Origin of the sequence: Streptococcus anginosus subsp. whileyi MAS624 (genome assembly GCF_000478925.1) — a bacterium.
Taxonomy (GTDB): domain Bacteria; phylum Bacillota; class Bacilli; order Lactobacillales; family Streptococcaceae; genus Streptococcus; species Streptococcus whileyi.
Genome location: NZ_AP013072.1, coordinates 2,059,184 through 2,110,000 on the forward strand (window position 1 = coordinate 2,059,184; position 50,817 = coordinate 2,110,000).

Annotated in this window: 56 protein-coding genes, 3 tRNA genes and 2 pseudogenes (1 of these 61 running past the window's edge); 34 read left to right on the top strand and 27 right to left on the bottom strand. The window is 37.4% G+C overall.

Annotated features, from left to right (window positions below):
* The 5 genes from pflB to ANG_RS10240 form a co-directional block, all read left to right on the top strand.
* A protein-coding gene (pflB, locus tag ANG_RS10220; RefSeq protein WP_020999440.1) for a formate C-acetyltransferase crosses the window boundary here: on the top strand, nucleotides 1-2,039 show its 3' portion. 277 nt of this gene lie to the left of the window's left edge; the window shows 2,039 of its 2,316 coding nt (coding positions 278-2,316); its start codon lies beyond the left edge, outside the window; the stop codon is at nucleotides 2,037-2,039.
* 100 nt (nucleotides 2,040-2,139) lie between these two features.
* Nucleotides 2,140-2,916 (top strand): threonine/serine exporter family protein, encoded by a 777-nt coding sequence (locus ANG_RS10225; RefSeq protein WP_003034068.1) that lies wholly within the window; start codon nucleotides 2,140-2,142, stop codon nucleotides 2,914-2,916.
* A gap of 3 nt (nucleotides 2,917-2,919) precedes the next feature.
* A complete protein-coding gene (locus ANG_RS10230) occupies nucleotides 2,920-3,369 on the top strand; it encodes a threonine/serine exporter family protein (RefSeq protein WP_020999439.1) in 450 nt (149 codons plus the stop codon).
* Nucleotides 3,370-3,502: 133 nt separating this feature from the next.
* A complete protein-coding gene (locus ANG_RS10235) occupies nucleotides 3,503-4,675 on the top strand; it encodes a hydroxymethylglutaryl-CoA synthase (protein ID WP_003034078.1) in 1,173 nt (390 codons plus the stop codon).
* Between the two features lies 1 nt (nucleotide 4,676).
* Complete coding sequence (locus tag ANG_RS10240) at nucleotides 4,677-5,957, top strand: hydroxymethylglutaryl-CoA reductase, degradative (protein WP_020999438.1); 1,281 nt, start codon at nucleotides 4,677-4,679, stop codon at nucleotides 5,955-5,957.
* Nucleotides 5,958-5,985: 28 nt separating this feature from the next.
* On the opposite strand, the gene fni is transcribed toward ANG_RS10240, so the two are convergent.
* The 7 genes from fni to ANG_RS10275 form a co-directional block, all read right to left on the bottom strand.
* Nucleotides 5,986-7,002 (bottom strand): type 2 isopentenyl-diphosphate Delta-isomerase, encoded by a 1,017-nt coding sequence (gene fni / locus ANG_RS10245; protein WP_003034094.1) that lies wholly within the window; start codon nucleotides 7,000-7,002, stop codon nucleotides 5,986-5,988.
* Nucleotides 6,999-7,997: a phosphomevalonate kinase gene (locus tag ANG_RS10250; protein WP_020999437.1), complete on the bottom strand. Its 999-nt coding sequence runs from the start codon at nucleotides 7,995-7,997 to the stop codon at nucleotides 6,999-7,001. The genes fni and ANG_RS10250 overlap by 4 nt, the downstream gene beginning before the upstream one ends.
* Nucleotides 7,990-8,934, bottom strand: coding sequence for a diphosphomevalonate decarboxylase (gene mvaD, locus ANG_RS10255; RefSeq protein WP_003034071.1), 945 nt, complete (start codon nucleotides 8,932-8,934; stop codon nucleotides 7,990-7,992). Before mvaD ends, ANG_RS10250 begins: the two co-directional genes overlap by 8 nt.
* Nucleotides 8,916-9,794 carry a mevalonate kinase gene (mvk, locus tag ANG_RS10260; protein ID WP_003034101.1) on the bottom strand — a complete coding sequence of 293 codons (879 nt, stop codon included), beginning with the start codon at nucleotides 9,792-9,794 and terminating at the stop codon, nucleotides 8,916-8,918. Before mvk ends, mvaD begins: the two co-directional genes overlap by 19 nt.
* A gap of 165 nt (nucleotides 9,795-9,959) precedes the next feature.
* Nucleotides 9,960-10,895, bottom strand: a complete 936-nt coding sequence (locus ANG_RS10265) for a serine hydrolase domain-containing protein (protein WP_003034075.1) — start codon at nucleotides 10,893-10,895, stop codon at nucleotides 9,960-9,962.
* Nucleotides 10,892-11,632, bottom strand: a complete 741-nt coding sequence (locus ANG_RS10270; RefSeq protein ID WP_003034110.1) for a CppA N-terminal domain-containing protein — start codon at nucleotides 11,630-11,632, stop codon at nucleotides 10,892-10,894. The genes ANG_RS10265 and ANG_RS10270 overlap by 4 nt, the downstream gene beginning before the upstream one ends.
* Nucleotides 11,633-11,713: 81 nt before the next feature.
* On the bottom strand, nucleotides 11,714-12,862 hold the full coding sequence (locus ANG_RS10275; protein ID WP_231847277.1) for a DUF308 domain-containing protein: 1,149 nt from the start codon (nucleotides 12,860-12,862) through the stop codon (nucleotides 11,714-11,716).
* 60 nt (nucleotides 12,863-12,922) lie between these two features.
* Between ANG_RS10275 and ANG_RS11055 the strand changes: the two genes are divergently transcribed.
* Nucleotides 12,923-14,274, top strand: a protein-coding gene (locus tag ANG_RS11055; protein WP_148290573.1) for an IS3 family transposase whose coding sequence is annotated in 2 segments (ribosomal slippage) — nucleotides 12,923-13,385 and nucleotides 13,385-14,274 — 1,353 coding nt in all. Because the reading frame shifts where the segments join, the coding sequence is not laid out codon by codon here.
* Here the strand turns inward: ANG_RS11055 and ANG_RS11135 are convergent.
* Nucleotides 14,271-14,423 (bottom strand): hypothetical protein, encoded by a 153-nt coding sequence (locus ANG_RS11135; protein WP_155238734.1) that lies wholly within the window; start codon nucleotides 14,421-14,423, stop codon nucleotides 14,271-14,273. The two genes, ANG_RS11055 and ANG_RS11135, sit on opposite strands and share 4 nt — an antisense overlap.
* Nucleotides 14,424-14,639: 216 nt before the next feature.
* A complete protein-coding gene (gene gla, locus ANG_RS10290) occupies nucleotides 14,640-15,491 on the bottom strand; it encodes an aquaglyceroporin Gla (RefSeq protein WP_003034676.1) in 852 nt (283 codons plus the stop codon).
* Nucleotides 15,492-15,600: 109 nt separating this feature from the next.
* Between gla and ANG_RS10295 the strand changes: the two genes are divergently transcribed.
* Both ANG_RS10295 and ANG_RS10300 read left to right on the top strand, forming a co-directional pair.
* A complete protein-coding gene (locus ANG_RS10295; RefSeq protein ID WP_003034683.1) occupies nucleotides 15,601-17,880 on the top strand; it encodes a Xaa-Pro dipeptidyl-peptidase in 2,280 nt (759 codons plus the stop codon).
* Nucleotides 17,881-17,916: 36 nt separating this feature from the next.
* A complete protein-coding gene (locus tag ANG_RS10300; protein WP_003034702.1) occupies nucleotides 17,917-18,216 on the top strand; it encodes a YbaB/EbfC family nucleoid-associated protein in 300 nt (99 codons plus the stop codon).
* A gap of 175 nt (nucleotides 18,217-18,391) precedes the next feature.
* Here the strand turns inward: ANG_RS10300 and ANG_RS10305 are convergent, their stop codons facing one another.
* The 8 genes from ANG_RS10305 to ANG_RS10340 all read right to left on the bottom strand — a co-directional run bounded on the left by ANG_RS10305 (nucleotide 18,392) and on the right by ANG_RS10340 (nucleotide 25,012).
* The gene (locus ANG_RS10305; protein WP_003034626.1) at nucleotides 18,392-19,252 is read right to left on the bottom strand and encodes a helix-turn-helix domain-containing protein; all 861 of its coding nucleotides are present in this window, start codon (nucleotides 19,250-19,252) and stop codon (nucleotides 18,392-18,394) included.
* A gap of 30 nt (nucleotides 19,253-19,282) precedes the next feature.
* Entirely contained in the window at nucleotides 19,283-19,903 is a 621-nt protein-coding gene (locus tag ANG_RS10310; RefSeq protein ID WP_003034658.1) for an ATP-binding cassette domain-containing protein, read from the bottom strand.
* The gene (locus ANG_RS10315; RefSeq protein ID WP_142999032.1) at nucleotides 19,890-20,468 is read right to left on the bottom strand and encodes a hypothetical protein; all 579 of its coding nucleotides are present in this window, start codon (nucleotides 20,466-20,468) and stop codon (nucleotides 19,890-19,892) included. Before ANG_RS10315 ends, ANG_RS10310 begins: the two co-directional genes overlap by 14 nt.
* Nucleotides 20,469-20,508: 40 nt before the next feature.
* On the bottom strand, nucleotides 20,509-21,300 hold the full coding sequence (locus ANG_RS10320; protein ID WP_003034629.1) for a hypothetical protein: 792 nt from the start codon (nucleotides 21,298-21,300) through the stop codon (nucleotides 20,509-20,511).
* 60 nt (nucleotides 21,301-21,360) lie between these two features.
* Complete coding sequence (locus ANG_RS10325; protein WP_003034674.1) at nucleotides 21,361-21,750, bottom strand: hypothetical protein; 390 nt, start codon at nucleotides 21,748-21,750, stop codon at nucleotides 21,361-21,363.
* A gap of 149 nt (nucleotides 21,751-21,899) precedes the next feature.
* Entirely contained in the window at nucleotides 21,900-23,657 is a 1,758-nt protein-coding gene (locus tag ANG_RS10330) for a glycerophosphoryl diester phosphodiesterase membrane domain-containing protein (protein WP_025272018.1), read from the bottom strand.
* The gene (locus tag ANG_RS10335; protein WP_025272019.1) at nucleotides 23,654-24,469 is read right to left on the bottom strand and encodes a hypothetical protein; all 816 of its coding nucleotides are present in this window, start codon (nucleotides 24,467-24,469) and stop codon (nucleotides 23,654-23,656) included. Before ANG_RS10335 ends, ANG_RS10330 begins: the two co-directional genes overlap by 4 nt.
* A 48-nt stretch (nucleotides 24,470-24,517) precedes the next feature.
* The gene (locus ANG_RS10340) at nucleotides 24,518-25,012 is read right to left on the bottom strand and encodes a DUF536 domain-containing protein (protein WP_003034640.1); all 495 of its coding nucleotides are present in this window, start codon (nucleotides 25,010-25,012) and stop codon (nucleotides 24,518-24,520) included.
* 156 nt (nucleotides 25,013-25,168) lie between these two features.
* Here ANG_RS10340 and ANG_RS10345 point away from each other — a divergent pair, with 156 nt between their 5' ends.
* Nucleotides 25,169-26,365, top strand: coding sequence for a BaiN/RdsA family NAD(P)/FAD-dependent oxidoreductase (locus ANG_RS10345; protein WP_003034645.1), 1,197 nt, complete (start codon nucleotides 25,169-25,171; stop codon nucleotides 26,363-26,365).
* Here ANG_RS10345 and ANG_RS11525 read toward each other — a convergent pair.
* Nucleotides 26,350-26,454 (bottom strand): annotated as a pseudogene (locus ANG_RS11525) (IS982 family transposase); the annotation flags it as partial. The gene ANG_RS10345 and the pseudogene ANG_RS11525 overlap by 16 nt on opposite strands.
* 177 nt (nucleotides 26,455-26,631) lie before the next feature.
* Here ANG_RS11525 and ANG_RS10350 point away from each other — a divergent pair.
* Together ANG_RS10350 and ANG_RS10355 are read left to right on the top strand one after the other, a co-directional pair.
* Nucleotides 26,632-26,973, top strand: a complete 342-nt coding sequence (locus tag ANG_RS10350; protein WP_003034684.1) for a DUF771 domain-containing protein — start codon at nucleotides 26,632-26,634, stop codon at nucleotides 26,971-26,973.
* Between the two features lie 53 nt (nucleotides 26,974-27,026).
* Entirely contained in the window at nucleotides 27,027-28,169 is a 1,143-nt protein-coding gene (locus ANG_RS10355) for a site-specific integrase (RefSeq protein ID WP_003034729.1), read from the top strand.
* Nucleotides 28,170-28,449: 280 nt separating this feature from the next.
* Here ANG_RS10355 and ANG_RS10360 read toward each other — a convergent pair whose 3' ends face one another.
* From ANG_RS10360 to ANG_RS10375, 4 genes are read right to left on the bottom strand one after another with little or no spacing between them, the layout of a single operon-like run.
* Nucleotides 28,450-30,072, bottom strand: coding sequence for an ABC transporter transmembrane domain-containing protein (locus ANG_RS10360; RefSeq protein ID WP_003034691.1), 1,623 nt, complete (start codon nucleotides 30,070-30,072; stop codon nucleotides 28,450-28,452).
* 57 nt (nucleotides 30,073-30,129) lie between these two features.
* Nucleotides 30,130-31,152, bottom strand: coding sequence for a radical SAM protein (locus ANG_RS10365; RefSeq protein ID WP_003034698.1), 1,023 nt, complete (start codon nucleotides 31,150-31,152; stop codon nucleotides 30,130-30,132).
* Nucleotides 31,145-31,663 (bottom strand): hypothetical protein, encoded by a 519-nt coding sequence (locus tag ANG_RS10370; protein WP_003034614.1) that lies wholly within the window; start codon nucleotides 31,661-31,663, stop codon nucleotides 31,145-31,147. Before ANG_RS10370 ends, ANG_RS10365 begins: the two co-directional genes overlap by 8 nt.
* 26 nt (nucleotides 31,664-31,689) lie before the next feature.
* Nucleotides 31,690-32,217, bottom strand: coding sequence for a hypothetical protein (locus ANG_RS10375; RefSeq protein WP_003034714.1), 528 nt, complete (start codon nucleotides 32,215-32,217; stop codon nucleotides 31,690-31,692).
* Between the two features lie 246 nt (nucleotides 32,218-32,463).
* On the opposite strand from ANG_RS10375, the gene ANG_RS10380 reads away from it, so the two are divergent.
* Nucleotides 32,464-32,817 (top strand): hypothetical protein, encoded by a 354-nt coding sequence (locus ANG_RS10380; RefSeq protein WP_003034700.1) that lies wholly within the window; start codon nucleotides 32,464-32,466, stop codon nucleotides 32,815-32,817.
* A gap of 19 nt (nucleotides 32,818-32,836) precedes the next feature.
* Here the strand turns inward: ANG_RS10380 and ANG_RS10385 are convergent, their stop codons facing one another.
* Both ANG_RS10385 and ANG_RS10390 read right to left on the bottom strand, forming a co-directional pair.
* The gene (locus tag ANG_RS10385; RefSeq protein ID WP_003034663.1) at nucleotides 32,837-33,688 is read right to left on the bottom strand and encodes an ImmA/IrrE family metallo-endopeptidase; all 852 of its coding nucleotides are present in this window, start codon (nucleotides 33,686-33,688) and stop codon (nucleotides 32,837-32,839) included.
* 6 nt (nucleotides 33,689-33,694) lie between these two features.
* Nucleotides 33,695-34,057 (bottom strand): helix-turn-helix domain-containing protein, encoded by a 363-nt coding sequence (locus ANG_RS10390; protein WP_003034723.1) that lies wholly within the window; start codon nucleotides 34,055-34,057, stop codon nucleotides 33,695-33,697.
* A 672-nt stretch (nucleotides 34,058-34,729) separates the two neighbouring features.
* On the opposite strand from ANG_RS10390, the gene ANG_RS10395 reads away from it, so the two are divergent.
* The 22 genes and pseudogenes from ANG_RS10395 (at nucleotide 34,730) to ANG_RS10500 (ending at nucleotide 50,471) form a co-directional block, all read left to right on the top strand.
* Complete coding sequence (locus tag ANG_RS10395; RefSeq protein ID WP_003034600.1) at nucleotides 34,730-35,002, top strand: type II toxin-antitoxin system RelB/DinJ family antitoxin; 273 nt, start codon at nucleotides 34,730-34,732, stop codon at nucleotides 35,000-35,002.
* A complete protein-coding gene (locus tag ANG_RS10400) occupies nucleotides 35,003-35,281 on the top strand; it encodes a type II toxin-antitoxin system YafQ family toxin (RefSeq protein ID WP_003034637.1) in 279 nt (92 codons plus the stop codon). It begins immediately after the preceding gene.
* A gap of 128 nt (nucleotides 35,282-35,409) precedes the next feature.
* Nucleotides 35,410-35,646, top strand: a complete 237-nt coding sequence (locus ANG_RS10405) for a hypothetical protein (protein WP_003034655.1) — start codon at nucleotides 35,410-35,412, stop codon at nucleotides 35,644-35,646.
* Between the two features lie 30 nt (nucleotides 35,647-35,676).
* Complete coding sequence (locus ANG_RS10410) at nucleotides 35,677-35,904, top strand: hypothetical protein (protein ID WP_003034721.1); 228 nt, start codon at nucleotides 35,677-35,679, stop codon at nucleotides 35,902-35,904.
* A gap of 114 nt (nucleotides 35,905-36,018) precedes the next feature.
* Nucleotides 36,019-36,333: a hypothetical protein gene (locus ANG_RS10415; protein ID WP_000406626.1), complete on the top strand. Its 315-nt coding sequence runs from the start codon at nucleotides 36,019-36,021 to the stop codon at nucleotides 36,331-36,333.
* Nucleotides 36,334-36,355: 22 nt separating this feature from the next.
* Nucleotides 36,356-36,766, top strand: a complete 411-nt coding sequence (locus ANG_RS10420; RefSeq protein ID WP_003034661.1) for a DUF961 family protein — start codon at nucleotides 36,356-36,358, stop codon at nucleotides 36,764-36,766.
* A gap of 6 nt (nucleotides 36,767-36,772) precedes the next feature.
* Nucleotides 36,773-38,431 carry an FtsK/SpoIIIE domain-containing protein gene (locus ANG_RS10425; protein ID WP_003034653.1) on the top strand — a complete coding sequence of 553 codons (1,659 nt, stop codon included), beginning with the start codon at nucleotides 36,773-36,775 and terminating at the stop codon, nucleotides 38,429-38,431.
* A gap of 263 nt (nucleotides 38,432-38,694) precedes the next feature.
* On the top strand, nucleotides 38,695-38,961 hold the full coding sequence (locus tag ANG_RS10430; protein WP_003034688.1) for a type II toxin-antitoxin system Phd/YefM family antitoxin: 267 nt from the start codon (nucleotides 38,695-38,697) through the stop codon (nucleotides 38,959-38,961).
* Nucleotides 38,954-39,208 (top strand): Txe/YoeB family addiction module toxin, encoded by a 255-nt coding sequence (locus tag ANG_RS10435; protein WP_003034719.1) that lies wholly within the window; start codon nucleotides 38,954-38,956, stop codon nucleotides 39,206-39,208. Before ANG_RS10430 ends, ANG_RS10435 begins: the two co-directional genes overlap by 8 nt.
* 113 nt (nucleotides 39,209-39,321) lie before the next feature.
* Complete coding sequence (locus ANG_RS10440; protein ID WP_229031609.1) at nucleotides 39,322-40,494, top strand: replication initiation factor domain-containing protein; 1,173 nt, start codon at nucleotides 39,322-39,324, stop codon at nucleotides 40,492-40,494.
* Nucleotides 40,472-40,858 (top strand): hypothetical protein, encoded by a 387-nt coding sequence (locus ANG_RS10445; RefSeq protein WP_003034694.1) that lies wholly within the window; start codon nucleotides 40,472-40,474, stop codon nucleotides 40,856-40,858. The genes ANG_RS10440 and ANG_RS10445 overlap by 23 nt, the downstream gene beginning before the upstream one ends.
* Before the next feature lie 19 nt (nucleotides 40,859-40,877).
* On the top strand, nucleotides 40,878-41,114 hold the full coding sequence (locus tag ANG_RS10450) for a hypothetical protein (protein ID WP_000456039.1): 237 nt from the start codon (nucleotides 40,878-40,880) through the stop codon (nucleotides 41,112-41,114).
* On the top strand, nucleotides 41,111-41,665 hold the full coding sequence (locus tag ANG_RS10455) for a hypothetical protein (protein ID WP_003034624.1): 555 nt from the start codon (nucleotides 41,111-41,113) through the stop codon (nucleotides 41,663-41,665). Before ANG_RS10450 ends, ANG_RS10455 begins: the two co-directional genes overlap by 4 nt.
* A 9-nt stretch (nucleotides 41,666-41,674) precedes the next feature.
* Complete coding sequence (locus tag ANG_RS10460) at nucleotides 41,675-42,667, top strand: conjugal transfer protein (RefSeq protein WP_003034679.1); 993 nt, start codon at nucleotides 41,675-41,677, stop codon at nucleotides 42,665-42,667.
* A gap of 16 nt (nucleotides 42,668-42,683) precedes the next feature.
* A complete protein-coding gene (locus ANG_RS10465; RefSeq protein WP_002271001.1) occupies nucleotides 42,684-42,911 on the top strand; it encodes a hypothetical protein in 228 nt (75 codons plus the stop codon).
* 1 nt (nucleotide 42,912) lies between these two features.
* Nucleotides 42,913-43,329 carry a conjugal transfer protein gene (locus ANG_RS10470; protein WP_020999431.1) on the top strand — a complete coding sequence of 139 codons (417 nt, stop codon included), beginning with the start codon at nucleotides 42,913-42,915 and terminating at the stop codon, nucleotides 43,327-43,329.
* A gap of 10 nt (nucleotides 43,330-43,339) precedes the next feature.
* Entirely contained in the window at nucleotides 43,340-45,859 is a 2,520-nt protein-coding gene (locus ANG_RS10475; RefSeq protein WP_020999430.1) for an ATP-binding protein, read from the top strand.
* 12 nt (nucleotides 45,860-45,871) lie between these two features.
* Nucleotides 45,872-47,807 (top strand): annotated as a pseudogene (locus tag ANG_RS10480) (conjugal transfer protein).
* Nucleotides 47,804-48,031 carry a hypothetical protein gene (locus ANG_RS10485; RefSeq protein WP_003034616.1) on the top strand — a complete coding sequence of 76 codons (228 nt, stop codon included), beginning with the start codon at nucleotides 47,804-47,806 and terminating at the stop codon, nucleotides 48,029-48,031. Before ANG_RS10480 ends, ANG_RS10485 begins: the two are co-directional and overlap by 4 nt.
* An 8-nt stretch (nucleotides 48,032-48,039) precedes the next feature.
* A complete protein-coding gene (locus ANG_RS10490) occupies nucleotides 48,040-49,095 on the top strand; it encodes a phage tail tip lysozyme (protein ID WP_003034618.1) in 1,056 nt (351 codons plus the stop codon).
* Nucleotides 49,096-49,118: 23 nt separating this feature from the next.
* Nucleotides 49,119-49,304 carry a DUF3173 domain-containing protein gene (locus ANG_RS10495; RefSeq protein ID WP_003034604.1) on the top strand — a complete coding sequence of 62 codons (186 nt, stop codon included), beginning with the start codon at nucleotides 49,119-49,121 and terminating at the stop codon, nucleotides 49,302-49,304.
* A 12-nt stretch (nucleotides 49,305-49,316) separates the two neighbouring features.
* Nucleotides 49,317-50,471, top strand: coding sequence for a tyrosine-type recombinase/integrase (locus ANG_RS10500; RefSeq protein ID WP_003034621.1), 1,155 nt, complete (start codon nucleotides 49,317-49,319; stop codon nucleotides 50,469-50,471).
* An 80-nt stretch (nucleotides 50,472-50,551) separates the two neighbouring features.
* Here the strand turns inward: ANG_RS10500 and ANG_RS10505 are convergent.
* From ANG_RS10505 to ANG_RS10515, 3 genes are all read right to left on the bottom strand, one after another.
* A tRNA-Leu gene (locus tag ANG_RS10505) sits at nucleotides 50,552-50,635 on the bottom strand.
* Between the two features lie 9 nt (nucleotides 50,636-50,644).
* A tRNA-Gln gene (locus ANG_RS10510) sits at nucleotides 50,645-50,716 on the bottom strand.
* Nucleotides 50,717-50,729: 13 nt separating this feature from the next.
* Nucleotides 50,730-50,802: transfer RNA gene (locus ANG_RS10515), tRNA-His, on the bottom strand.
* Between the last annotated feature and the right edge of the window lie 15 nt (nucleotides 50,803-50,817).

Consider the following 50,817-nt stretch of genomic DNA (forward strand, 5'->3'; position numbering starts at 1 on the left):
ACAAAGATAATGAATTGATTTATGGTATCCAAAATGATGAATTATTTAAGTTGAATTTCATGCCAAAAGGTGGTATCCGTATGGCGGAAACTGCTTTGAAGGAACATGGCTATGAACCAGATCCTAAGATGCATGAAATCTTCACAAAATACGTAACAACTGTAAATGACGGTATTTTCCGTGCCTACACAACAAATATCCGTCGTGCACGTCACGCACACACTGTAACAGGTTTGCCAGATGCTTATTCACGTGGACGTATCATTGGTGTTTACGCACGTCTTGCTCTTTACGGTGCAGATTACTTGATGGCAGAAAAAGTTGAAGATTGGAATGCTTTAACTGAAATTGACGAAGAAACAATCCGTCTCCGCGAAGAAATCAACCTTCAATACCAATCATTGAAAGAAGTTGTTCGTCTAGGTGACCTTTATGGTCTTGATGTTCGCAGACCTGCTATGAATGTAAAAGAAGCTATTCAATGGGTGAATATCGCTTTCATGGCTGTCTGCCGTGTCGTAAATGGTGCCGCTACTTCACTTGGACGTGTTCCAATCGTTCTTGACATTTATGCAGATCGTGACTTGGCCCGTGGTACTTTCACAGAATCAGAAATCCAAGAATTTGTTGATGACTTTGTCTTGAAACTTCGTACTGTGAAATTTGCTCGTACAAAAGCTTATGACGAATTGTATTCAGGTGACCCAACTTTCATCACAACTTCTATGGCTGGTATGGGAAATGATGGTCGTCACCGTGTGACAAAAATGGATTACCGTTTCTTGAACACACTTGACAATATCGGTAACTCACCAGAGCCAAACTTGACTGTTCTCTGGACAGATAAATTACCATACACTTTCCGTCATTACTGCATGCACATGAGTCACAAACATTCTTCTATCCAATACGAAGGTGTAACGACAATGGCAAAAGACGGCTATGGCGAAATGAGCTGTATCTCTTGCTGTGTGTCACCACTTGACCCAGAAAATGAAGAACAACGCCACAACATCCAATACTTCGGTGCTCGTGTAAACGTCCTTAAAGCTCTCTTGACTGGTTTGAACGGTGGTTACGACGATGTTCACAAAGACTACAAAGTATTTGATATTGACCCTATCCGCGACGAAGTACTTGAATTTGAATCTGTTAAGGCAAACTTTGAAAAATCACTTGATTGGTTGACAGACACTTATGTAGATGCTTTGAACATCATTCACTACATGACAGACAAGTACAACTACGAAGCTGTTCAAATGGCCTTTTTGCCTACACATCAACGTGCTAACATGGGATTTGGTATCTGTGGATTTGCCAATACTGTTGATACATTAGCTGCTATTAAGTATGCGACAGTCAAACCAATCCGTGACGAAAATGGTTATATCTACGACTACGAAACTACTGGCGAATACCCACGTTGGGGTGAAGACGATCCTCGCTCAAACGAATTGGCCGAATGGTTGATTGAAGCCTACACAACTCGTCTTCGTAGCCACAGACTTTACAAGAACGCTGAGGCAACTGTATCACTCTTGACGATCACTTCAAACGTTGCTTACTCTAAACAAACTGGTAACTCACCGGTCCACAAAGGGGTATACCTCAACGAAGATGGTTCAGTGAACTTATCTAAATTGGAATTTTTCTCACCAGGTGCGAACCCATCTAACAAAGCTCGTGGTGGTTGGTTGCAAAACCTCAACTCACTAGCCAGCCTTGACTTTGGCTATGCAGCAGATGGTATCTCTCTCACTACACAAGTTTCACCTCGTGCTCTTGGTAAGACTCGTGAAGAACAAGTGGATAACTTGGTCACAATTCTTGACGGTTACTTTGAAAATGGAGGACAACACGTCAACTTGAACGTTATGGATCTTAAAGATGTCTATGATAAGATTATGAATGGTGAAGATGTTATCGTTCGTATCTCAGGTTACTGTGTCAATACCAAATACCTTACTAAAGAACAAAAAACTGAATTGACTCAACGTGTCTTCCACGAAGTGCTTTCAATGGATGACGCCCTTAGCTAATTCAATTCTATTCTCAAAAACCAGTTGGAAATTCCAGCTGGTTTTCTTCTTTTTTATGCTATAATAGAGATATTGTTAGTTAAAAGAAAAGGGTGTAAAAATGGTGGAGAAAAGAGATGTAGAAAGGGAAGGCAAATTTAATCTAACTGTTGATGTCCTGATGTTAGCAGGTACGCTTCTGCTTCAAAGTGGTTCTGAAATTTATCGGGTTGAAGATACCATGATTCGGATTGCTCATTCTCAAGGAATTATGGATTGTAATGCACTCGCAATGCCAGTTGCCATTTTCTTTTCAATTGAAAACACCAATATTTCGCGTATGAAACGGATTACTCACTCAAATTATAATATTGAAAAAGTATGTGATGTCAACCAAGTATCGCGTGAACTGGTTAGTGGGGACATCAGTCTTGAAGATGCTTTTGAGAAATTAACTCAGCTAAAAAAGAAAAAAACACCTTACACAAACAGGCAACTGACACTTGCTGCTGCTATTAGTGCTCCTTTTTTCTCTATCATGTTTGGTGGCAATCTCTATGATGCACTCGGAGCTGCTCTTGCGACCTTCTTTGGCTTTGCCTTTTCTCTTTCGGTCAATAAATACGTGCGCATTCCTTTTGTCACAGCTTTTGCAGGAGCTTTTATTTTTGGTCTGCTGGCACAGATCTGGGCACGCTATTCTAGTTTTCCTTCCAGTGCGGACTTAATCATCGCTGGTGCTGTCATGCCTTTTGTTCCCGGTATTGCTCTGACCAATGCCGTACGTGATTTGATGACCAATCATCTCAATTCTGGTATGAGCAAAATTTTTGAAACACTGTTAATTACTCTGGCACTCGGAGCTGGCACTTCCGTAGCTCTCGTCTTAATGAAATAAAAGGTGAATCCATTGACTGTCTTATTACAAGCTGCAGCAAGTTTTCTTGCAATTGTAATGTTCTTAATCGTTTTAAATGTTCAAAAAAGCATGCTCATTCCAGGAGGAGTTCTTGGAATGTTTATCTGGCTTTTGTATTATGTGCTAAAAGGTCCGACAAATGTCATCATTGCTACATTCATTGCAGCCATTATCGGGTCTTGCATTAGTCAAGTTTTGAGCATTCTTTATAAAACCCCTGCTGTCGTCTTTATCTTAGCCATTTTAGCTCCATTGGTTCCGGGCTATCTTTCTTATCGTACAACGGCCTTTTTTGTCACTGGAGATTATAGTCATGCTATGGTTAATGCTACCTTGGTAGTGATTTTAGCCTTGGTCATTTCAATTGGAATGGCAAGTGGCACGGTGGTGCTCAGACTCTACCATTATCTGCAAAAGCATCGCTCCTCATAATTCGACATAACTCCTGAAAATGTCCCAAGTCTTTCTTTTCGTAAGAGGGCTTTTTTCTCAGTTTCTACCTTAATTATGATAAAATGGAATAGAATAAGTTTGGTATCAAACCGAAAAATATATAGAGGTAATGATGAACATTGGAATTGATAAAATTGGCTTTGCGACAGCCAATTACGTATTAAAATTAGAAAATTTGGCAGAAGCGCGTAACATTGACCCGGAAAAACTAAGCAAGGGACTTTTACTAAAAGAAATCAGTGTTGCTCCAGTCACAGAAGATATTGTAACCATGGGAGCGAGTGCAGCAGTATCTATTTTAACCGAAGAAGATAAACAGGCTATTGACATGGTGATTGTGGCCAGTGAATCTGGAATTGACCAAAGCAAGGCTTCTGCTGTTTTTATTCATGGTTTGCTTGGAATTCAGCCATTTGCGCGTAGTTTTGAAATGAAAGAAGCATGCTATAGTGCTACTGCCGCACTGGATTATGCAAAACTACACGTTGAAAAACATCCAGACTCAAAGGTCTTGGTCATCGCTAGTGACATTGCCAAATACGGGATTGGAACACCGGGCGAGCCAACACAAGGCGCTGGTTCGATAGCTATGCTCATCACTAGTCATCCACGAATTCTAGCCTTCAATGAGGACAATGTCGCTCAAACACGAGACATCATGGACTTTTGGCGACCAAACTATTCGACAACGCCGTTTGTCAATGGCATGTATTCTACGCAACAGTATTTAGATAGTCTAAAAACAACTTGGGCAGAGTACCTAAGACGCAATCAAGTCTCTTTGAAAGATTTTGCAGCAGTTTGTTTTCACTTACCTTATCCAAAGCTAGCTTTAAAAGGTATGCGGAAAATCATGGATAAGACATTGCCAATTGAGCAGCAAGAGCAACTACAAGTAAATTTCGATCAATCCATTCTTTACAGCCAAAAAGTAGGTAACATTTATACTGGTTCCCTCTTTTTGGGTCTCCTTTCCCTGCTTGAAAATAGTACGACACTCAAAGCAGGTGACCGCATTGCGCTCTTTAGCTACGGAAGCGGAGCTGTATCAGAAATCTTTAGTGGGCAGCTCGTAGCAGGCTTTGAGCAACAGCTTGAAACCAATCGTATGGAAAAACTTGACAGCCGCACGCCTCTGAGCATTCTAGATTATGAGAAGGTATTTTTTGAAGAAGCAAAACTAGATGAAAATGGCTCTGCTAACTTCACAGGCTATGAAAATCAAGACTTTGCCTTAGCAAAAATCGTAGAACACCAACGTACATACATCAAGGTGGAAAAATAATATGAAGATAAGTTGGACGGGTTTTTCCAAAAAATCATTGCAAGAACGTTTGCAAATTTTAAAAGACTATCACTTACTAAACGAGGATAATCAAACAAACCTTGAACATAATCACATGCTCCCTCTCTCAACAGCCGACCAAATGAGCGAAAATGTTCTGGCGACATTTGCTCTGCCCTACTCTTTCGTTCCTGATGTTGTGGTAGACGAGGAAGTTTATCAGGTACCTTTCGTAACAGAAGAGCCCTCTGTCGTTGCGGCTGCTAGCTTTGCAGCAAAAATTATTAAACGCTCTGGGGGCTTCAAAACGACTATTCACAGGCGTCAAATGATTGGACAAGTTGCTCTCTATCAAGTAGCAAATATTGAAGTAGCTATAAAAAATATCCAAAACCACAAGCAAGAGTTATTAGAATTGGCCAATCAAGCACACCCATCGATTGTCAACCGCGGTGGCGGCGCATGCGATTTACGTGTAGAATGGTTAAATGGAGAAGCTGAATTTTTAGTCGTTTATCTAACAGTTGACACCCAAGAAGCTATGGGCGCCAATATCCTCAATACCATGCTAGAAGCGTTGAAAACACCATTAGAAGAGTTGACTGGCGGTGAAAGCTTGATGGCAATTCTATCAAATTATGCAACAGAAGCCTTGGTCACTGCCACCTGTGAAATTGATATTCGTTTTCTCAGTCGAAATAAATCAGAAGCCTTTGACATTGCTAAGAAAATAGTGCTGGCAAGCCAATTTGCCAAACAAGATCCTTACCGTGCCAGTACCCACAACAAAGGCATTTTCAACGGGATTGATGCTGTCGTATTAGCAACAGGAAATGATTGGCGAGCGATTGAAGCAGGCGCGCATGCCTACGCTAGTAGAAATGGTTCCTATCAAGGATTAACTACTTGGTCAATCAAGGAAGCCACTCAAACGCTCTGCGGAGAGATTACTCTTCCTCTTCCCATTGCTACAAAAGGGGGCTCCATTGGGCTCAACCCTACGGTGGAAGTTAGCTTCGATTTGCTAAAACAACCAACCGCCAAAGAGTTAGCCAGTATTATTGCGTCTATCGGCTTAGCGCAAAATTTTGCAGCTCTAAAAGCGCTGGTCAGCACCGGTATTCAGCACGGTCACATGAAGCTACAAGCCAAATCTCTAGCTCTTTTAGCAGGAGCTAAGGATACAGAAATCGCTCCTCTGGTTTCTCAGCTCATTTCTGAGAAACATTTTAGTCTCAAAAGAGCACAAGAAATTTTAGAAAACATTCGTCAAAAATCATAGAAAAAAAGAATCCGATAAGTGAAAAAACTCATCGGATTTCGTTATTTAGTTGACCTTGTGCTTCTCGCAAACGTCTATACAAAAGATAAGGCACTTGTCTTAGCTCTCTCAAATTTTGGCAACCAAGTGCACACATAATCAAGCGCAAATCTTCTTTCCAACTGTTTACAATCGTGATGACTTCATCCACCGAATGCGTTTCAATCAATTCTAACATGGTGCGTGAAAGTCCGACAGCCTTAGCTCCCAACACAAAAGCCTTCACCATATCAAGCGGCTGCCGTACGCCACCACTCACCAAAAGTTCCATTTTATCCATCATCGGCTGAGCATTTAGTAAGGCTTGAAGCGTAGATTGTCCCCAATCATTGAGATAGTCTCGATTGCCACCGCGCCTGTTTTCAATATAGGCGAAGCTCGTTCCGCCACGACCAGAAAGATCAACCGTTCGAATACCGAGGTCATAAGCAGTTTCGATCGTTGCCAAATCCATACCAAAGCCAACCTCTTTCAACACTACCGGGACTGTGCTTTGCTCAGCATAATCTTTCAAATGTGCTCGCCAAGTTTTAAAAGAGCGTTCTCCTTCTGGCATGAGCAATTCTTGCATGAGATTGACATGCACTTGCAAAAAAAGAGGATGAAGGTCTGTGATTGCCTGCTGCCCTGAGGAATACGGCTTATCCAGTCCAATATTCGTTGCAAGGAGCAGGTTTGGCTTATCTTGCTTGACAGTATATGAGTCATCTGTTGGGTTATTCAAGGCAGCACTGTAAGAGCCTGTGACAAAAAGAATACCGCACGCTTCCGCTACTTGAGCCAAGCGTTGATTGATGTCTTTCCCCTTCTCGCTTCCACCTGTCATAGCATTAATGTAAAACGGAAACTCCCAGTCTCTACCTGCAAAATGCGTTGTTACATCAATCTCGTCCAAATCATACCTAGGAAGCGAGCAATGAATGAGCTCCATATCATCAAAACTATTATAAGGCGACTCGTACTTGAGTGCGTACTTTATGTGTTCATCTTTACGATTTTGGCTCATCTATCCCACCTCTCCTTATATAAAACCTCGATTCCTGCTGCTTGCCAACGCTCCACTAAGATTTGACTGGCTTTGGAATCAAAAGACAGGGCTATGCCACAGTCACCACCGCCAGCGCCGCTGCTCTTTGCCATACAGTCCAATCCTTGACTAGACCTTTTTAAAGCTCTCAATTTTTCATTATAAATAGCAGGGCTAAGTTGCAGCAGGAGGCAACTAACTTTTTCTAGACTTTGCTTCACAATTTCTTTCTCACCAACAAGCAACGCTTTCTCCAGTCGAAGGACTTCTTCTTGCGTTTGAGTTAAAAAGCTTGATGAGATTTTTGCTTTGACTTGATTGATGAGAACGCTAGAAATAGCTGGTTCTCTCGTCCAGCCCACGAGGAAATCACATGGAAGCTGTGGATGGATTGTCCGGATAATGTATCCCCAATCTTGTGTCACTATCTTTTCTAAAGGAAGCTCATTGATCTGCTCTGCTATTTTTTTTCGATTAAAAGATTGGTAATAAATCAAGTCCTCATAGGCGATACAAGCTACATCCCCCATTGAACCATTATCTCCCCGTTTAAGGAGGACATAGGCTGCCAACTTAAAGGTTTCATCCGCAGATAATGGCACATCAAACAAAGATGCTATCGCCCTTATCGTCACAACCACTACGCTACCACTAGACCCCAAACCGATTTTTTTCCCATCTCGTTCCATTTTTCCAGTAATGGTTAAAGAAAAAGGGTTTAATGAAATAGATTGACTTTGTAAAAACTCATCCATGACAGCAACCGTGTCTTGAATGAGACTGTAATCATCATCAGGTGTCAAATCCACAGTATGGTCAAACATATCTGAAAACAACTGATAACGTTCAGAAAAATGAATTTTTCCCGTCATATAAATCGGAATATTTTTCAGAATCGCGCCTTGTCCCGCCGTCAAGACAGAATATTCTCCTGCTAAATATAATTTCCCACATGTTCTTACTGTCTTAGTCATCTGGTAATTCCTTCGTTTTAGAAACAATGAGATGATATTTTTCAGCAAATATTGGTACTAAGTGTTCCAAATCTTCTTCTAAACACAAAACTTTTACATTTGGTCCTGCATCCATGGTGAAATAGCAGCGCTCTCCCTCACTTCGTAATTGCTTAACAAAATCCATTGCTTCATAACTTTTCTCGGTCAAATAAGAAAAAGGAGGGTTTGCAGTCTGAGTGGTAGCATGCATGGCAAGCGCATTTTTTTCTGTTAATTCTCCCACCTTAGCAAAATCATTGTTAGACAAATAAGTCAACATGGCTTTATAATCTTCTTCGGACTGTCTCACCCAATCACTAAATGTCGTAGAGGTTTCTGCACAGCGTTTCATTCCCTCACGACTCGAAATAGGCTTTTTCTGATCATATAAGACCAACATAATCATGGCTAATTTCAAATCCGTCTTTACTGGATAAATTTCACCGCTATCTTTGTCCCAAGCCGAAATTGGACCATAAAAGCTCCGCGAAGACGATCCAGAAGCTAATTTTGCTTTTTGTGCCAGTTGTTTTGTGGACAAGTATAGTCCAAAAAATTCATTGCATGCCTTAACGAGGGCAGATAAACCGCTTGAACTAGAAGATAACCCTGCTGCTGTCGGCATATTATTTTTTGTATCAATTCGCACAAACCCAGATCCTGCAGGACGGAAACGATCTATAATTTCACTCATTTTTTTGTGTTCAGTTTGATCTTGCAAAATACCATTGATGTAAAATTCATCTGACTGGGCACTCGCTGGTAAGCTAGACAGAGTTGTTTCTGTGTACATATTTTCCAAGGTCAAAGAAATACTGCTCGTTGCAGGAATTATCTTGACAGTATATTTCTTACCCCAATATTTGATAATGGCAATATTGGCATAAGACCGCACCTTTACAGACTTTCGATCCATGTGTTTACCGCTCCTTTCTCCCTCAATAAATCAGCCAAACTGACAGCCTTTTCTTTGCTCGCCACTAGAGCGATAATGCAGCCACCTAGACCACCACCGCTCATTTTCGCACCAAGCGCTCCATTTTCTTGCGCTGTGGCAACAAGTCGATCAGCTTCAGGGCAACTCACGCCTAGATTTTTTAAGCTGAGGTGAGCTTCTGACATGGCTATCCCGATTCTCTCTAAATCTTTTACTTTCAAAGCTTCTTCAACTTCATTGGTTAATTTTCCAAGCTGATGAAGATGTGGCAAAGCCCTTCTTCCAATACTTTCCACCTTTTGAATCGCTTCGCGTGTATGCCCATAAATCCCTGTGTCTGCAATCAAAAGATAAGCTCCAAGATTCGTCTCAAACTCTGAAAAACCAACATTTTTGATGAATTTAATAGCACGATCGCTCAAGCAAGTCTTAGTATCTAAACCACTCGGATTCATGTGGGCAATCATCTCCGCTCGATTGGCTAAAATTTCCAGAGTTTCCCTATCCAACTCCTGTTCATAATAATCAAAAACAGCTCGAATCGCAGCAATACTCACTGTCGCAGAAGAACCCATTCCGCGCTTTTCAGGCACCATGGACTCAATCTCACAGCGAATATAAGCCTCTTGCACCCCTAGAAATTCCAAAGAAGCAAAAACCGCCATAGAAAGGGTATCTTCCTCATACAAAATCCACACATGATCTGACGGCAAAATGCGACAAGTCACTTCAATATTAGTTAAAGGTAGAGCCAAAGCAGGATAGCCATAGACAACGGCATGCTCCCCTATCAAAATAATCTTACTATGTGCCCGACCGACACCTACTTTTTTTGTCATATTCTCTCTCTACATCACAATACTTCATCTATTATTTTAATATAATTCATAGAAAAAAGCGATTGTTAGTAGTCAATTCCTTTTATATTCCAAACTAATTTATTTCAACTTTTAAAACAGCGAAAAAGAGCAGGAAATCCAGCTCTTATCCTAACTGTCTTCATTTTACAGATTTTGTTTAATCAAATCCATGAGCTCATTGCGGTCTAAAATCCACTGCGCACGTTCGTCTTTCTCATACGTTCGGTTGGAAAGGAAGATGACCGCTTTCTGCTGTAAACGATTAAACATAATAAACGTTCCAGTATAGCCTGTGTGCTGCAACCACTCTTTGTCTAAATCCCAAGCAAGACTGCGTGTTTTTCCAATCTCCTTTGAGAAATTTTTTGTCAAAGTTGCTACAAAGTCATCCTGTAAATAATGCTCCAAAAAGAGCTCCAAATCCCGAACTGTAGAAAACAAGCCTGCACTACCAGCATGTCTGCCCAACACACGCGCTTTGGGGTCATGTACAATCCCTGCTTTCACACCGCGAACCGTTGGCACCGCTTGTGCGACAGGACCAAACGCTGTTTCTTTCATACCCCAAGGCTGAAAAATTTTCCGCTCAAAAATGTCACTCAAAGAAGAATGAAAAATTTCTTCTACCATAAAACCTAGCAACAAAAAATTTACATCAGTATAACGAAAATGCTTGTTATCAAGCAATTTCAAATGATTTAGCGCCTCTTTCAATTCGACCGCATTGAGTGCATCTCGATTGGGGATAAAGGGATCTAGCCCTGATGTGTGAGTAGCCAACTGACCTACCGTGACAGAATTGTCATGAAAAGCGGGATAATATTGTGTTAGCGGTGCATCTAAATCTAGTTTTTCCTCATGGAATAGAACAGCCAAAATCGTTCCGACACCCACAACCTTACTGACGCTCGCTAAGTCATAGACCAGTCCTGCTTGAGTCTTCTCACCTCGCTCAGGATTGCTCTCACCAAGATAATATTCTTTCCACTCTCCACGAGTATACAAAGCTAAGCTAGCTCCAGGATAGATTTGCTGTGCTATCTGTTCTTCGACTTTTGAGAGAATCTTGCTTGAACTCATACTGCTTCAATCCAAACTTCAATTTGGCTCTCATCTTTGGTCAGGAAAAATTTGCCCGATTTAGGTATAAAATTTTCTCTTCCTTGAAATAAATTGCGCAACGCTTCCACATTAAATTGCTCAACTGTAAATTTAATCATTGCCAAATCCCAAGTTTGAGTACTCTCCGTCAGCAAATCTGGTCCGCTTGCTGGTGAGAATGTTAGAACAGACTGATTTTCTAACCATTCCTGATAAAAAGTGACTGCTTTTTCCTCATCTGGAACATTGATGTGAATCTGCTCTATGGTAAATTGACTGAGCCCAACAAAATCCTCTAATGGCGCAAATGCTGGTGCTATCATCACTCTCTGTAAGGCTGTCCAGTCTTTCTCGCTATGCAGCAAAAATCTATCTCCTTCCGGCGAAGTTGCTTCAAAAGCATAGCCATTATCACCTTGGTAAAGATAATCAACTTTGCTGCCACGCGCTAAAAGTGCTTCAATTTCTCGTGAATCGGCTACTTTAATAACAATTTTCGCTAATTTCTTAGTCCCAACAACTTTGCGAGTGCGCATACTGGGCGACTCCTCTAGCTGCAATTTTTCAACTTTTGTCTGATCTCCAAGGCTGACAAAAGCTCCTTCCTCTAGCAAATTTTTCATTCCTAAAGTTTGACAATAAAATGCGAGATTGTTTTTTCGATTATTGATTTTTAATACTGGTATCGTATTTACAATTTTATTTGTTGAACACATAAATTCCTCCAAGCCTTTCTATTTTAAATAATTTTTGTGTATTTTACAAATATTTATGTAAAAATAGAAAAAATTGTGCTATTACTGATAAATATTTTGTGCCACTACCAAATCATTTGCTGACTCAAATTCATATTGCAGATAAGATTGATAAGTTCCCGGCGCAATAATCCCACGCATATCTAAAATGGCTGTTCCAGCCTGTCCGATAATGCTATCGGCTAGCAGACAACAATTGGTAGACAGGATAAAACAAGTCTTAAAACGACTTGTTTTAAACTTATATAAACGAGCATTCAACTCATGCTTCAATTTATAAGCATACGTGCGCTTACCATCTTTCAAATTCGCCGGTGGATCCCACACTTCCAACAACTCATCAATCTCAGCCAACCGTTTCTCCACAGCTAGCTTTTGCTCATCTGTCAAAGATAACCCATAACCAAACAAGGTTTTTTTGCTTTCTTCTTTGCACAAATCAATATAAGCGTCTTTATCCACTTTAAACAAAACACCGTCTCCGATCGTGCCAAACAAGCGCTCTGAAAAAACATCATAACTACCATAGGAAATAACTTTTCCTTTATAGCAAATATCAACGTGTCCAATCATCCCAAAAAGATTCTGGTCTGACGTATGGATTAGCACCTCTAAGTCAACTAGCTTTTGTTCATCTCGAATACGGCTGTAAACCTTTTGGTGTTCTCGTTTTTCGCCCTGCAAAAAACGATTAAAACGATTCAGTTGCTCTGCTGGGAAAAAGGCAGCGATAATGACAGGCAGGTTGATTCGAATACGGCGCCGAAGCTGCTTTTGTTCCACATCGGTGTTGAACATAAGACCGTCTCGAACGTTAGAAAAGCCTAGTAATATCAGATAAATACCAACAATCAAAAATTGCATCCTACCATCCGTGCTAGGAGAAAAGACAGTTGTCAGTCCAATCCCACCATAAAGCAAGGTATCAAAAAGATAACGGAAACCGCCTTTTAGCTTATTTTGACGGTAAAGAAGATAAGTAATGCCATAGACTGCCGCCGTACACAACTGATAACAGCCTAATATAATAATGACAATATTGACTGGCAGATTGCTGGCACGGTTAAGAAAGCCAACAACCAGCCCTACCAAAACATGGAGGAGGGCAGAACCAAAACTGATACGATTTTTCTTCACTAAGAAACGGAAAAAAAGATTGATAACTCCGACAAATAAAAAGTAAATGACCAATAAATGAACTGCACCTCAAAAGTTAGACAAGAAAACTCTAACTTTTAGGGTGTTATTTTTATGAAATTAAGTTATGAAGACAAGGTTCAAATCTATTACTTGCGAAAAAGCGGCGCAACTCTCAAGTCATTATCAAAACAGTTTAACTTCAATCAGTCAGGGATCGAATATCTGATTCGGCTGATTGATAGGCATGGAGTAGGCATTGTCAAGAGAGGTAAGAAGACTTATTATTCTCCTGAACTAAAGCAAAAAATCCTTCATCAAGTTCTTCTTGAAGGGCGTTCTCAATTGTCAGTCTCTCTCGATTTTGCCCTTCCTAACAGGGGGACTCTCCCAAATTGGCTGGCACAATATAAGAAAAACGGCTATACTATTGTTGAGAAACAAAGAGGGAGACCACCAAAGATGGGACGTAAGAAAAAGAAAACTTGGGAAGAAATGACGGAACTAGAGCGACTTCAAGAAGAGAACGAGCGTCTTAGAACGGAGAATGCCTATCTAAAAAAGTTGAGGGAGTTACGCTTAAGGGACAAAACCTTACAGCACGAAAAGCAGAGACAATTAGAGAGATGGTCAAGGGAGGATTCCGATTAAGTTTCCTACTAGCCATAGCTAAACTCTCTCGTGCAACTTACTATTACCAGCTAAAACAGCTGGACAAACCAGACAAGAATCAAGAGTTAAAAGCTGAAATTCAATTGATTTATGATGAGCACAAGGGAAACTATGGTTATCGTCGGATTCATCTTGAACTGAAAAATCGTGGCTTTCACGTTAATCATAAGAAAGTTCAGCGATTGATGCAAGTGATGGGACTACAAGCTCGAATTCGTCGTCAACGGAAGTATTCTTCTTACAAGGGGGAGATTGGTAAGAAAGCTGAGAATCTCATTCAGCGTCAATTTCAAGCTTCTAAGCCTTATGAGAAGTGCTATACAGATGTAACCGAATTTGCCTTACCAAACGTCAATGGAAAGCTCTACCTGTCTCCTATTTTAGATGGGTATAATAGTGAAATCATTGCCTTTACCTTGTCACGTTCACCTGACTTGAACCAGGTCAGAACAATGTTAGCCAAGGCTTTTCCTGCTGAAACCTACAAGGGAACCATTCTCCACAGTGACCAAGGCTGGCAGTATCAGCACCAGTCTTATCATCAATTCTTAGAAGCGAAAGGAATTGTCCCATCTATGTCTCGCAAGGGCAATAGTCCAGACAATGGGATGATGGAGTCCTTCTTTGGCATCCTCAAATCGGAGATGTTCTACGGTTATGAGAAGAGTTATCAATCGCTTGAGGAGCTGGAGAAAGCTATTGCAACTTATATTGTTTATTACAACAATAAACGGAGCAAAACTAAACTAAAAGGACTTAGTCCTGTGCAGTACAGAACTAAATCCTTTCACTAATATTTTTTGTCTAACTTTTTGGGGGCAGTACATAAATCTAGGGCAAATTTTGTAAAACCAACACCGTTTGCAATAATAATAAAGCCAAAAAGAATCGCCAAAATACCGAACAATATAGTCCGTCTCCCACTTAATCTATCTAATTCCATTTCATCTCTCCCAAATAAAAGGTAGGAATGAGAGAAAAATTGCTACTTTGCAAAAAATCAGTTTTGCTGTCTCACTCCCATTACTGTTGTTATCCTTACTCTTTAGTATAGCATTTTATCTTGGCAAGCGTCTAGTCACTTATCCATTTTTTCGCTCAATCTTATCTCTTCGTTATCAAAAAACGGCTCGTAACGAACCGTTTCTTTTTTGACAACTTACCCATAAATCATCTTGTAAAGTGCTACTGCAGCAATACCGGCAAGAATTGGAGATACGACTGGCACCCAAGCATACCACCATTTTGAATCTCCTTTATGTTCACCAAGAACTGATTTTGGAAGAAGGAAATGAAGAATACGTGGGCCTAAGTCACGTGCAGGGTTCAAACCTGGACCTGTAGGACCACCAAGTGACGTTACCAATGCCATGACAAGGAAACCAAGTGCTAAGTGGGCAACAGCAAGTCCGGCATTGATGTGAGAACCAATTGCAACTTTTCCTTGGATTTGAGTAGCATCCACTCCACGAGTAGCAGCATATTTAACAACTTCTGCACCAAAATAGTTTTTGGTCATGGCCATTGCTGCAAAGAACAAGATAAATGAACCAATAAATTCATTGACAAAACCATTTATCATAGAAGCAGCATGTGATTTCTTGCTTCCGTCATCCGTATTTACAATAGTTGAAAATGATCCCAAAATCGCATTAGGATTTGTTGTTTGCAAATAGTAAGGGCGGTGACTTGCTACGACTAGTGCTTGACCAAACATTGCTCCTAATAACTGTGCAATAATGTAAGGCGCAACTTGTGCCCAAGGGAAGTATCCGCTAATCGCAAGTCCTAGTGTGAATGCAGGATTGATATGGTTTCCTGATACATTTCCAAACATAAGAGCAGGAATCATAACCCCCATACCGTAACCAACTGCAATGACTAACCAGCCACTTTGATGACCTTTCGTACCCTTTAACTCAACATTGGCAACAGCTCCGTTCCCCAAGATAATGAGAATTGCCGTTCCAAGAAATTCTGTAATATATTTCACAATCCATGTGACGTCCATTCTTGTTCTCCTCTTTAATTAAAAAAATTTTAGACAAATCCTATTTTATCAGTTACAATGGATAATGTAAAGGTTATTTTTTGACAAAATGTAAAAAAGGAGTAAAAATATGCGCTATAATCAGTATAGTTATACACCAGAAACAAACGAAAAAATCCTAGCTGAAATGGAAAGCATTGGATTTTCTTTCCGCCAAGAGTATTCTGATAAAGAAAATTTAGAGACTTTTGTACGTAAAACTTTTTTTAATTATAAAAATACAGACTATGCCTTAAAATCTTTGGTTGCCAATTCAAATACAGACTTACTCAGCTTTTTTACGTCCAAGCAAGAATTGACAGCAGAGATTTTTTATACGATTGCTTTTCAATTACTGGAATTTGTGCCCTTTGTTGACTTTGATGATGTAGAAACATTCCACAAGGACATAAACTTTCCCATTACCTATGGAAATCTACTCGAAAATCTCTATCAATTGCTCAACACACGCACCAAAAACGGCAATCTCTTGATTGATAAACTAGTGAGCGACGGCTTGATCCCTGAAGACAATACCTACCACTATTTCAATGGTAAAAGTCTTGCGACCTTTACTAGCCATAATGCTATCCGCGAAGTGGTCTATGTGGAATCGCGCGTGGATACCGACGAAGATGGGCTGCCTGATTTGATTAAGGTCAGCATCATTCGTCCTCATTTTGATGGACAAATTCCTGCTGTCATGACTGCTAGCCCTTATCACCAAGGAACCAACGACAAAGCCAGCGACAAAGCGCTCTATAACATGAATGTGGATTTGGCTAAAAAAGAAGCTGGAAAAATCACTGTTCGTGACCCAGAAATTCACTTGATTGAAACGAAAAAGGAAGCTGTATTAGCGGAGCAAGCAGAAGAAACACTCGGTCATATCGGTACTTACACGCTCAATGATTATTTGCTTCCACGCGGTTTTGCTAATCTATATGTATCGGGTGTGGGAACCAAGGACTCTGAAGGCCTCATGACCAGCGGAGATTATTATCAAATTGAAGCCTATAAAAACGTTATTGATTGGCTCAACGGTCGTTGCCGTGCGTTCACAGACCATACCAGACAACGAGAAATCAAAGCCACTTGGTCCAATGGAAAGGTTGCTACAACAGGAATTTCTTACCTCGGAACCTTGTCAAATGGGCTAGCTACAACTGGCGTAGATGGTCTTGAGGTCATTATTGCTGAAGCTGGAATTTCTTCTTGGCACAATTACTATCGTGAAAATGGCTTAGTGACAAGCCCCGGCGGCTATCCTGGTGAAGATTTTGACTCTTTGACTGAATTAACTTACTCACGCAACCTCTTAGCTGGTGAAAATCTTCGTCATAATACTGCATATCAAGCTCATCTGGCGGAATTAAAAGAAAATCTAGATCGTAAAACAGGCGACTATAATCAATTTTGGCATGATCGCAATTACCTTATCCATGCCCACAAAGTCAAAGCTGAGGTTGTCTTTACGCACGGATCGCAAGACTGGAATGTCAAACCGCTGAATGTTTACAATATGTTCCACGCACTACCAAAACATCTCAAAAAACATCTATTTTTCCATAACGGTGCTCACGTTTACATGAACAATTGGCAATCCATTGATTTTCGTGAAGCTATGAATGCACTTCTTAGCAAGAAACTACTGAATTACGATTCACGCTTTGAATTACCAACTGTGATTTGGCAAGACAATCGTCAGGCTCAAAGTTGGCTGTCTTTAGAAACATTTGGCGATCAGAAATACGACACTCATTTCAACCTAGGTAAAGGCACACAAATTATCCCAAACCAATATGCTCAAGAAGACTACAACCGTTTTAGCAAAACTTATCAGACTTTCAAAAATGAACTTTTTGACGGAAAACTCAATCAAGTGACAGTGAATGTGACACTGGAAAAAGATTTATTCTTAAATGGTCCTGTTAAACTTAACCTTCGCCTTAAATCCAGTACTGATAAAGGCTTGATTTCTGCACAATTGCTGGATATTGGACACGCCAAACGGCTCCTTCCACTACCTAGTGTACTTGCACCAAAAGCTATGGATAACGGTCGCTTTTATATGTTGGAACATTTGATGGAATTACCCTTCAAAGAAACACCACATCGCGTCATCACCAAAGGTTTCCTAAATCTTCAAAATCGCACTGATTTGCTAACAGTCGAAGAAGTCACACCAGATCAATGGATGGAAATTTCTTTTGAACTTCAACCCACTATCTATAAAATAGCAGCAGGTGATACACTCCGTCTTGTCCTTTATACTACTGACTTTGAACACACTGTCCGTGATAATACCGACTATCACTTAACAATTGATTTAGAAAAATCTAGCCTAGATATACCAGATGTGTTAAAATAAAATCATAACTATTGAATATTAAGGAGAACCCAAATAATGATGAACATGCAATCAATGATGAAACAAGCACAAAAGCTACAAAAACAAATGGAAAAAGGACAGGCAGAACTAGCTGCGACAGAATTTATTGGCAAATCTGCCCAAGATCTCGTAGTCGCAACCCTTACAGGTGATAAAAAAATCGTCAAAATTGACTTTCAAGAAGCCGTTGTAGATCCAGAAGATTTAGAAACTTTATCTGATATGACAACCCAAGCCATCAATGCAGCTCTTGATGAGATTGATAATGCAACAAAGAAAAAATTAGGTGCATTCGCAGGGAAAATGCCGTTTTAGGCATTAGAATAATCTATTCAAAACTAATTTTATCAAACTATAAAAGAACAGCCGCTAAATACTCACTTAATGGCTGTTCTTTTTCTTAATATCTTACCATTTTATTGGTGGTAAATCTCCTATCAGCGTAAATAGAATAACTCCTACAATAATTCCTAAAAACAATTTTTTCCATTCAGTCTTCATTTTTGACCTCTTTCTGTAGTTTAGACTGCAATGATAGAGCAATATTTTTCAACTGCCTATTATTTTCCAACTCAAATAGAACAATTGATCTTTTGCAAGTTGTCAACGCTTCTTCCATTAAGCCCTGAGCTTTAAAAATATTGGCTTGCATCAATAACAATTCCCCCAAGAGATAAAGCGATTTATGCTCTAGGACACTTTCGATAGCAATTGTATTATAATAAAGCGCCTTTTCGATATCGTTCAAGCAAAAATAGCACCTAGATATGCTAATCAGAAAGCTCCATTCATATTCTAATTGATTCAACAATTTATAATTTGGGAGAATTTCTAAAAAGTAAGACATGGACTGTTCATAGTCTTCTTCTCCCATATAGATATTGCCCAAACTATTTAACACTCTTAAGTGCAATTCAGGATATTCCTTAGAAGATTCTGCTAAAACTTCTAATTCCTTTTTAGATTTTTCAAAATTTGAAAAATGATGATAGTCTAAAATAGCTTTATACCAATCCACATATAGTAGTTCTTTTGGGGTGAAGTTTTCAACTGGAAAGTTTGAAACAATATAAAGCAGTGTCTGATGATCTCGCTTATAAAATAACTCTTGAATTTCTTTTGAATAAACATCATGATTAGTTGAATGAATCGCAAAAATTTCTTCCACTTGTTTCATATCAATTTCTAATTTTTTGATTAAACCAAAGAAAATATCGGTAGAGGGAACCATTTCACCTCTTTCAATACGACTGATAATTCCCTGTGCACAAATCCCTTGTGCCAGCTCTTTTTGAGACATTCCGCGTCTCTTCCGATAACGTTTGATTAAATCTGCGATTTCCTTTTTCATTCTACCAATCCTTTTATTCTGCTCTCTATATTATACCACCTTCCCCTCTTGAATGCGATAAACTACATCACAAAGATTATCAATATCAGAAGCTAAATGGGAAGATAATACGACCAACCCTTTCTGTTTTTGCTTCAAAATCAAGTCTTGTGTGACAGCTACACTTTTTTCATCAAGAGCATTCATTGGCTCATCTAAAATTAAGATTTCAGGAGAATCTATAAATGCTTGTATTAACGCCATTTTTTTCTTAGTACCAAGTGATAAATTTTTATAAGCAGTATGTGTGAATTTTTCTAAACCATACAAAGAAATCCAATAAGATAAATCAATTTCTTTCTTATGGCGGCATAATTGTTTAACTAATTCTAAGTTTTCCAACAATGATAAATGGGAAATAAACTCTGGATTTTCGATCAAAACCCCAGCTCTTTCAATATAGTTTTTTCGCTTACGAATTTGGATATTATCCTGATAAACAGTACCTTTATCCAATTTTATATAACCAGCTAAAGCTTTTAAAATCAAGGTTTTACCTGAACCATTGATTCCCACTAAGCCATAAATATGATGATTTTCAAATGTCAAATGAATATCATTTAGAACAACATTTCCTTTATAGGTTTTAAAACCATGTTCAATTTTTAACATGCTGTCTCTCCCTCCAATACGATTCTAATAAAAATAAAGCTACTATGATAAACACAAACCACCCTATATAGGTCATCAATAGATATCGCACTAAAATTTCCCCTGCAAGAGCCATAATGACAATAACAGATGAGGAGCTATAGAGTTCAATCATTGAAAAACATAGCCAATCAACCACAAACCAAGACACTAAGAGATACAAAACTTCTGCTAGATTCCAAGAAAGACTTGGTAAGGTTAATGCTACTCCTACAATGCACACAGCTTGTACGATAAACTCTACTAGATAGTGCGGTAAAACGACTTTTCCTATTTTATATTTATAGTCCATGCTATTTTTTGAATGAAAACGAACTAATTCCCTACCTCCATTTGATAAATCTGACAGTAAAAGAAAGGTCATGAAAAAGCTAGTAAAAGATAAGCCTAAAATCATAATTACTCTTAAAAAATTGAAATTTTCTTGTGGGAAGACAGGAAAAGGATATAGGATTTGGTAAGTGAGTAGCTGCTTCAAATCTGTTAGATGGCGATCATTAAACTTGGTCATTAACAGATAAATCATGACACAAGTAAGAACACTTTTACTAATGAAAACAAATCTTTTAATCCACCTCATAAGATTTTCTCACTTTTAAGACTCCATACATAAGCAAAAACGGAAGGTAGGTCAGCGCTACTTGCCACAGTGAAACACCTCCGTAAGCCGTAATCATAAGATTCGACATTGGTACCAGATAAACTGGTAAAAAGCTGTATAAAATTGGTGCTAAGCCCCACAATAGGAATAAATATAAAAGGGCTGCTTTTGGGAAACTAACATAATAATCAACAAGATAGCAGGCAAAGAGTGTTTGAACAAAGAGAGCGCTTGCTTTTATCAAAAAATAATAAAGCAAATAAGCCCATGTACCGCGCGCAAAAATCCTTAATATAGAATGAGGATTAAAATACATTTCTAATTGAGGATATTCCATCCTGTTTATCACTAGAGCAATACCAATGATTACTAGCAATAGTATGGTAAATAACCCAACAATCAATCCTCCCATTTGACATTTTAAAGAAAAAAGCCTACGATCATAATCCCTCTGCTTCCCAATTACATACTTCAGATGACGGGTTTTAACAAAATGATAAATAAAAACAGCAAAGACGATAAGAATAGGAAATATGAAAGATTGGAAAAAATTATACTCAAATAAACTACCCTGGATAGATAACATTGTTCGTAAATATTGTTGCTTGATAGCCGCTCCATCTAGTTTAGCCAAGTCTGGAGCTTTGGGATCAAAAAACAAAATATGTTCGATGGCAGCATGATAAATCATCCCTAAAAATAAAATGGGAATCAGGAACATTGAGCGTCGAAAAGGGAATAACTTATATTTGACCATTTTAGTCTCCTTTTAAAAAACGAGGAAGAAACTATTTCGTAAAAATACTATACTATCCGATTAGTGTGAGTCTGGAGACCAGCTTCCATCAATAAAGAAAGAGCCATCCCAAAAATTTTCACGAGCTAAATTCAAGTTGTAAATATAACCAGCTTGCGCATTATTTGTATAAACTCCACGTTGCCCTGTCCAAGTAAGGTCAACATCACTCCGACGTGCTCCGTTTGAATTTGCCAAATAGTGTTTTACACGAATTTGTGGACTTTTTGAATCTAAATTCACAACATAGTAACTACTATTCATCTTCTGCAAGTAAGAGGTTCCTGCAAAGGCAGGAGTAATCCGAAAGCGGGAAAGTTGACCTATTTGTCTGCCTCTTGCACCAACCAAACCTGCTGTCAAAAGAAGAGTAGCTAGTACAGCTATAAATCCTAATTTACTTTTTGTCATATTATACCTCATTTCTAAAATAGTTGCTTCCTCTCTACAAAATAATATAGCACATAGAGAAAACGCTGTCAATCTTTTTTAGATATTTTTATCACAAAAAGATTTTTGTCAAAATACCCCTCCTAGTTCATTACTAAGAGGGGCTTGTCTTATGTAAAATTAAAAAAGTCAAAAGCTTGATTGATTAGCAAGTCGGCGTATTTAGGATTATTTTGCAATTCTTTAATAGCTGTTTGTACTAACTGCACATCATCAGTGATAATGCCATCTACACCTAAACGCAACGATTTTGAAATAGCATTTTCATCATTGACCGTCCAATCATACAGTTTCTTATCCGTTTGCCACAGCTTGAAAATAAAATTATCATCAAGTGTGGAGTACTCCATTGTATAGCCACTTGCCTTAGTACGTGGGAAAATGGTATTGTAAGGGAGAATGAAAAAAGTTGGAATGCTGGCATCATATTTAACTACTTTATTGATGACTTTATAATCCAGTGAATGCATTTGGTGGCCATATTGTTTAATGGTGTTCCCATATTTATTCAGAAAGCGCTCCATCATATCAGGCGAATCTTTCTTACTGGTTTTTATTTCAATCAGCAAACGTTGACCCAATTCATTAGCACGTTTTAAATAAGCATCAAAACTCGAAATCTTTGTACGATAGCCATTTTCAGTAACATCCAAAGCTGTTAATTCTGTCAACGTCAAATCTTGTGGCTTCGCGTTAACTCCAGTCAAGGCAGATAAATTCGCATCATGCATCATGACAAATTGTCCATCCTTTGTTTCTTGAACGTCCATTTCAATATAGTCTGGCTTTAATAAGGCTGTCTTCTCTAACGATTGAATCGTATTTTGGACACCGTTTGCCTGTGAAACACCACGATGCGAAATCACAGCAGGATTGTTGCTCAACGGAATCTGAAGATAGCTATAACCCTCAGCTGCAAATGCTAAAAAAGCAATCGACATAACAACCCAACGATAGAGTCGATCTAACTTCCTGCGTGCACTGTGACAAAGTCTTTTCTCTGTCAAAAAAGCTACAAATTTAACTAAAAAATAGGTCAACATCAAATAGTGAGTCGTTTTCATCAGCACATAATTGACAACTCCGGTTATAAGCGCAGTTTGATTGGACTGACCGTCCGTATAAGTTTGAAGGCACAATAATGGAATCGTTATGGCAAAAAAGAGTAGAAAACTCTTGGTAACAATCCAAAATAAGTGCCAAGAATAGAACAGCAAACGCTTATGTGTTTTTTCCAAACTAAATCGAACCGCTTCTCTGACAGAGACATTTTCAATCAGAATTTTTGGCAACGCAAACATCAAACGGACAGCAATCAACAGCATCAGCAATACTAGTAAAGCAAGTCCAATTCCAGCTAAAAAGTAAGTATCTCGTAAATAAGACACGATAAAATTCGGAATTAAAATTTTATTTAAATAATAAATTTTCAAGATTTTCCGAATGAACGGAAAAAGCAAACCAATGTACAATAAAACAAATGCAACTTTGCTGGGACGAACTTGTTTTAAAAGTGAAAAACCATCAGAGACTGTTTTTTTAGTGAATGCAAAAAGTGTACTTCCCTGCTGAGTCAGCAAATTATGAGCACCTAAAAAGAGCAAACCAACCTGAAAATAAGCGACTAGCAGGTTCACTAGAAATAATACAATAAATGCTAGAGTTAGCAACAGATTGCTGGATAGTACCGCTAAGACATTATTGTACGATAAAAATTGATAACCTGTCAGCTTCAGCAAAGAATCTGCAGCCCAGGAATTAAAAGGTAACCAGAGATACTCCATTACCATAAAAATGATAAAAAATAAAAATAAAATTTTATCAAGATTGTAATACAGCTTATGAAAGTCTAAACGTTGTTTCATCATTCTCCTTTATCTATCTCATCAGTAGAAGCATAGAGAGGATTTGCTATGCGAATCAAATCTCCATAACTTTTCTTTAATGTTTCAAAAGCAGTTCTAACCTCTATAGGAATTTCTACGTGCGAAATATAGCCTCTTCCCCTTGGTCCATATCCCGATTCATCATCTGACAAACGATGAATTTCTCCCATCAACAGACTGATATAATGCTCTATTTCCCACATACCGTAAATCGACTGTTTAAATTCAAGCTTCTGATTCTTTACGGTTACATCAGCCTGATAAGTAGCAAAATTGATGATACATGTATCTGAAGAAAGATAGTTCCTGATTCCTGCTTCCATACGCGCCTGCATTGTCGCATCTTGACTAAGAATGATAGAATGAAAATCAATCTTTTCTCTTTTCAGCAAATCCAACAAATAAGTGATGTTGTTCCCACAATTAGTCGAGTGAGATTCCAAGTAATCAGCCGTTAAATTATACCTTTCTTTCAAATAAGCATTAAAAATTTCTGCCTCCGAAAAAGTTTGTGTTTCTATTTTCGGATATTTCTTTGCGATCACTTGCCGAAGAGTCTCCGTCGTATGTCCTGCCCCACCGACAATAATATAAGTCTTTGCTACTCCCTCTAACATAGCCTGCGCCAAAACGTCTCCACCAGCCAAAATACTTCCGCCAAACAGAACCATGACATCAACTTGTTTCAAGTGATATTTCTTTTTCAACGCTAACTGTGTTAATTCTGGCAAATCGCGTTTTCCACAAAAAGAGCCAAGGATATTGATATTGTTTGCTAGTTCTTCCTTTACCATACTTTTCATTCTATAAAAAAATCCCAGTTTCTTCAACCGAGATTCTCATTATCTTCCAAATAATCTTGCAAAGAAGCCCTTTTGTTCTTGTGCTTGTACTTTTTCCTTAGCTTCGTCTAATTCTAATAGCAACGTTTCACGTTCATTCATGGCCTTTGCAGTCAGTTGTTGCTGTTGATCTAATTGCTTATCTTTTTCAGCGATTTGAACATCTTTCACACGCAACTGCTCATCTTTTTTAGCCAATTGAACATCTTTTGCTCTTAGCTGATCATACAAGCGCACGATTTCAGCATTTTTCTCATCTACTAAAATTTCCATGAGTTCACGCTGTTTCACGTCCTCGCTGACTGGTTCATCTTCAAAAATCGTCTTTTTGTAGATTTCCTCCAGTTTTATCAAACCGCTACGCGTCACAACAGTGACCCCTTTTTCATTTTTGTCAGTATCTTCGGGTGCAAGAGTTTTAACTCGATTGTTCATTGCCTGACGGCTAATTCCTAAAATTTCGGCTAACTCGCTGACTGTTTTTTCAATTGCCATAATTTCCTCTGAAACATTTCTAGATATAGATACCTAAATCTTATCATATCAAGGCTTAACTGTCAAATTTGCTCTGAATTTTAGGGAATTTCGCCGCATTTATGATACAATGAAATTTAAAGATTCCTTACAGATTTATCTAAAGAAAGAGATACTATGAAACACTTTGATACAATCGTTATCGGAGGTGGTCCTTCCGGCATGATGGCTGCTATTTCCAGTTCTTTTTATGGACAGAAAACCCTGCTCCTTGAAAAAAACAAAAAATTAGGTAAAAAACTAGCTGGAACAGGTGGTGGTCGCTGCAATGTGACTAATAACGGTAACTTGGATGACCTCATGACTGGCATTCCTGGCAATGGTCGCTTCCTCTACAGCGTTTTCTCTCAATTTGACAATCATGATATCATCAACTTTTTTACAGAGAATGGTGTCAAACTCAAGGTCGAAGACCACGGTCGTGTTTTTCCAGCTACAGACAAGTCTCGGACGATTATTGAAACCTTGGAACAAAAAATGAAAGAGCTAGGTGCTACAATTAAAACACAGACAGAAGTGGTTTCCGTAAAGAAAAATGAAGATTGCTTTATCATCAAGTCAAGTGAGTACATTTGGAGTTGCGACCGCTTAATTGTCACAACAGGTGGCAAGTCCTATCCTTCAACTGGCTCTACCGGCTTTGGCTATGAGATTGCTCGCCATTTCAAACATACGATTACCGAGCTAGAAGCTGCTGAAAGCCCGCTTTTGACTGACTTTCCACACAAGGATTTACAAGGAATTGCCCTACAAGATGTCACCCTCAGCTACGATAAGCATATCATCACTCACGACCTGCTCTTTACTCATTTTGGTTTATCTGGTCCAGCTGCTCTACGGATGTCCAGTTTCATCAAAGGCGGAGAAATGATTTATTTGGATACTTTGCCTCAGATGAGCAGAGATGATTTGGCAGCATTTTTAGAAAATAACCGAGAAAAATCGCTCAAAAATAGTCTCAAACAATTACTTCCTGAACGTCTGGCAGACTTTTTCGCGCAGCCATTCCCTGAAAAAGGCAAACAATTGACTGGAAAAGAAAAAGAAGAGCTCATTCAACAGCTCAAAGCTCTACCGATTCCTATTACAGGCAAAATGTCTCTAGCCAAATCTTTTGTGACCAAAGGCGGTGTCAGTCTTAAGGAAATCAATCCCAAGACTTTAGAAAGCAAACTAGTTCCTGGGCTTTATTTTGCTGGCGAAGTGCTGGACATCAATGCTCATACTGGTGGATTTAATATTACAGTCGCTCTCTGTACTGGCTGGGTCGCTGGAAGTGTGGAATTGCTAAAAAGTATCGAATCTGGGCAATAGTTTCGACAGAGCGTCTGACAAATTTTTGATAATTGACCTATGTTCCATTCCAAGTAATGAGAATTAGCGGTATTCTGTAAATGACTCATTTGGATGACCTCCTGTTGATTTTGTCACTTACAGTACAGTCCAAATGGGTTTTTATGGTATTTTGAAGTGAACTAGCACCACGGGTAAAATTTATAGAATCAAAACGCTATCGCGAGAGTAAACACATCAAAGACGTGACCATCATTGACCAAGAAATGGATACAGACTAACTGCCTATGAAACCAACCACCCTACAAATTGACTTAAAAAATATTACGATACAACTACCACCCGATAAAATTATCGTTGACCGTTCCGAGTATGAAGAACTCAAAAAAATCTCCTCAAAAGGGCGTTATCTAACGCTCTCTGAGGTTTTAGAACTTCTTTCCGTCTCTCGTCCATGGCTGCTCGAAAACGTGCTTTATAAACCTGAAATTCGGAAGCAAATTGACATTGATAAAAATAGCAATGGATTTGTGAAATACCCAGATAATCAAGGTGGACGCTATTACTTTCTGGCAAGCAAAACCAAAGAATTTTTTGAGGAACATTTTGCAAAAATTTTTGAATTATGATAAGATAACCAAGATAAAACCTTGGTTATCGATTTCTTAGAAAAGAGGTAATCATGTCACTATACATTACGCAACGCGGAGGGAAAAAAGGGAAGTGGTCTTATCGTATCACTGACAAAAAAGGAAACTATATTACATCAAAATCAGGATTTAAAACCAAAAAAGAAGCTGAAATTGAAGGTTTGACCCAAGAAATTAAATTACATCAAGGAAAGGTCATTGATAAAAACATCAGTCTCTTTCAATTGTGGGAAAAATGGTACCATTTAAAAATCATCCCACTGAATAAAATGGAATCTACACAAAACAAGCATCGCTTGCGTGGGAAGTTTATTCAAAAATACTTTGGAGACTCACCTGCTGTATCCATCACATCAAGCCAATATCAAGCATTTATCAATAAATACGCTGAAACAAATTGTCGTGATAATGTCAGCCGCCTAAATGCAGAGATACGAAGTGTCCTTATTTTTGCTAGGCAAGATAAGCTCAGTATAGATTTATTCACAGAAGGAGTTGTACTATCTGGCAGAGAATCACCAAAATCTAAAAATGAAAGATATATCCATAGCTTAGAAGATTATAAAAAACTTTGTCAGTATCTAGAATATCTCCTCGATTATCAAGAATCCGTCATTCCATACCTCTTATATATCCAACTGAAAACAGGTATGCGGTTTGGAGAAGTTCTTGGCTTAACTTGGGATTGTATCAATATTGAAAATAAGACCGTTAAAACATATAGACGCTATGATTGCACAAGAAAACGCTGGACAAAAGCTAAAACAGAAACTTCTATCCGTGACGTTCCGATTGATGATACTACAGTCTCTATTTTACAAAAGCTAAAGGCTGAACAAAGGTATGTTTTAAGAAGCCATCAAGTTTCTAATCCAGACAAATGTTTGTTCTTTGATAAACAATCTGGACTACCCACAAATTCAGCAGTCAATAAACAATTAAAGAAGATACTATCTGAATTGTCTATTACTCCTTCAAATATGACTAGTACTGGTTTAAGACATACTTACGCAAGCACACTTCTGGCAATGGATATAGACATCTGGGCAATCGCCAAGAATATGGGACATAAAGATATTCAGCAAATCAGTGAGACTTACGGGCATTTAATCAAAGAAAAAGCTATCCGTGAGGACAATAAAATCCGTGACTTTTTCCACGGTTTAAGCCAGTAAAAACTATTTTGAACAAATTTTGAACAAAAATAAAAGAAACGCTGATTTATCAACGCTTCTCAAACTTAAGCAATACCGGCGGCCGAGATTTTAATACTTTAGTTAAAATCACTTTGTTGATTTTAAAGCATTTGGACAATCTAGACTACTTAAAAAGTGGTTTATTTTTTTATTTTTTGGGAGAAAAATTGGGACACAACAAATATGATAGTCGTAACTGATTTAAAATATTTTTAGTATACTATCAAATAGTAATTAAATAATAATCATATTCATAGATTTAATTTATATCCTTCAATAAATTATCATCAATTTTTAAAACTCTATCAAAAAAGTCAAGTTCAGTAAGATGGTGCCCCACTGCAATTATGATTGCTGTGGGAAGTTTCGACTTTAATAATCTTAGTAATTTTCTAGTAGATAAGGTATCGACATTCGACAATATTTCATCTAAAATTAATACCTTAGGAGAGTATAATATTGCTCGTGCAAGGCGTAATTTCTGAAGCTCCCCTAAACTAAGATGTTTACTTAATTCTTGACCAGAAGTGTCAATCCCTTTGTCTAACGTCAGTATTTTTTCATATAAGCCAATATCTTTTAAAATATTAGATATGTCTTTATCAGATACTGTGTCTGATAAAAGTTCTTCTCGTAATGATTTTAGTGGAAAGCCTTGATTATTTGACAGATAAATAATATTAACCGGTGTTAGTTTTATTTGATTATCTAATTTTAGTGATACACCACTTTTCTTTTTAAAATATATATCTCCTGTATAGTTATCATATAAGTTAACAAGAGATTTCAAAAGTAAAGTCTTTCCACTACCATTTTCTCCACACAACAGAATCCTTTCTCCTCTTAAGAAAGTAAGATTAATATTATCTATTAATTTGTTCTCACCACTAAAAATATTTAAATTACATAAATTCATAGAATCCAAATTGTTAAGGTCGACTGTAGCTTGGCTTTTCGGAGACATCTTTAAGAATTCTGCTATTCTCTGTTCATAAACCTTACTAATTGATACCGTAGCTATGATATTTACAAGTTGGGTAACTGGCGAGAAAATTACTCCACTATAGGTATTAAATGCTATTAAATCACCTATTGAAATTTGATTATTAACAACCAAAAATACTCCAAGAACAAAAATTAAAATTGTTGTTGAAGAGATTATACCTGTAGATATAATTCCTATAAAATTTTGAAAAGTTCTAACTTCGGAATTAGTTACATAATTACTGCTAATATTTTCTTTAAATTCTTTGTATACTTTTGAGAACAATCTAAATATTTTTATAACTTCATAATTTGTTGTTATCGTGTTTAAATTATTTAACAATAAATCTCTATTGTTTTGTTGTTCATAACTTAGTAACTTTAATTTTTTTCCTACATATATCATCCATAGTATATAGATAGGAATCATAAATAATACAATAAATGTTAAGCTAATATTTATCTGTGACATTAATATCAAATAACCCAAAAACAGACCTATATTTGAAATAAAAGGAACTACCGTATTCTCAACATTTGTCACATATAGCTCAGAATCATTAAAAATAACAGTTGTAATATTAGAATCATTTGTTAATGATTCTAAAGCATCTTCTGATAAAATTTGCTGACGCAATACCATTAAAAATCTTTGAAAAAAGTGTGCTGATGCTATAGAATTTAGCCTACCAACAAGTAACTGAAATAGTATAATTACGATTACAAGTATAATATAGGGGAATAGTTTTTGAAGATTCCCACCAATTAAAACATTATCTACAATAAGTTTGGATATATATGGCATAGGTAAAGAAAATACCACACCTAATAAAATCAAAAAAACAATAGAAGTAAAATGATATTTATGTTGCCTTACAAAGTTCCAAAAGAATTTCATAATATTGATTTTCCTTTATAATTATCACACTATCAGTTTCTGAAAACTTTACAATAATTAACTTGCTATTGAATTAAATATAACTACCTTTTCTAAATATCTTGTCAAAACCTCGTTTCTAATTTCCATATAATTATTTTCTATTGCCTCTAGTAAATGTTTATTATTGTATAAATAGGCACAGTATAAACATTTATGAGCAAAACTTGGTGACACTTCCCCTAACCATTTAGAAGCCGTTTCAACAACTTTTTTAGGACCGTCTACAAAAATCCATATTTTCAAAAAATCATTATGATGGTTAGATAATAGCTTTTCTAAATCTGAATCCATGATTTTACCTAAGTGTAACTCACTAATATCATTAGAAGTGAGACCACAACACCCTACTACATCATTTCTAGGTTCCAAGGCAACTGTATCAAATATTCCATCACATCCTTCATCATTACCTGACAAAAGCGTCTTATCAAATTTATAAACTGTATCTGTATGAAAGGAAACCCATATCGTAGGCATAACTTTTAAAAGTTTAGAGTAACTTTTATTTTGTATATATTTAGAATAGAGTGGGTGATTTATAAAATCTTCTACTTTAAATTTTTTACTACTATTAGTCTCTACTGCGATACAAGTTAATAGTCCCTGTTCTATACTTGCTATTGTACAATGTAAAACATACTCTACGGGAACAAATTTTTGATGACTATCACCAGTTGAAAAATTAATTTCATTTAATCCGTTGTCTTTTAATTTTTGAACTCGTTTTCTAGCAGAATCTATACTGGTACCCCAGAATCCGTTAGTTACACACCTTGTTAGGAATCCTAACTCGTGTGCATATTTGATACTCTTAATTAACAATTCAAAATTAATAAAACATTCTCCACCCGAAAAAACGACAACTTTTATACTTCCAATTTGCTTAACCTTATTTAAAAATATTCTTATTTTGTCGAAACTTAAAGAAGTCCCCTTTAGACGAGGCGAACAAGAGAAACAGCATTCATCACATTCAGCAATGCATTGATATGTCATAAGTATTGCTGCTGTCCGAGGTTTGGGTTCTAAATCATTCATTGACTTCTCCTAGGTTATTATACTCTCTAACTGTTTGAACAAATTGTTCAATTACATCTTTTAAATATGATACTCCACCAGTCTTAAGTGCCTTTCGAGATACTTTGGATAAAAATTCATTATCTATTTTTTTGAAAAAGTCTTCACTTTTATCAGGGTCGGAAGCTAGAACTCCTAATGCAACTGCAACTAAAGTTGCAGCTCCTACTACTGTGGTCAACCCTGCCACTACATTTGCACCAGCCGCGACTTCGTGTAAAGCTACATAAGATACAGTATAAAACCATCCTTTACTATATTCTACGGTTGGTTTCAGTAAATAGACATCATCCTTAGACATGCCATAATGAATTCTTTCATTTTCTATAAAATCATATGGAGCCAGAAGATTTTGTTCGGATAGGTTATCAAGAGTTAATGAGGCTGCGATATCCATTGGGACATCTAAACTAAATTTAGACTGTTTATCCATATCTCTTAAAGAATCACCAAAAATACGTTTATTACTCATAATGTTACCTCCTTCAATTATATGAGTTAATGTGTGGGACCCAAAATTAATAGTAAACAAAATATAATAAATATTAGGATAAAGGCACTAATATAGATTATACGACCTATTGGATGTTTGGGATTTATAGCTATACCAAGGTATCTAACTTCTGAAAAATTTTTAGAATCTTGGAATTTGTTATCTTCAAATTTATATCCAGCAACCAACATGCAAAATATTGAAACACACAGTAAACAAGCTAGTATCTTTTGGATTTTAAGTGAAACACCACCGCCTAAGCTAAGCATTATACCCATTATAATCAGTTCACAAATAAGAAAAGTGAAAAATAAAATTAATGGAATATTAATACTTCTATTTTGTTTATGTTTATTATTGTGCCTCTTTTTATCCCAATATCTATAATAATTTCCTAAAGCAAGTATAATTAACAAGCTTCCTAATCCGACTAGACTTATCAAATAGTCAATATGAGTATAAGTACAAATAATGGCTAATAAAATAAACCCTGCTGTAATTATCAAATTAAAAATTCTTATTTTTTTTGACATAATATGCCTCCTCATAATAAGATGAAAAACATCTTATTTTACCCTGCTTAATTAACTATTATATTAAAATTAGCTCTGATGTCTTACTTATTCCTTTACCATATTTTCGCAATCATTATACAACTTCTTTTTAGTTTTTTCAATAGAAATTGAATAATTATTAATCAATATTTTTGGTTTGTCTATTTTTGTATTACATAATTGTAATATTTTTCTAGTATAATATTATCAAAGGAGGTTGGGAAAATGAAAAAAATACTTAGTCTATTACTTTTAGGAATTGCTACTATATTTCTAATATCTTGTTCCAAACAAAATACTCTTGACGGAAAATATTATAACCAATATGATTATCTAGTACTTGAAATTAAAGGAAATCAAGGAACATATCATGAAAATCACAATCATCCGATAACTAATGTAGATTCTCAAAATAAAACATTTAGTTTTTCAGCTTCTGGAAGAGAATATGTTGCAACCTATGATATTAAAAAAGATGGGACTTTAACATTTGATACAGGAAACTTCCTAACAGGAGGAAATAAACAAACAGTTTATAAAAAAGATAGTGAAGCCTATAAGAAAAATATAAAAAAATGACTTAGAGATTTTCTCTAGGTCATTTTCTTGCTATTAAAAGGAGTTTTGCATGCCGTTTGGCTTCTACTTCTGTTAGTTGTTTAGGGTTCCAAGCATAGCTAATAGATTGTCCCTTATCATACAATCCCCAGATTTTGAATTTTGGATAACATTGTTTTACCAAAGAGATGAATTGAGTATCTGCTAGCTCTGGTAAGTCAATATCTGAAATGAAGTTTGATTGATTTATTAAATGGTTGAACTTATCTAATGCGCTAGGTTCAAATTCATTGTAATCAGAGATGATATAGTCTTTCACTTGGTCAAAGTAACCGATAATATGTTTATTTTTTCTAGTTAGATAATCTTCTACAATTTGTTTTGCAGATAGTCTATTGATGTCTAATTCAAAATTTAAGAAGTCCGTCAAACGAGTTTTAAGAGCTTGTCCAGAAACTTGTAATGCTGTTTCTACCTCTTGAAAAGCCATTTGCTGATAAAAAATCTTAGTTAGAAGCACAATATCAGGCATTAAGAGAAAAGCTGAGTAAAAATTGGCTTCCCTTTCTTGTAAAGAATCATCATGAAAATCAGTGAATACTCGCCCACTGTGATGTAATAAGATGTGTCCTAATTCATGACATTTTGTGAAATTTTGACGATTGATAGAATCGCTATCTTGATAGGAAATCGTTAAAACATCATCATTGATATTAAAACCTGCTATATCTATTCGGATATGGTGAGGAATAACCAGTATATTTTTCTTGTTGACTTTATAATTGAAGTAATCCTGAAAGGTATAATAAAGAGGATGTACTTTATTTAATTTCATGAATGGATAAAGTGTTTGTTTGACACGATTCCAAACATTAAAGTAAATTCTTTGCACGAAACATCAGTCTTTCTTTTCTTTATTCATAGCCTTAATGGTTTTTTCTCTCTCTAACAGAAATTCTCTCAAATCTTCTTCTAGTATTTTTTTCTCTTCATCCGATAAATTTTTAGAAGTTTTCCGATACAGAACTTCAAACGTTGATAAGTCAATTTCATCTGAATTTTTGTAGTCAGATTTACCTAAAAGATAATCCGTCGAAACATTATAAAACTGCGCAAACTTTTCTAATGTTTCTGAAGATGGTTTTCTTCGTCCATTTTCCCATTGGGCATATGAAGGTTGCGATATATTTAAACTTTTAGCTATATCGTTTTGTGTCAGATTGGCTTCTAAACGCAGAGCCTTTAAGCGTTCAGGGAACATTTTTATACCTCTTTAAAAAAATTTCTTTTTTTTACAAAAAACTCTTGACAATATAGTCATAAGACTATATAATATAAATATAGTCAGTTGGCTATATAATAATTTTGCTAGACTTGACCTAAAAGTGAAATTAACTTCAATAAAGAATAGACAAGGCAATTTAGCAAAATATTTAAATCTGTCCTTTGAAAATTGAATAAAAAAGTGCGTCAGACAACCTCACTCAAGCTTAGCTGACCAACACACAATAATCATTTAACAACTATTATTGTACAGGTTTTATCGCAAAAAGTCAAGGAGGTTGGAGTAGATGAACACAAAAATCCTTTGGAATTATCTCACGCACTCGGCTTTTTGCCCCTCTTGACCGGATAACAAAGGGGAACTGCTGGCGCTGGTGGCGTCGGAAATGCTGACAGGTAAGATACGTTCTGCTGGGGTAAGCATAGGCGGTTAATCGTGGCTATAGTGAAGTGAGATGACTATAATAACAGAGATTAGTCAAGTACAGCTATAGGACGGTGATAACAACACTGAGTGTGTGACGATATGAGCACGCCCTAAACAGATGATTCATCTGTTTAGACGAGTAGAAAAACGCTAAAACAAACACAAATGATTGACAATGTAAACTATCTGTATTACAATAAATAATGAAAGGTGGTGGCGTTTATGGCAACTGTACCAACTCAAATTCGGATTAATGAAACTGTCAAAGCCCAAGCAACTTCATTATTTAATGACTTGGGGATGGATATGTCTAGTGCAGTCAATATTTTTCTTCGGCAATGTCTATTGCGTGGTGGACTTCCTTTCACGGTTGAAGTTCCCAATTATAGCCAAAAGACCTTAGAAGCTCTGGCAGAAGCTAAACGAATCTCTCGTGATGAAACGGTCGCTTCTTATGACAATCTAGCAGATTTAAAGAAGGCTCTGGAAGTTTAGATGTATCAAGTCAAGTTTACCTCTGCTTTTAAAAAGAGCTATAAACGGATTAAAAAGCGAGGCTTAGAGATAGCACTCTTAGATGAAGTGATTGAAAAACTCCGTCTAGGTCAGACACTAGAAGAAAAATACCGTGACCATGAACTCAAAGGAAACTTTGTTGGCTTTAGGGAATGTCACATCAAGCCAGATTGGCTCTTGATTTATCTGATTGAAGACGATATTTTGACATTGACTTTAGCTGATACAGGCAGTCATGCGGATTTGTTTAAGATGTGAAGACAGTTCTTTGTGAGCTGTCTTTTTTGTTTTCTACTCCTTTAAGCGGATGAATGATTAGCCTATCCATGTCCTTTCAAACGGACATTTCAAAAAATTGCCATTCTAAAGGAAAGCGAGGAAAAAAGATGAATGATTATGAACAAAGTTTTCACCGTCTTTATGAGAACTTTGTTTTTTCTTTGAAAATCTATCTGAATAACCATTATCAAAAGGTCTTATATTATCAAGTGCTAGAAAAAATGGATAAGTTATTTCACAACTACCAAAAACTAGGCTTGCCAACGGTTCAGTTAGTACAATGGAAAAATCACTACAAATATAAAGTTCAACATGATTACATCATGAATGGAGGTACAACATGAATGGAGGTACAACATGAATGGAGGTACAACATGAATTATTTTGAAAAACGATTCCAACAAATCTATGAGAAGTTTCTTTTCTCCCTTAAAATTTATCACACGAATCCTGCACACTGTGAAACGTGCTACCGAGACTGTCTAAACGAAATGGACAGTCTTTTTTTACGCCATGATACCCATGACCAGTTTGCTAAAGAGCTTTTAAATTGTAAAAAGGCTTTTCAGTTTAAAATCAAAAAAGCTTATTTTGGAATGTAAGGAGGACAGTATGACTAGAGTAAGAGCACCTGTAGATTAAAAAGATGAGTTTATTTTTTTGACCTAGACAAGTCATAAAACGGCCTAAACAAAATAGAAAATGAGGTAAATAGAATGGAAATTACAAAAGTATTCGTTGACCAAAACCAAGTCTTAGGAAATGAGGTCTTTGTCTCAGGTATGGAAGAAGTCCGTGCCAATGATTATAACCCTGTCTCTTATCGTATTTTTGAAATTTCAAGTCGAAAAGAGCCGTCTGCCTTTCTTATTGTAGAAGGCTTTAAAATGTCAGATGTCCCTGAAGGGCGTCAAAAAGTTGTCTTCCCACGTGGGATTGCTATTGAACGTCGTAACTTCCGTTTTGGAGGCAAACGCAAACATGAAAATGTTATTGTTGCGGAAGAAATGCGTACAGTAAAGTCTAAATAAGAAATAGAATAGGAGAAACATTATGACTGTAAAATTTGCTGCTGATGTGATTGAAACTTTTGATACTGCCAAAACACTTGGAACACTTAATTTTCTTGAAGCCCTTCCTAGTATGAAATGGGAAGATTACCTTGAAGAAGGAACAGGTGAAGAAAAACGCCGTGAAACAGACGAAGTGGACTATGTAGATGTGAAGCTCTACTCTTCTGCTGTAAACGGGGATATTACCGTAACGGTTCCACCTGAAGCCAAAGTGGCTCAAATGACCGCTGAAAAGAACTACAATGAGGAAGTAACACTTGTAGCTCCTACGGCTCGCTTCTGGTCAAATTCAGAAACTATTAACAATCGCCGTGTCTTGACAAGTGGGGTTAAACTACGGGCTAAAGATGTTGTCTTAGCAGGGAAGCCTGAACCGAAAAAGGAAGGATAAGCGCCTATGAAGCTGTTCACCTATCGGGGGATTCGTGTTCGGAAGTTTCATGAAAAAATCAAACGGCTAACCTTTGCTCTTTTTCTTCTGCCCTTTCTCCTTGGAGGGGGCTTTTTAGCTTACCTGAACCAAAACCAGCTTCAAAGCCAATTTCAACGTGACCCGCTAACCTATGGGATTCTTTTTAGTGGAAGTGTATTAGGATTGCTGCTACTAGACGGCTTGGTACAAGTGATTTGTTACCGAAAATTTCTTTTCTTTAGCCGTCTAGATAGTTTACGGATTCTTTCCCACTTTTTGCTGGATAATAACTTGTATAAGGTCAAGAAAATCAAGTCAAATCATCACACAAGAGAACGGATTCTATTACCCAAAGTGTATTTGAAGTGTGACCGTTTTAGTATTACCGTTTCACTCCACCTTCAAGGTAGCCGATTCCAAGACCGTTTTATTGCTCTTGAAAAGCCTCTTGAAATTATGCTTGACGGAGACTTTATGAATAAGCAATTTACCAAAGGCTACGTGTCCTACACCATTGCCATTGACCAATTTTCAGGTCGCTTATCTATCTTTGATGTTAAGATGACAGATAAGGGAATCCGCCTAATGAAAGATGTCTATTGGGATTTCAATAAATACCCACACTTGCTGATTGGTGGTGGAACGGGTGGTGGTAAAACGGTTCTCTTGATGATTTTGATTTGGGTCTTGGCACAAATTGGTTATGTGGAAATTCTTGACCCGAAGCGCTCTGACTTTGTCGGATTGAAACAGATTCCTGTCTTTAAAGGGTGGGTTTACTGGGATAAAAAAGAAATGTTAGCTTGTTTAAAGCGTGCCGAGCAAGAAATGGACAAACGTTATGATTACATGACCAGTCACCCTGACTATCAAGCAGGGAAAAAGTATTATGCTTATGGGCTAAAGCCTCGCTTTATCGTCATTGATGAGTTGGCAGCCTTAGCCGCTAAATTAGAGCGAGATTACCAATCATCTGGAGACTTTATCGAATACCTAACAGAATTGATTTTAAAAGGTCGCCAATCTGGAGTTATCATGATTGTTGCTATGCAACGTCCTGACGGAGAATACCTCAAAACGTCTTTACGTGACCAATTTATGAAACGGATTTCTGTTGGGCACTTAGAAGATACTGGGAATAAAATGATGTTTGGGGACGCTAACGCGAATAAAGTTTTCAAAAAGATTGATGAAATTGACGGAGAGGAGATTTTCGGTCGTGGTTATATTGCAAATGGTGGAGAGGTGGCTAGAGAATTTTATTCACCTATTGTTCCCCTTGAGGAAGGCTTTTCTTTCTTTGAGGAATACAAGAAACTACCCGTCTTAGATGACCCACTATTAGAAACAACAGAAACTACTCAAACGTCATCATCTGACTTGTCCGTTGAACAAGCAGAATCTCCCCTCCTTCCTCTGAATGACTTTGCCAAAGAATTTGATGTGCCCATTTCAACCTTACGAAACCTTGTGAAATACATAGAGGAACAGTACTATCCATTCATCAGAGAGGACAACCGTATTCTGTTAGATGAAGCAGATATTGCTTTGTTGGAGGAAATTGTGATAGAGAAAGAACAGGCTGACTTGCCCTATAAGCAAGTTGTCCTTCAACACTTTGAAACACCTCTTGAGCCAGCGTAGGCACGAAGGTCAAGGTCAGGGCTACGCCCGTCCGACCTGCCCGACCGAGCTGACAAGCGGGCGTTTTGGGGTGTGCCCTAGGCACGCCCCAAAAGGGCTTAACCTCCCGATACTAATAGGGGGGTTAAAACTAACACAAGCCCTTAAAAGGCTGTTCTTATCCCAATGACTAGCCTAGCTAGCATAAACACAAAAAACAAATACTTGTACAATTTCCTGTCAAGTGCTATAATAAGAATAGTCTTAAAGTGAGGTGATATAAAATGGAAGCTGTCGTCTATTCAAATTTTAGAAACAATTTAAAGAATTACATGAAAAAAGTCAACGATGAATATGAACCTCTAATGGTTGTCAATAAAAATCCTGATGAAAATATTGTGGTCTTATCTAAGGAAAACTGGGATAGTATTCAAGAAACCATTCGCCTAATGAATAATGATTATCTTTCAGACAAGGTTCTATCAGGAATGGAACAAGTCAAGCAAAAGAAAGTCATTCAACGCCCATTATTAGAGGTGGAAGATGTTTAACTTTACAGAACAAGCTTGGAAAGATTATGTTTCTTGGCAACAAGAAGATAAAAAGATACTCAAACGTATCAATCGTTTAATGGAGGATATCAAACGAAATCCTTTTGAAGGGATTGGAAAGCCTGAACCCTTAAAATACCGTTATTCCGGTGCTTGGTCTCGTAGAATTACAGATGAACACCGATTAGTCTATATGGTGGAAGAAAATGAGATTTATTTCTTATCCTTTCGAGACCACTATAAATAAAAGCAGTCATTATCCATTGGCTGCTATTTTTATTGTTAAAAGGAGGGAAAGTAATTGTGACAAATGTTGAATTAAAACGTATCCGGCTTGAGTTAGGATTTACCCAACGTAAAATGGCAACGATGATTGGTTATAGTTACTACAACTACCGAAACATTGAACAAGGTCAACGAAAGATGACTAAAGAATTTGAACAAACACTCTTTCACTTTCTGAATCGCAAATCAGAAGCCAAACTAGAAAGCACGGTGGATTGGTTAAAAATTCGGTTCAAAACACTTGATTTTAAAGCTATCATCACACACGTTTTAAAATTAAGACCAACGAATTTTTTTCACGAAGAAAAAAGCTTATACAGCTATTCAGATATGGTGACTTATGGTTCAATTCGGGTGCTTTATTCCCATTCTGAAAAGAAAGCAGAGGCTGGAACACTGATTGATTTAACAGGAGGGGGTTGTCGTGAGTTTGAATTATTATTGAAACAACAAGGTCGGAATTGGTTTTCTTTTCTCCATGATGTCTTTCTCTTTGCGGAACAAGAACGAAAAGATAGACCTTTGGAAGACTTTTTAGCCTTCCCCCGCTTTGATATTGCCCTTGATGAATTATACAAAAAGTCAGGGAATCTTGACTTATTTGATATTAAAAATCGGATTTTTGACAATAAAATCATCATGAAAAAACTAAAAACCTTTACTGCTATTGAGGGCTTGAAAAAAGTTGAAAATCGCTTTGTTAATCAAGGATTGACTTTAAACTTTGGTAGTCGTCAATCAAGCCTCATGATTCGCTTTTATCAAAAAGATTATGAACAAGCTCTCTTAAAAGATGTATCTGTTGACTATATCCATGAAGCCTATAATTACAAAAACCGCTATGAGATTGAACTACATGATACTAAGGCGTTTGATATTTTGAAAGAATGGTATACACTGGAAACGGACTTGACCAAAATAGGCGCTCGGATTTTAAACAACTATTTTGAAGTGAAAGATTGGAATGGCAACTATGATAGTGAATGGGATAACCTGCTTGGTACACAAGCGGGTTTTAAATTTGTCACACGTCCCCGTCAAATTAACTACGCAAGGACAAAACATTGGGTCACAAAACAAGTCTCTAGTGCTTTGAAATTGCTGAAAATCGTTGATATGGTCTATCAGACAGATGAGCTTTCAGAAATCATTTCTGAAGCCTATTTGAGTAACAATCATACTAAACTAGCAGAAGAAATTTGTGAACGAAACGGAGTTGATTTTGATGTTATTGTCGGACAGATATAAACCTATAAATGTCCCCGATAAATTCAATCGCCCTCTTCAAACAAAGACCTTCCCAGTCGGTTATGAAGAACTCTACCTATCGTTTTACGATTTTGAATTGGTTAAAGATTTAATTGATTATTGGGGGCTCTTATATTATCAACCTAAGAAAGATTCTGAATTAAAATATGCGGAACAATTTAGAAAGCAATCCTTTAAAGATAAAAATCACCGACAAAATGCGATTAAAAGGGCAACTAGACAAGAGGCTAGACAGCCTTTTTTTGAAGAGTTAAAAACAAAACCATTAAACAAGATGAGTAAAAATGCTCGCTGGGTGGCAGAGATGCTCCTACAGACGGGTTATGCTCAATTGGTACTATAAAACTGAAAGGAAAAAGGAAATGGAATATAAAGTTGAATTGAATAGTCTGGACAATTTCAGGGCTTGGTCAGGTGCACGCAATACACTAGCCACTGTCCGTGAACGGGGGGATATGGACAGACTAACCTCACTTGGTGAAGATATTTTTTCAGGAAGTATCCCCACAGAAACAGAAATCAATGATTGGCTTTGGTTTGATTCTGATGACATCTATCGATTTCTTGGCTATCATGATTTGGTAGAAGATGACGTATGAAGCTTGTAAAGAAAATTTACGAGGGAATTTCCTGCTTTCCTGATAAAAACGAATTCTGGAATCTGTACATTGTCCTGATGAAGGAAAAAGAGTTTTTCTTAGACACTTTTGCACGGAAAACCCTTGACCTTGATTATCCCGCCCACTACCAACACACTTATTTCACACTGGATGGTCAAGTGTTAGATTTCAATCAACACATGACGACACAACTTGTCACGCTTTTTAGACAGGTTATCTTAGAAAATCAAACAACATTTATGGAGGAACTGATAATGGCAACACAAAATACACTCGAAAAGAAAGTCAGAGCGGTCTCATTGGAGCTAGGAGAACTGATGAAAGCCCATGATGATAAAGAAGCTTGGAAAAAAGCAGGGGAATTGCACGGGCTTCTTAAAAAAGAAGAGGTGAAACAACTCCCTGAAGTACTGATTGAAAGCCTTCACGCTGAATTGCGCGGTTACTACTATGTCAACGGTGAACTTAATAAACTTCATAAACAACTTTATGCCAAAGGAAATAAATTGATTGAACTAGCCAATCAGTAAGGAGTACTTATGAATACAGTAAAACTTATCTATCATCACTTAAAAACTTATCTTGGAAACTTTACTAAACGCCCTAAAAAGAAAGGAAAACCAGCATTAACCCTTGCCAACAAAAAAACAGTCAATCTTGCTGTTCTGTCAGGATTGGCTTTTATTTTGCTTGTGGGGCTACTAGGAAGTATTCGTGCCATGACAATGTCTAGTAAAGTCACCAATCTTGAAAAACTGATAACTTCTAAGCAAGCTACTTCTTCTACCTCTTCTGCTCCCCAAACAATAGATAATCGCCTGCAATATTATCTGAATGATTTTGTAGAGTGCTACTTCACGATTCCTGCGGATTCAGACGGTCAAACCAAACAAGCGAAGCAATTAAAGAGCTTCTACGGTTCAGAGCCTGATATTCAAGCACAAGGTCAAGTCAAAAATCCTAGCCAATTGAGCTGGTCACGTTTGCTAACGGTTACAGATAATGTGGCAACGTATGAGGTGCATTATAAACAGACTGTAAAAAATGGGGATAAGACAGAAGAAAAAGAATTGGTGACGGGGTTTAATATCCCTTATTCCAAAACAAAAACGGGCTATTATGTTACGGGCTTACCTTGGTTTTCTAGTTTATCAACCAATCAGGCAGATAAGAAAAGTACCGATACAGAGGTCAAGCTCAATCAGTCAGATAGGATTTCAGAGAAAGCAAAGAAGAAACTGGATAAGTTTCTCAATGTTTTCTTCACTAACTATACGACTGACCAAGATAACTTGGACTTAGTGGCTCACAATGTAACGGTTGTAAAAAATGCCACTTTTAAAACCTTGGATTTTAGTTACTACAAAGCAACAGATAAAACGATAATGGCTTATGTTCAAGTGACATTTGAAGTCGCAGGCTCGACACATGCTGAAAACTTTACCTTGGCCTTATCAGAAAAAGGCAAGTCTTATTATGTGGAGAAAGTCAGCCATACCATTCCTGCTAATTACGCAGATACAAAAGAATAAAAGGAGATTTTAATCTATGAGTTCATCTAATTTACAAACATGGTTACAAGGAGATGGCTTCTGGTTCATTACCTTTGGAGCGATTATTCTTATCATTCTAGCTTGGAGAAACAGCTCTTGGGGACGTCTGTTTTCAACCCTTATTTTCTATACTGTTATTGCATCTTTAACAGGAGGTGGAAAACAGTTGCTCCATGTCCTTGGCTGGTTCCTTCGTCTATTTGGTATTGAAACGGGGTTATGATATGGAAGAAGAACGACTATATGATTACGCTAGAGGGATAAACGCTCCCTACTGGATTCAAGAAGTCAAAACACAAAAAGGAAAACGCATTTGGTATTTTGCAACACCCATGCAACTTTCCTTTTTCGTGGTCTTTACCTTGGTCTTAATTTTGATGTTGACAGTATTTAACTCAATTCTTCTTCCGTTGAACAAATTAACACATTCCATTTCGCTCTATCTTTACTGGTATATTCCTTATAAACTCGCCAAATTTTATACAGAGTATGAACCACAAGGAAAGAAAATGCACGTTTTCCTATGGGATTATCTCTGCTACATGATGGATTTTCAGCTCAATCGTAAGGCGATTTATCATGAAGATAGAATGGAAATGATGGATGAAGAAGAAATTGTTTTTGAAAAAACAGATTTATAAAGGAGGTCTAATGGTTCTAAAACTGGTCTATCCGATTCTTAAAACACAGGATAATATCGCTTTAACAACAGATAAAACGGTGATGAGTTTTTATCGTATTCCTAATACTCCCATCACCATTACCGATAAAGCTAAGAAACAAAAACACAAGCTGACAACTGCTCAACTGATTAAAAAACTGGTTAAAAACAAGTCCTTTGAAGTCTCCTTGATTCCAAAGGACTATTTGCTAGAAGAAAAGATGAAAGACTTTTCTCATGCCTTGTCTCCTGATAGTCAAGCATTGGGGGAAGAACTGTTGCAGTATTCGACAGACAAATTGACACAAGAAATGGAAATTCCTTATCAGTTTAACTGGCTGATTGGTGTCAATCTTTTAAAAGATGACCAAAACACCACCGTTCAGGATATGGCGGTTGAGCGCTTCTCTGAAGTCTCTGAAATGATTGCCAATAGCGTGGGCTTTCAATATGAGATTCCTGAAGATTGGGCGCAAGACTATCTGGTTAGTGAAGCTACTGTCTATCAAACCCTTTCTGCTCTTCGGGCACAACGCTTGGCCAATGAAGAGCTCTTTTACTATCAACGCATGCAGTACTTGCGCTATATTCCTCATCTAAAACAAGAGGTCACAGCCAATCGGGCACTCTTTAATGTGACAGATACGGTCTTAAGACCCATGGCAGGGGGCTTTATGAAATTAGACAGCCCCTATGGTTCTTCTTTTCTCACCATTCTTCCGATTGCTAAAACACCCATTATTTTTAATGGCTTTCATCTGGGAGAATTTATCCAACGCTTTAACTTCCCTGTAGAACTACGGATAAAGGCAGAATTTATCGAAAAGAACTCTTTAAAAGGGCGAATGGCACGTTCTAATATTCGCTACCGCAATATTATGAAGGAAGCAGAAAGTACTGATACCGTTCAACAAGATGAAATCATTCTGGGGGCAATGTCTCTCAAAGACTTGATGAAAAAGGTTGGTGGGAAAGAAGAAGTCATTGAATATGGAGCTTACCTCATTGTTTCTGCTTCTAGCTTGTCCCAACTACGACGTCGCCGTCAAGTGGTCTTAAGTTACTTTGAGGATATGCACGTAGAAGTGAGTGAAGCTAGTCATGATACACCTTATCTCTTCCAGTCTCTTCTCTATGGTCAACCACTTGAAAACAAGACCAGAACGTGGACACACTATGTCACTCTAAGAGGCTTTGCGGAGTTAATGCCCTTTACCAACACAGCTTCAGGAAACCATATTGGCTGGCATATCGGACGAGTGGATAACTGGACAGGACGGTGGGAAAGTATTGAAAAGGCACAAGAAGCGTCTAAAAATATGGTACTCTTTAATGCGACCGTTGGAAATAAAGAAGGGATTGCAGGAAAACTCACAAAGAACCCACATATCCTGATTACTGGCGCAACGGGTGAAGGAAAATCCTTTTTGGCAGAACTTATCTTTCTCCTCACCTCTCTTCAAGATGTGAAATGCTTATATGTTGACCCCAAACGCTCTATACGGAAACACTTTGAAGCAATTGCCCACCATCCAGACTTTGAAAAACGATTCCCGCTTCTGGCTAAACATATCAAACAAATAAACTTTGTCACCTTAGATAGTAAGGTGAAATCCAATCATGGGGCTCTTGACCCCATTGTCATGCTGGATAAAGATGACGCTGTTTCGGTTTCAAAGAATATGCTCAATTATCTAATCTTCTCCAACAAGCGAATTAAGGTCACCATGAAACAAATGACGGCTATTTCTAGAGCGATTAACAAAGTAGTTGCTCAAAGACAAGCAGGAGAAACGGTTGGGTTAAAACACGTCCTCCAAGAACTCACCAATAATCCAGATAGCACTATCTTTGAAGTAGGAGACTATTTGACGTCCATTGTCGAAAATTCCATTTTGGAATTGGCTTTTTCAGACGGTAATGTCGAAGGATTGTCTTATGATAAACGGGTGACCGTTTTAGAAGTAGCGGACTTATCCTTACCAGATAAAGACACTCAACAAGATGTCACCCCAGAAGATAAAGAAATCAATTCTACAACTCTGATGTTTGCTTTAGGAGCTTTCTGTACACGCTTTGGAGAACTCAATCGTTATGAAGATACCATTGAATTTTTCGATGAAGCATGGGTACTGATGAAGTCGGCAGAAGGACGAGCTGTTATCCAATCCATGCGCCGTGTTGGACGTTTCTTTAACAATGTCCTCTGTCTCATTACTCAATCCGTTCATGACGCTGAAGGAGATGATGATACCACAGGATTTGGGACACTCTTTGCCTTTAGAGAAGACAATGAACTTCCCGATATTTTAGAACACGTTGGACTAACGGATAATGAAGAAAATCTGGAATGGATTAAAAATATGATTTCAGGGCAATGCCTTTATAGAGACGTTTACGGCAATCTCAATATGATTTCCATTTATAACATTTTTGACAGTATTGACCCACTTCTAAAACCAATGAAAGCTACGGTTTCTTCCAATCTTGAAAATAAATACGCATCTTAAGGAGGTGAGCTTGTGCAAGAAGCATTTGAAAAATTAAAAGGCATGGATATTTTTTCTTTAAAATCTTATACAGTACAAACTGGATTTTTGGATATTAGCGGAATCTGGGTGATGTTCAACGAAATCTTTGTCAACTTTCCCTTTTTCCTCCTTAACCTCATTGTTGGTTTCTTCTCCTTGATGATTCGGATTTTAGAAAATGTCCGTCTTTACGACACTTACAAGCAATATGTCTTTAATGGTGCTCAATCCATTTGGCGAGGCTTTACAGGAGCTACTTCTGGTGTGGCTCAATCTTCATTAGTCTTTTTGCTTCTCCTTTGCTTGGCTTTTTATCTCTTTTATCAGTTCCTCATTTCTAAAGGCAATTTCTCTCAAAGATTGCTTCATGTCCTTCTGGTTCTCTTTTTAGGTTTGGTTGGTTTGGGACAGTTGCTGGAACTTCTGGTGGATTGTATTTGCTCAATACAGTAGACAATGTCGCTAGTACCACGATTCATCGTATTTCTAATATCTCTGTCTCCTACGGAAAAAATCAGTCTTTAAAAATAGGGTCTTCTGTCGCTGATTCTTATATCGCAGAAACCTCTTATAAAGCCTATCTCTTTGTCAATACAGGGCAAGAAAACGGGAGATACAAAGACCGGCAAACAGGGAAAGAAGAACTGTTTGAGGATTCAAAAGTTCTAGGCAGCTTAGATAAATCAGGCAAGTTTAAAGCAGTTTCTACCGCCGATAGAAATGATTACTTAAAAATGGGAGACGGAGCTAACGATGATAAAGAGAAAAACCGTTGGGTATCAGCTATTCCTGATTATATCCCTGTTAAGTTCTTCTATATCCTTTTTAAAATGGTAGAAGCGATTGTCATTGCCATTCCTATTGTCTTAATTCAGTTGCTCAATGTCCTTGCACAAGCCCTTGTCCTTATCATGATTCTTCTTTTCCCTATTGCCCTTTTGGTTTCCTTTATTCCCAAAATGCAGGATATTCTCTTTGGAGTTTTTAAGGTCATGTTTGGAGGTCTTGCCTTTCCAGCCATTACTAGCCTTTTAACCTTAGCTTTACTTTACCTTGAAAAAATCATTGAAGGTTTAGTAAATAGTGGCTTTAAAGAGGTTATTGGAGATTTTTCTTCCTTGTCTACTTTTAGCGCTCTTTTTAAACTAATCGTCTCTGTTTGTGCCAAAGGCGTGATTTATTGGTTACTTTGGAAATACAAAGGAGAATTGATTGAGTTGTTACTCGGTTCACGAGCCAAGATTACGTTTGATGAGATAGATACTAAAGTCAAAGAAACCGTGACAAATGGACAAGAGAGCATGAAGCAGCTGCCGGCAAAAGCCACTAACGCCTTTGAAATGGCTCAAACATCCGGAAACTTTTTCCTTGCAGGAGCAGGATTTGGAGCGGGACTATTTATGAATGCTGGTAAACAGATGAAAACTCTTTTTTCAAATCCACATCCAACTTCAGAAAGAACAGAAAGTTCAACGCCTTCAGAAAATGACGAGGAGGAAACACCCGCTACTTCTTCCTTTGAAGAAACAGGCGCTCCCGACGAGGTAACAACACCGTTTCAAGAGCCAGATAGGCTAATGGAGACTTTTGAATCTGCTATTCAGGAAGAAGACACAAGCGTTCAACCTTTTGATACAGAACCTTCTCCGCTAATAGATACAAAGCAAAGCAAAGCAGAGAACAGGAAGAGTTTGAAGAACGCCGTCACAATCGCCTCTCTTGGAGACAAAAACATCACATCAATAAACTTGAAAAGGAATTAGAACCTTATAAAGATGATGAAGCACTATACCAAGCGCAAGGTTCAAATGCCTTTATCAGGAATTATCGTAAAACCTTGCCGAAAGACGATAAATTAAAAGTCAATATTAACCGTAAACATCAGATAATAGAGGAATTAGCACGATTGAGAGGAGGAAAGGAATGATGAATACACGCATTTATTCTAAAAGAGGTTTTGAACAGACGGTGAACAATGCGGTTGCCCTTGCCTATGAAAGGAGAAAGCCTTCTATTGACTTTCTCCTTTTATTTTCAGTAAAAGAGGCTGAGAAAGAGCAACTGCTGGCAACTATCAAAGAAAATCCTCTTATTTTGACGGCTCAATGGCGATTTGAAACAGTAATGATGACAGTCTATGTGAAAACTTAGGAGGGAAGATGAAGAAAAAACTAGTAATTGTTAGTGTTCTAAGTGCTCTGTTTTTACCTTTGTTCTTAGTCGTCATTATCATGGGAGCTTATGCGGGTAGTGCGTCTTCTAATGGACAAGCCAAAGGACTACAAACGAAACTAACGGCTAAAGAGGTGGCTCAAAAAGCCAATATTTCAGAAGAACGAGCAAGTGATGTCATCAAAATTCTGAATTATGAACTCTCACAAGAACAATTTACTATCGCAGGAGCTTCTGGAAGTTTAGCGGTTGCAGAGCGCGAAAGTAGCTTTGACCCTAAAGCCGTCAATACGGGTGGCGGTGTAGCTGGTTATTTCCAATGGTCGGGCTGGTCTTCTACTATCAATGGCAATCGCTGGTCAAAGGCAAAACAAAAGAAATTAGATTCTGATATTGAACTAGACCTCTTATCTACAGAGCTAAACGGCTCTTATAGCAAAGTCAAAACAGAAATGCAAAAAGCGAATGACCCTGAAAAGGCAGCCCTTTATTGGTCAGAACATTATGAAGGGGTCGCTTTATCAGACGGTCAAACAAAAGCTAGTGACCTGAAAAAGAATGCGAGAAAATGGTATAACCTCTTCAAAGATACTTTAACAGGTAATACAGCCAATACCAAAACACGAGACGGTGGAGGCGTAACTTCTGATGGAGTGCCTGCTGGATATAGCCTTACAAAGGCAATCAACACTTCTGACTATACTTCTGCGACTTATCCTTGGGGACAATGTACATGGTTTGTCTATAACCGAGCCAAAGAGGTGGGCGTTCATTTTGACCCTTATATGGGCAATGGTGGGGATTGGAAGCAGAAAGCAGGCTACCAAACCACACATACACCAACTGAACATAGCGCTCTTAGCTTCTCTCCTGGACAAGCTGGCGCAGATCCAACTTACGGGCATATTGCATTTGTAGAGCAGGTCAAATCAGACGGGTCTATTCTCATTTCAGAAGCAAACGCCAAAGGACTTGGAGTTATTTCTTACCGCACATTTGATAAAGCAACAGCGAGCCAATTTACTTATGTGATTGGGAAGTAAAAAATAGAAAAGGAAAAGGAAAAATGGAAAAACAACTTATTACAAAAAACGACCTTATTAAGCAAGGTTTAAAAGAGGGAACAGCAAGAAAAGTGATTCATGAAGCTAAAATGTTACTTGTAAATCAAGGTTTTAAATTTTACAGCAATAAACGTTTAGGAGCTGTTCCTATTAGTACTGTGGAAGAAATTTTGCATGTAAAGTTTTAAGAAGGAGATTTTATGTATATTCCCCAATTCAATCCGCGAGTTAGAAAAGACCAAAAATCAGGTCTCTTTTTTTTTGAAATTAGAGATAATGAAGGTAAGACTGTTTCATATCAATCAGGATTTAATACTAAACGAGAAGCAGAGAATACGGCTTTAGAAATTCAACAGAAATTAAGACAAGGATATACACTTGATAGACATACTTCCCTTTATGATTGGTTTCAAACATGGTATGATTTAAAAATTCGACCAAAGAAAACATTATCTCAAGAAACAAAGAGAAACTACCAAATTTATGGTGAAACCTTAAAACGTCTTTTTGGTAATAAACCTATTATTGATATTAAATCAAGCCAATATCAAAGGATTATGAATGTTTATGGAGAAACAGTTGGTTATGACTATCTTAGTAGAATAAACTCAGTAATCAGAAAAACCATCAAATTAGCACAATCAGATAAAATTGTAATTGATGATTTTACAAGTAATGTAGAATTATTCGCTGGAAAGGATGGACAAAAACCAGAAGACAAGTACATACATAGTGTTGATGACTATCATAAACTAATAAAATATTTAGAAGCTAATCTAAAATATGAAGAATCCATTGTAAACTATATTCTTTACTCAATAGCAAAAACAGGTATGAGATACGGAGAAATTGTTGGGTTGCTGGATAGTGACACAAATTTTGAAGAGTTCTACTTACATACTCATAAACGCTATAATACATCAACATGGAAATGGACAAATGCCAAAAACGATTCCTCCAAAAGATATGTACCAATAGATGATAAAACAGTTACTGTTCTGTCTAACATGATAAAAGAACGAGAAAGAAGAAACTCATTACTACAAATAAAAAACAAAGAGAAATTTCTCTTCTTCCACTATGGTCTAGAACATGGTATTCCTTCAGTAGCTACTGTAAATAAAGCTTTGAAAAAGATACTAAAAGAGCTTGATATAGAACCAATAATAACTACTAAAGGACTTAGACACACTTATGGCTCATATTTACTTCATAATCATGTAGATATGGGAGTTGTGGCAAAAATTTTAGGTCATAAAGATATCCAAATGTTGATACAAGTTTATGGTCATACACTTACTGAAAAGATTGATAAAGAGTTTAAAGAGGTTGAACAAATTATGAATAGAATATAAATTTGGGAGAGATTTTGGGATAGAAAATCAAAAATATCAAAAAAACCTTGATACACAAGGCTTTTACTAAACTTAAGCAATACCGGCGGCCGGGGTCGAACCGGCACGTCCTTGCGGACACTGGATTTTGAGTCCAGCGCGTCTGCCAATTCCGCCACGCCGGCAAAGTTAAACTGGGGTAGCTGGATTCGAACCAACGCATGAGGGAGTCAAAGTCCCTTGCCTTACCGCTTGGCTATACCCCAATAATATAAAATAGGCGAGTGATGGGGATCGAACCCACGTATGCCAGAGCCACAATCTGGTGTGTTAACCACTTCACCACACCCGCCATATTCACAATAAA

Coding starts and splice junctions, on each gene's coding strand:
- ANG_RS10250 (WP_020999437.1), bottom strand. CDS start 7,997: ATGACTAAGACAGTAAGAACATGTGGGAAATTATATTTAGCAGGAGAA.
- gla (WP_003034676.1), bottom strand. CDS start 15,491: ATGGACGTCACATGGATTGTGAAATATATTACAGAATTTCTTGGAACG.
- ANG_RS10240 (WP_020999438.1), top strand. CDS start 4,677: ATGAAGATAAGTTGGACGGGTTTTTCCAAAAAATCATTGCAAGAACGT.
- ANG_RS10440 (WP_229031609.1), top strand. CDS start 39,322: ATGGCAACGATGATTGGTTATAGTTACTACAACTACCGAAACATTGAA.
- ANG_RS10405 (WP_003034655.1), top strand. CDS start 35,410: ATGAATGATTATGAACAAAGTTTTCACCGTCTTTATGAGAACTTTGTT.
- ANG_RS10420 (WP_003034661.1), top strand. CDS start 36,356: ATGACTGTAAAATTTGCTGCTGATGTGATTGAAACTTTTGATACTGCC.
- ANG_RS10495 (WP_003034604.1), top strand. CDS start 49,119: ATGGAAAAACAACTTATTACAAAAAACGACCTTATTAAGCAAGGTTTA.
- ANG_RS10370 (WP_003034614.1), bottom strand. CDS start 31,663: ATGAGTAATAAACGTATTTTTGGTGATTCTTTAAGAGATATGGATAAA.
- ANG_RS10330 (WP_025272018.1), bottom strand. CDS start 23,657: ATGATGAAACAACGTTTAGACTTTCATAAGCTGTATTACAATCTTGAT.
- ANG_RS10415 (WP_000406626.1), top strand. CDS start 36,019: ATGGAAATTACAAAAGTATTCGTTGACCAAAACCAAGTCTTAGGAAAT.
- ANG_RS10430 (WP_003034688.1), top strand. CDS start 38,695: ATGGAAGCTGTCGTCTATTCAAATTTTAGAAACAATTTAAAGAATTAC.
- ANG_RS10465 (WP_002271001.1), top strand. CDS start 42,684: ATGAGTTCATCTAATTTACAAACATGGTTACAAGGAGATGGCTTCTGG.
- ANG_RS10295 (WP_003034683.1), top strand. CDS start 15,601: ATGCGCTATAATCAGTATAGTTATACACCAGAAACAAACGAAAAAATC.
- ANG_RS10320 (WP_003034629.1), bottom strand. CDS start 21,300: ATGGTCAAATATAAGTTATTCCCTTTTCGACGCTCAATGTTCCTGATT.
- ANG_RS10365 (WP_003034698.1), bottom strand. CDS start 31,152: ATGAATGATTTAGAACCCAAACCTCGGACAGCAGCAATACTTATGACA.
- ANG_RS10360 (WP_003034691.1), bottom strand. CDS start 30,072: ATGAAATTCTTTTGGAACTTTGTAAGGCAACATAAATATCATTTTACT.
- ANG_RS10225 (WP_003034068.1), top strand. CDS start 2,140: ATGGTGGAGAAAAGAGATGTAGAAAGGGAAGGCAAATTTAATCTAACT.
- ANG_RS10305 (WP_003034626.1), bottom strand. CDS start 19,252: ATGAAAAAGGAAATCGCAGATTTAATCAAACGTTATCGGAAGAGACGC.
- ANG_RS11135 (WP_155238734.1), bottom strand. CDS start 14,423: ATGGAATTAGATAGATTAAGTGGGAGACGGACTATATTGTTCGGTATT.
- ANG_RS10425 (WP_003034653.1), top strand. CDS start 36,773: ATGAAGCTGTTCACCTATCGGGGGATTCGTGTTCGGAAGTTTCATGAA.
- ANG_RS10400 (WP_003034637.1), top strand. CDS start 35,003: ATGTATCAAGTCAAGTTTACCTCTGCTTTTAAAAAGAGCTATAAACGG.
- ANG_RS10375 (WP_003034714.1), bottom strand. CDS start 32,217: ATGTCAAAAAAAATAAGAATTTTTAATTTGATAATTACAGCAGGGTTT.
- mvk (WP_003034101.1), bottom strand. CDS start 9,794: ATGACAAAAAAAGTAGGTGTCGGTCGGGCACATAGTAAGATTATTTTG.
- ANG_RS10395 (WP_003034600.1), top strand. CDS start 34,730: ATGGCAACTGTACCAACTCAAATTCGGATTAATGAAACTGTCAAAGCC.
- mvaD (WP_003034071.1), bottom strand. CDS start 8,934: ATGGATCGAAAGTCTGTAAAGGTGCGGTCTTATGCCAATATTGCCATT.
- ANG_RS10345 (WP_003034645.1), top strand. CDS start 25,169: ATGAAACACTTTGATACAATCGTTATCGGAGGTGGTCCTTCCGGCATG.
- ANG_RS10300 (WP_003034702.1), top strand. CDS start 17,917: ATGATGAACATGCAATCAATGATGAAACAAGCACAAAAGCTACAAAAA.
- ANG_RS10500 (WP_003034621.1), top strand. CDS start 49,317: ATGTATATTCCCCAATTCAATCCGCGAGTTAGAAAAGACCAAAAATCA.
- ANG_RS10340 (WP_003034640.1), bottom strand. CDS start 25,012: ATGGCAATTGAAAAAACAGTCAGCGAGTTAGCCGAAATTTTAGGAATT.
- fni (WP_003034094.1), bottom strand. CDS start 7,002: ATGAGCCAAAATCGTAAAGATGAACACATAAAGTACGCACTCAAGTAC.
- ANG_RS10455 (WP_003034624.1), top strand. CDS start 41,111: ATGAAGCTTGTAAAGAAAATTTACGAGGGAATTTCCTGCTTTCCTGAT.
- ANG_RS10325 (WP_003034674.1), bottom strand. CDS start 21,750: ATGACAAAAAGTAAATTAGGATTTATAGCTGTACTAGCTACTCTTCTT.
- ANG_RS10355 (WP_003034729.1), top strand. CDS start 27,027: ATGTCACTATACATTACGCAACGCGGAGGGAAAAAAGGGAAGTGGTCT.
- ANG_RS10265 (WP_003034075.1), bottom strand. CDS start 10,895: ATGAGTTCAAGCAAGATTCTCTCAAAAGTCGAAGAACAGATAGCACAG.
- ANG_RS10470 (WP_020999431.1), top strand. CDS start 42,913: ATGGAAGAAGAACGACTATATGATTACGCTAGAGGGATAAACGCTCCC.
- ANG_RS10315 (WP_142999032.1), bottom strand. CDS start 20,468: ATGATTTATCTGTTAATGACCAAGTTTAATGATCGCCATCTAACAGAT.
- ANG_RS10445 (WP_003034694.1), top strand. CDS start 40,472: ATGTTATTGTCGGACAGATATAAACCTATAAATGTCCCCGATAAATTC.
- ANG_RS10485 (WP_003034616.1), top strand. CDS start 47,804: ATGATGAATACACGCATTTATTCTAAAAGAGGTTTTGAACAGACGGTG.
- ANG_RS10490 (WP_003034618.1), top strand. CDS start 48,040: ATGAAGAAAAAACTAGTAATTGTTAGTGTTCTAAGTGCTCTGTTTTTA.
- ANG_RS10270 (WP_003034110.1), bottom strand. CDS start 11,632: ATGTGTTCAACAAATAAAATTGTAAATACGATACCAGTATTAAAAATC.
- ANG_RS10335 (WP_025272019.1), bottom strand. CDS start 24,469: ATGGTAAAGGAAGAACTAGCAAACAATATCAATATCCTTGGCTCTTTT.
- ANG_RS10235 (WP_003034078.1), top strand. CDS start 3,503: ATGAACATTGGAATTGATAAAATTGGCTTTGCGACAGCCAATTACGTA.
- ANG_RS10380 (WP_003034700.1), top strand. CDS start 32,464: ATGAAAAAAATACTTAGTCTATTACTTTTAGGAATTGCTACTATATTT.
- ANG_RS10350 (WP_003034684.1), top strand. CDS start 26,632: ATGAAACCAACCACCCTACAAATTGACTTAAAAAATATTACGATACAA.
- ANG_RS10310 (WP_003034658.1), bottom strand. CDS start 19,903: ATGTTAAAAATTGAACATGGTTTTAAAACCTATAAAGGAAATGTTGTT.
- ANG_RS10435 (WP_003034719.1), top strand. CDS start 38,954: ATGTTTAACTTTACAGAACAAGCTTGGAAAGATTATGTTTCTTGGCAA.
- ANG_RS10475 (WP_020999430.1), top strand. CDS start 43,340: ATGGTTCTAAAACTGGTCTATCCGATTCTTAAAACACAGGATAATATC.
- ANG_RS10450 (WP_000456039.1), top strand. CDS start 40,878: ATGGAATATAAAGTTGAATTGAATAGTCTGGACAATTTCAGGGCTTGG.
- ANG_RS10390 (WP_003034723.1), bottom strand. CDS start 34,057: ATGTTCCCTGAACGCTTAAAGGCTCTGCGTTTAGAAGCCAATCTGACA.
- ANG_RS10410 (WP_003034721.1), top strand. CDS start 35,677: ATGAATTATTTTGAAAAACGATTCCAACAAATCTATGAGAAGTTTCTT.
- ANG_RS10460 (WP_003034679.1), top strand. CDS start 41,675: ATGAATACAGTAAAACTTATCTATCATCACTTAAAAACTTATCTTGGA.